This window comes from Actinophytocola algeriensis, from assembly GCF_014203735.1.
GTDB classification, from domain to species: Bacteria; Actinomycetota; Actinomycetes; order Mycobacteriales; family Pseudonocardiaceae; genus Actinophytocola; species Actinophytocola algeriensis.
The window spans coordinates 1-55,007 of sequence record NZ_JACHJQ010000007.1 but is presented as its reverse complement, the minus strand read 5'-3'; the positions used below and the strand labels follow the sequence as shown (position 1 = coordinate 55,007).

56 protein-coding genes and 2 pseudogenes are annotated in these 55,007 nt (G+C 70.6%); 23 read left to right on the top strand and 35 right to left on the bottom strand.

Annotation, left to right across the window (positions count from 1 at the left end; translation table 11 throughout):
* Window positions 1-321: 321 nt before the first annotated feature.
* Window positions 322-705 (bottom strand): hypothetical protein, encoded by a 384-nt coding sequence (locus FHR82_RS31465; RefSeq protein WP_184814231.1) that lies wholly within the window; start codon window positions 703-705, stop codon window positions 322-324.
* On the bottom strand, window positions 702-869 hold the full coding sequence (locus tag FHR82_RS31460) for a hypothetical protein (RefSeq protein ID WP_184814230.1): 168 nt from the start codon (window positions 867-869) through the stop codon (window positions 702-704). Before FHR82_RS31460 ends, FHR82_RS31465 begins: the two co-directional genes overlap by 4 nt.
* A 177-nt stretch (window positions 870-1,046) precedes the next feature.
* Between FHR82_RS31460 and FHR82_RS31455 the strand changes: the two genes are divergently transcribed.
* Window positions 1,047-1,304 carry a ribbon-helix-helix domain-containing protein gene (locus FHR82_RS31455; protein WP_184814229.1) on the top strand — a complete coding sequence of 86 codons (258 nt, stop codon included), beginning with the start codon at window positions 1,047-1,049 and terminating at the stop codon, window positions 1,302-1,304.
* A 7-nt stretch (window positions 1,305-1,311) separates the two neighbouring features.
* Here the strand turns inward: FHR82_RS31455 and FHR82_RS31450 are convergent, their stop codons facing one another.
* The 4 genes from FHR82_RS31450 to FHR82_RS31435 all read right to left on the bottom strand — a co-directional run bounded on the left by FHR82_RS31450 (window position 1,312) and on the right by FHR82_RS31435 (window position 5,681).
* Complete coding sequence (locus FHR82_RS31450; protein ID WP_184814228.1) at window positions 1,312-3,663, bottom strand: glycoside hydrolase family 65 protein; 2,352 nt, start codon at window positions 3,661-3,663, stop codon at window positions 1,312-1,314.
* Window positions 3,664-3,731: 68 nt separating this feature from the next.
* Window positions 3,732-4,451, bottom strand: a complete 720-nt coding sequence (locus FHR82_RS31445) for an HAD family hydrolase (RefSeq protein ID WP_184814227.1) — start codon at window positions 4,449-4,451, stop codon at window positions 3,732-3,734.
* 26 nt (window positions 4,452-4,477) lie between these two features.
* Window positions 4,478-4,924 (bottom strand): GNAT family N-acetyltransferase, encoded by a 447-nt coding sequence (locus tag FHR82_RS31440; RefSeq protein ID WP_184814226.1) that lies wholly within the window; start codon window positions 4,922-4,924, stop codon window positions 4,478-4,480.
* A gap of 28 nt (window positions 4,925-4,952) precedes the next feature.
* Entirely contained in the window at window positions 4,953-5,681 is a 729-nt protein-coding gene (locus FHR82_RS31435) for a PaaX family transcriptional regulator C-terminal domain-containing protein (RefSeq protein WP_225944119.1), read from the bottom strand.
* 25 nt (window positions 5,682-5,706) lie between these two features.
* Here FHR82_RS31435 and FHR82_RS31430 point away from each other — a divergent pair, with 25 nt between their 5' ends.
* The gene (locus FHR82_RS31430; RefSeq protein ID WP_184814225.1) at window positions 5,707-7,317 is read left to right on the top strand and encodes an acyl-CoA dehydrogenase family protein; all 1,611 of its coding nucleotides are present in this window, start codon (window positions 5,707-5,709) and stop codon (window positions 7,315-7,317) included.
* Between the two features lie 7 nt (window positions 7,318-7,324).
* Here FHR82_RS31430 and FHR82_RS31425 read toward each other — a convergent pair whose 3' ends face one another.
* Window positions 7,325-7,714: a VOC family protein gene (locus FHR82_RS31425; protein WP_184814224.1), complete on the bottom strand. Its 390-nt coding sequence runs from the start codon at window positions 7,712-7,714 to the stop codon at window positions 7,325-7,327.
* Window positions 7,715-7,735: 21 nt separating this feature from the next.
* Between FHR82_RS31425 and FHR82_RS31420 the strand changes: the two genes are divergently transcribed.
* Window positions 7,736-8,701: a zinc-binding alcohol dehydrogenase family protein gene (locus tag FHR82_RS31420; RefSeq protein WP_184814654.1), complete on the top strand. Its 966-nt coding sequence runs from the start codon at window positions 7,736-7,738 to the stop codon at window positions 8,699-8,701.
* Between the two features lie 102 nt (window positions 8,702-8,803).
* On the opposite strand, the gene FHR82_RS45325 is transcribed toward FHR82_RS31420, so the two are convergent.
* The gene (locus tag FHR82_RS45325) at window positions 8,804-9,007 is read right to left on the bottom strand and encodes a MerR family DNA-binding transcriptional regulator (protein WP_221464531.1); all 204 of its coding nucleotides are present in this window, start codon (window positions 9,005-9,007) and stop codon (window positions 8,804-8,806) included.
* Window positions 9,008-9,133: 126 nt separating this feature from the next.
* Between FHR82_RS45325 and FHR82_RS31410 the strand changes: the two genes are divergently transcribed.
* Window positions 9,134-10,513, top strand: coding sequence for a dihydrolipoyl dehydrogenase family protein (locus FHR82_RS31410; RefSeq protein WP_184814223.1), 1,380 nt, complete (start codon window positions 9,134-9,136; stop codon window positions 10,511-10,513).
* On the opposite strand, the gene FHR82_RS31405 is transcribed toward FHR82_RS31410, so the two are convergent.
* Window positions 10,510-11,082 (bottom strand): TetR/AcrR family transcriptional regulator, encoded by a 573-nt coding sequence (locus FHR82_RS31405; protein WP_184814222.1) that lies wholly within the window; start codon window positions 11,080-11,082, stop codon window positions 10,510-10,512. The genes FHR82_RS31410 and FHR82_RS31405 overlap by 4 nt on opposite strands.
* 74 nt (window positions 11,083-11,156) lie before the next feature.
* Between FHR82_RS31405 and FHR82_RS31400 the strand changes: the two genes are divergently transcribed.
* Window positions 11,157-12,887 carry an ABC transporter ATP-binding protein gene (locus FHR82_RS31400; protein ID WP_225944120.1) on the top strand — a complete coding sequence of 577 codons (1,731 nt, stop codon included), beginning with the start codon at window positions 11,157-11,159 and terminating at the stop codon, window positions 12,885-12,887.
* Here the strand turns inward: FHR82_RS31400 and FHR82_RS31395 are convergent.
* From FHR82_RS31395 to FHR82_RS31385, 3 genes are all read right to left on the bottom strand, one after another.
* Entirely contained in the window at window positions 12,862-13,935 is a 1,074-nt protein-coding gene (locus FHR82_RS31395; RefSeq protein WP_184814221.1) for a Gfo/Idh/MocA family protein, read from the bottom strand. The genes FHR82_RS31400 and FHR82_RS31395 overlap by 26 nt on opposite strands.
* The gene (locus tag FHR82_RS31390; protein WP_184814220.1) at window positions 13,920-14,561 is read right to left on the bottom strand and encodes a ThuA domain-containing protein; all 642 of its coding nucleotides are present in this window, start codon (window positions 14,559-14,561) and stop codon (window positions 13,920-13,922) included. The genes FHR82_RS31395 and FHR82_RS31390 overlap by 16 nt, the downstream gene beginning before the upstream one ends.
* A gap of 71 nt (window positions 14,562-14,632) precedes the next feature.
* Window positions 14,633-15,415, bottom strand: coding sequence for a metal-dependent hydrolase (locus tag FHR82_RS31385; RefSeq protein WP_184814652.1), 783 nt, complete (start codon window positions 15,413-15,415; stop codon window positions 14,633-14,635).
* Window positions 15,416-15,512: 97 nt separating this feature from the next.
* Between FHR82_RS31385 and FHR82_RS31380 the strand changes: the two genes are divergently transcribed.
* Window positions 15,513-16,748, top strand: a complete 1,236-nt coding sequence (locus tag FHR82_RS31380; protein ID WP_221464530.1) for a pyroglutamyl-peptidase I — start codon at window positions 15,513-15,515, stop codon at window positions 16,746-16,748.
* On the opposite strand, the gene FHR82_RS31375 is transcribed toward FHR82_RS31380, so the two are convergent.
* From FHR82_RS31375 to FHR82_RS31355, 5 genes are all read right to left on the bottom strand, one after another.
* A complete protein-coding gene (locus FHR82_RS31375) occupies window positions 16,737-17,252 on the bottom strand; it encodes a hypothetical protein (RefSeq protein WP_184814218.1) in 516 nt (171 codons plus the stop codon). The genes FHR82_RS31380 and FHR82_RS31375 overlap by 12 nt on opposite strands.
* Window positions 17,249-18,154 (bottom strand): LLM class F420-dependent oxidoreductase, encoded by a 906-nt coding sequence (locus tag FHR82_RS31370; protein WP_184814217.1) that lies wholly within the window; start codon window positions 18,152-18,154, stop codon window positions 17,249-17,251. Before FHR82_RS31370 ends, FHR82_RS31375 begins: the two co-directional genes overlap by 4 nt.
* A gap of 26 nt (window positions 18,155-18,180) precedes the next feature.
* Entirely contained in the window at window positions 18,181-18,441 is a 261-nt protein-coding gene (locus FHR82_RS31365; RefSeq protein ID WP_184814216.1) for a DUF3040 domain-containing protein, read from the bottom strand.
* A 159-nt stretch (window positions 18,442-18,600) separates the two neighbouring features.
* Entirely contained in the window at window positions 18,601-18,942 is a 342-nt protein-coding gene (locus FHR82_RS31360) for an STAS domain-containing protein (protein ID WP_184814215.1), read from the bottom strand.
* Between the two features lie 14 nt (window positions 18,943-18,956).
* Complete coding sequence (locus FHR82_RS31355; protein WP_184814214.1) at window positions 18,957-20,933, bottom strand: SpoIIE family protein phosphatase; 1,977 nt, start codon at window positions 20,931-20,933, stop codon at window positions 18,957-18,959.
* Between the two features lie 213 nt (window positions 20,934-21,146).
* Between FHR82_RS31355 and FHR82_RS31350 the strand changes: the two genes are divergently transcribed.
* From FHR82_RS31350 to FHR82_RS31335, 4 genes are read left to right on the top strand one after another with little or no spacing between them, the layout of a single operon-like run.
* Window positions 21,147-25,436: a HAMP domain-containing protein gene (locus FHR82_RS31350; protein ID WP_184814213.1), complete on the top strand. Its 4,290-nt coding sequence runs from the start codon at window positions 21,147-21,149 to the stop codon at window positions 25,434-25,436.
* A gap of 49 nt (window positions 25,437-25,485) precedes the next feature.
* Window positions 25,486-26,019, top strand: a complete 534-nt coding sequence (locus FHR82_RS31345; protein ID WP_184814212.1) for a response regulator — start codon at window positions 25,486-25,488, stop codon at window positions 26,017-26,019.
* A 54-nt stretch (window positions 26,020-26,073) separates the two neighbouring features.
* Window positions 26,074-26,523: a DUF1707 SHOCT-like domain-containing protein gene (locus FHR82_RS31340; RefSeq protein WP_184814211.1), complete on the top strand. Its 450-nt coding sequence runs from the start codon at window positions 26,074-26,076 to the stop codon at window positions 26,521-26,523.
* A 46-nt stretch (window positions 26,524-26,569) separates the two neighbouring features.
* Window positions 26,570-26,938, top strand: a complete 369-nt coding sequence (locus tag FHR82_RS31335) for an STAS domain-containing protein (protein ID WP_221464529.1) — start codon at window positions 26,570-26,572, stop codon at window positions 26,936-26,938.
* Here the strand turns inward: FHR82_RS31335 and FHR82_RS31330 are convergent.
* Entirely contained in the window at window positions 26,902-27,345 is a 444-nt protein-coding gene (locus FHR82_RS31330; protein ID WP_184814210.1) for an ATP-binding protein, read from the bottom strand. The genes FHR82_RS31335 and FHR82_RS31330 overlap by 37 nt on opposite strands.
* Window positions 27,346-27,395: 50 nt before the next feature.
* On the opposite strand from FHR82_RS31330, the gene FHR82_RS31325 reads away from it, so the two are divergent.
* Together FHR82_RS31325 and FHR82_RS31320 are read left to right on the top strand one after the other, a co-directional pair.
* A complete protein-coding gene (locus tag FHR82_RS31325) occupies window positions 27,396-28,049 on the top strand; it encodes an HAD family hydrolase (protein ID WP_184814209.1) in 654 nt (217 codons plus the stop codon).
* A gap of 131 nt (window positions 28,050-28,180) precedes the next feature.
* A complete protein-coding gene (locus tag FHR82_RS31320) occupies window positions 28,181-28,642 on the top strand; it encodes a DUF6194 family protein (protein ID WP_184814208.1) in 462 nt (153 codons plus the stop codon).
* On the opposite strand, the gene FHR82_RS31315 is transcribed toward FHR82_RS31320, so the two are convergent.
* The 10 genes from FHR82_RS31315 to FHR82_RS31270 all read right to left on the bottom strand — a co-directional run bounded on the left by FHR82_RS31315 (window position 28,643) and on the right by FHR82_RS31270 (window position 36,948).
* Window positions 28,643-29,239: a hypothetical protein gene (locus FHR82_RS31315; protein ID WP_184814207.1), complete on the bottom strand. Its 597-nt coding sequence runs from the start codon at window positions 29,237-29,239 to the stop codon at window positions 28,643-28,645.
* Complete coding sequence (locus FHR82_RS31310; RefSeq protein ID WP_184814206.1) at window positions 29,236-29,820, bottom strand: RNA polymerase sigma factor; 585 nt, start codon at window positions 29,818-29,820, stop codon at window positions 29,236-29,238. Before FHR82_RS31310 ends, FHR82_RS31315 begins: the two co-directional genes overlap by 4 nt.
* Before the next feature lie 50 nt (window positions 29,821-29,870).
* Window positions 29,871-30,845 carry a non-homologous end-joining DNA ligase gene (gene ligD, locus FHR82_RS31305; RefSeq protein ID WP_311771358.1) on the bottom strand — a complete coding sequence of 325 codons (975 nt, stop codon included), beginning with the start codon at window positions 30,843-30,845 and terminating at the stop codon, window positions 29,871-29,873.
* Between the two features lie 26 nt (window positions 30,846-30,871).
* A complete protein-coding gene (locus FHR82_RS31300; protein ID WP_184814205.1) occupies window positions 30,872-31,600 on the bottom strand; it encodes an endonuclease/exonuclease/phosphatase family protein in 729 nt (242 codons plus the stop codon).
* A 92-nt stretch (window positions 31,601-31,692) separates the two neighbouring features.
* On the bottom strand, window positions 31,693-32,922 hold the full coding sequence (locus tag FHR82_RS31295) for a quinone oxidoreductase family protein (protein ID WP_225944122.1): 1,230 nt from the start codon (window positions 32,920-32,922) through the stop codon (window positions 31,693-31,695).
* Window positions 32,919-33,281, bottom strand: coding sequence for a hypothetical protein (locus FHR82_RS31290; protein ID WP_184814204.1), 363 nt, complete (start codon window positions 33,279-33,281; stop codon window positions 32,919-32,921). Before FHR82_RS31290 ends, FHR82_RS31295 begins: the two co-directional genes overlap by 4 nt.
* The gene (locus FHR82_RS31285; protein WP_184814203.1) at window positions 33,278-34,141 is read right to left on the bottom strand and encodes a DODA-type extradiol aromatic ring-opening family dioxygenase; all 864 of its coding nucleotides are present in this window, start codon (window positions 34,139-34,141) and stop codon (window positions 33,278-33,280) included. Before FHR82_RS31285 ends, FHR82_RS31290 begins: the two co-directional genes overlap by 4 nt.
* Window positions 34,134-34,931, bottom strand: coding sequence for a citryl-CoA lyase (locus FHR82_RS31280; protein ID WP_184814202.1), 798 nt, complete (start codon window positions 34,929-34,931; stop codon window positions 34,134-34,136). Before FHR82_RS31280 ends, FHR82_RS31285 begins: the two co-directional genes overlap by 8 nt.
* Window positions 34,924-36,069: a CaiB/BaiF CoA transferase family protein gene (locus tag FHR82_RS31275; RefSeq protein WP_184814201.1), complete on the bottom strand. Its 1,146-nt coding sequence runs from the start codon at window positions 36,067-36,069 to the stop codon at window positions 34,924-34,926. Before FHR82_RS31275 ends, FHR82_RS31280 begins: the two co-directional genes overlap by 8 nt.
* A gap of 69 nt (window positions 36,070-36,138) precedes the next feature.
* Entirely contained in the window at window positions 36,139-36,948 is an 810-nt protein-coding gene (locus FHR82_RS31270) for an IclR family transcriptional regulator domain-containing protein (protein ID WP_184814200.1), read from the bottom strand.
* A gap of 105 nt (window positions 36,949-37,053) precedes the next feature.
* On the opposite strand from FHR82_RS31270, the gene FHR82_RS31265 reads away from it, so the two are divergent.
* Window positions 37,054-38,481 (top strand): amidohydrolase family protein, encoded by a 1,428-nt coding sequence (locus FHR82_RS31265; RefSeq protein ID WP_184814199.1) that lies wholly within the window; start codon window positions 37,054-37,056, stop codon window positions 38,479-38,481.
* 173 nt (window positions 38,482-38,654) lie between these two features.
* Here FHR82_RS31265 and FHR82_RS31260 read toward each other — a convergent pair whose 3' ends face one another.
* Window positions 38,655-39,572 (bottom strand): SDR family NAD(P)-dependent oxidoreductase, encoded by a 918-nt coding sequence (locus FHR82_RS31260; protein WP_311771357.1) that lies wholly within the window; start codon window positions 39,570-39,572, stop codon window positions 38,655-38,657.
* A 445-nt stretch (window positions 39,573-40,017) separates the two neighbouring features.
* Between FHR82_RS31260 and FHR82_RS31255 the strand changes: the two genes are divergently transcribed.
* From FHR82_RS31255 to FHR82_RS31240, 4 genes are all read left to right on the top strand, one after another.
* Window positions 40,018-41,625 (top strand): glycoside hydrolase family 6 protein, encoded by a 1,608-nt coding sequence (locus FHR82_RS31255; protein ID WP_311771356.1) that lies wholly within the window; start codon window positions 40,018-40,020, stop codon window positions 41,623-41,625.
* 86 nt (window positions 41,626-41,711) lie between these two features.
* A complete protein-coding gene (locus FHR82_RS31250; protein WP_184814196.1) occupies window positions 41,712-43,223 on the top strand; it encodes a cellulase family glycosylhydrolase in 1,512 nt (503 codons plus the stop codon).
* A 10-nt stretch (window positions 43,224-43,233) separates the two neighbouring features.
* Window positions 43,234-45,897, top strand: a complete 2,664-nt coding sequence (locus tag FHR82_RS31245) for a cellulose binding domain-containing protein (RefSeq protein ID WP_184814195.1) — start codon at window positions 43,234-43,236, stop codon at window positions 45,895-45,897.
* Between the two features lies 1 nt (window position 45,898).
* The gene (locus tag FHR82_RS31240) at window positions 45,899-47,551 is read left to right on the top strand and encodes an endo-1,4-beta-xylanase (protein WP_221464528.1); all 1,653 of its coding nucleotides are present in this window, start codon (window positions 45,899-45,901) and stop codon (window positions 47,549-47,551) included.
* Window positions 47,552-47,634: 83 nt separating this feature from the next.
* Here the strand turns inward: FHR82_RS31240 and FHR82_RS31235 are convergent, their stop codons facing one another.
* From FHR82_RS31235 to FHR82_RS31225, 3 genes are read right to left on the bottom strand one after another with little or no spacing between them, the layout of a single operon-like run.
* The gene (locus tag FHR82_RS31235) at window positions 47,635-48,213 is read right to left on the bottom strand and encodes a hypothetical protein (protein WP_184814194.1); all 579 of its coding nucleotides are present in this window, start codon (window positions 48,211-48,213) and stop codon (window positions 47,635-47,637) included.
* Window positions 48,210-49,418, bottom strand: coding sequence for an L-histidine N(alpha)-methyltransferase (locus FHR82_RS31230; RefSeq protein ID WP_184814193.1), 1,209 nt, complete (start codon window positions 49,416-49,418; stop codon window positions 48,210-48,212). The genes FHR82_RS31235 and FHR82_RS31230 overlap by 4 nt, the downstream gene beginning before the upstream one ends.
* Before the next feature lie 41 nt (window positions 49,419-49,459).
* Window positions 49,460-50,095, bottom strand: coding sequence for a class I SAM-dependent methyltransferase (locus FHR82_RS31225; protein ID WP_184814192.1), 636 nt, complete (start codon window positions 50,093-50,095; stop codon window positions 49,460-49,462).
* Window positions 50,096-50,165: 70 nt separating this feature from the next.
* Here FHR82_RS31225 and FHR82_RS31220 point away from each other — a divergent pair, with 70 nt between their 5' ends.
* From FHR82_RS31220 to FHR82_RS46645, 5 genes and pseudogenes are all read left to right on the top strand, one after another.
* On the top strand, window positions 50,166-51,083 hold the full coding sequence (locus FHR82_RS31220) for an AraC family transcriptional regulator (RefSeq protein WP_221464527.1): 918 nt from the start codon (window positions 50,166-50,168) through the stop codon (window positions 51,081-51,083).
* Window positions 51,084-51,154: 71 nt separating this feature from the next.
* Window positions 51,155-51,970, top strand: coding sequence for a metallophosphoesterase family protein (locus FHR82_RS31215; RefSeq protein WP_184814191.1), 816 nt, complete (start codon window positions 51,155-51,157; stop codon window positions 51,968-51,970).
* Between the two features lie 74 nt (window positions 51,971-52,044).
* Complete coding sequence (locus FHR82_RS31210; RefSeq protein WP_184814190.1) at window positions 52,045-52,524, top strand: hypothetical protein; 480 nt, start codon at window positions 52,045-52,047, stop codon at window positions 52,522-52,524.
* A pseudogene (locus FHR82_RS48080) lies at window positions 52,487-52,912 on the top strand (fibronectin type III domain-containing protein); the annotation flags it as partial. The gene FHR82_RS31210 and the pseudogene FHR82_RS48080, both read left to right, overlap by 38 nt.
* A 241-nt stretch (window positions 52,913-53,153) precedes the next feature.
* Window positions 53,154-53,351 (top strand): hypothetical protein, encoded by a 198-nt coding sequence (locus tag FHR82_RS46645; RefSeq protein ID WP_225945325.1) that lies wholly within the window; start codon window positions 53,154-53,156, stop codon window positions 53,349-53,351.
* Between the two features lie 152 nt (window positions 53,352-53,503).
* On the opposite strand, the gene FHR82_RS31200 is transcribed toward FHR82_RS46645, so the two are convergent.
* Together FHR82_RS31200 and FHR82_RS31195 are read right to left on the bottom strand one after the other, a co-directional pair.
* Window positions 53,504-53,713: a cold-shock protein gene (locus tag FHR82_RS31200; RefSeq protein WP_311771355.1), complete on the bottom strand. Its 210-nt coding sequence runs from the start codon at window positions 53,711-53,713 to the stop codon at window positions 53,504-53,506.
* Between the two features lie 39 nt (window positions 53,714-53,752).
* Window positions 53,753-53,953 (bottom strand): cold-shock protein, encoded by a 201-nt coding sequence (locus FHR82_RS31195; RefSeq protein ID WP_184814187.1) that lies wholly within the window; start codon window positions 53,951-53,953, stop codon window positions 53,753-53,755.
* Between the two features lie 532 nt (window positions 53,954-54,485).
* On the opposite strand from FHR82_RS31195, the gene FHR82_RS45320 reads away from it, so the two are divergent.
* Complete coding sequence (locus FHR82_RS45320) at window positions 54,486-54,701, top strand: RGCVC family protein (RefSeq protein WP_221464526.1); 216 nt, start codon at window positions 54,486-54,488, stop codon at window positions 54,699-54,701.
* Between the two features lie 93 nt (window positions 54,702-54,794).
* Here the strand turns inward: FHR82_RS45320 and FHR82_RS31190 are convergent.
* A pseudogene (locus tag FHR82_RS31190) lies at window positions 54,795-55,007 on the bottom strand (hypothetical protein); the annotation flags it as partial.

Here is a 55,007-nt window from a genome sequence, read left to right as displayed (position 1 = left end):
GGCATTCGGGTTAAGTGTATGTGCGTTGCGGGTGGGGATGCAACACGGGAACTACACGTAATCGACACTTACAGAGTGTTGTCATAGTGTCTCCGGAGGGTTACGCTCAAGGTGGGCCGGCTGTGCTGACCTGCATCGACGGCCCGCCGGGAGGCGCGAAGCACATGCCTGACACCAGCTCCGCCGCGTACCGACGGCACGCGGAGCGGCCCCCGTGGCGCGTGAGCGGCCTCGAACCCGTCGACGGCACGTGGTTCGAGACCGGTGACGAGCCGCCCGCCGACCAGCCCTTGATCCTCCTCGTCCCCGTGCGGCCCGGAGTCACTGATCCCGGTCGAACCGGTTCGGGTTGATGTTCGCGCCGGCGCCGAAGAAGGCGCCGACGATCGTGGCGGCCGCGCCGAGCAGGATGGGCAGCATCGTGCGGGCCAGCTCCGTGGCCAGTGACGGGGACAGCGCGCCGACCCACAATCCCACTATGAGCGTGAGGATCGTCAGCAGGATCAGTGCGCCGACGCCGATCAGCACCCACTTCTGCATGCGCAGGTAGTGGCGCCGCGCGGCCTTCCGCGCTTCCAGTTCCGCCTGGCGTTCGCGCAGTTCCAGTTCGCGGCCGCGGGCGATCAGCTCCCGGTTGCCCGGTGGTGAGCGGTCCACCCAGGTGCCGTCGTCGGTGATCTCGCCCGTGCGGTGCTTGCGGATCATGACAGGTCCGGCAGCGGGATCAACGCGATCAGTGGCTCGTCGGCCGGCGGCTCGCCACCTTCCTCGTACCACGTGACCGCCGCGCAGGTGTCGCCGTCGGCGACGTGGCCGGGTACCGGCTCGTCGTCGCGGGGCGTCCTGGCCGCGGGGCTCGTGTCCTGCATTACGCGGTTCCTTCGGTGGGGCCGGAGGCGTTCGCATTGCGAACATCGCTCTACAGAGCAGGGTAACTCCAGAATGCCACATAAACAACGGCTATTGTGTGCGTGGAACCTGTTGCTTCTGTGTATGGCGCGTGTCAAACTTGGCGAACCGGGGCCGACAGAGGAAGTGATGTGGTCATGCTGGGTAACCGCCCGGACGTCGAGGAAGCTCCCCACGGCCGCCTCACCACCGAGCCGAAGCGGATCAACGTGGCGATCTCACCGGAGATGGTCCGTGCGCTCGAGCACCTCATCGAGCGCGAGGGCGTGACCCTCACCGAAGCATTGCGCCGCCTGGTCGGCTACGGCGACTTCGTCTACCGCGCGGTACGCGAACGTGGCGAGCAGATCCTGCTGACCGGCCCCGAGGGAACGAGAGAAGTGGTGTTGCTCTAGGAGGGAACTAGAAGACCTTCGGTGTGCGCCGGTGTGGCGCACGCCCGCGAGGCTGGCTCGGCGCTTCACGTGCGGGGAGCGCCGGGATGGGCCGCCGCTCGACGGTACCGAGCACCAGTGGCACCCCCTCACCGTGGTGCCGGACCGTGAGCGACGGCCCTTCCAGCAGCGTGTACGACGCGCTGTCCTGGTCGATCTCCACCGCGAACCGGCTCTCCCGGTAGGTCAGCCGGAACGCCAGCCTGGTCAGCGCCTCCGGCAACCGCGGCGCGAACGCCAGCGACCGGTCGTGGTCGCGCATGCCGCCGAACCCGGCGACCGCGACCGTCCACGCGCCGGCGAGCGACGCGATGTGCAGACCGTTGCGCACGTTGGCGTGCAGGTCGTGCAGGTCGGTCAGCGCCGCCTCCGCGAAGTAGTCGTAGGCCAGTTCGAGGTACCCGACCTCGGCCGCCATCACCGCCTGCACGCACGCCGACAACGACGAGTCCCGCACGGTGATCGGCTCGTAGTAGTCGACGTTGCGGACCTTCTGCTCGGACGTGAAGTGGTCGCCACGCGAGTACATGGCCATCACGAGGTCCGCCTGCTTCACGACCTGCTTGCGGTACAGGTCGAAGTACGGGTAGTGCAGCAGTAGCGGGTAGTGCTCCTCCGGCGTGTTCGCGAAGTCCCACCGCGCGTGCTCGGTGAACCGCTCGGACTGCGGGTGCACGCCGAGCATCTCGTCGTACGGCACCACCATCTTGTCCGCGGCCTCCTGCCACGCGTGGACCTGTTCCGCGGTGACCCCGAGCCGTTCCGCGACCTCCGGCTGCCGTTCGCACACCGCGACGGCCTCACGCAGGTTTCGTTGCGCCATCAAGTTGGTGTACACGTTGTTGTCGACCACCGCGGAGTACTCGTCCGGTCCGGTGACACCGTCGATGCGGAACCCGCCGTGCACGTCGTGGTGCCCGATCGAGCACCACAGCCGCGCCGTCTCCACCAGGATCTCCGCGCCGTGGTCGCGTTCGAAGTCGGTGTCGTCGGTCGCGGCGAGGTAGCGGACGACCCCGTCGGCGACGTCGGCCGACACGTGGAACGCCGCGGTGCCCGCGGGCCAGTACGCCGAGCACTCCGCGCCGTTGATCGACCGCCACGGGAACGCGGCACCCTTCAGGCCGAGCGCGTCCGCGCGTTCGCGGGCCTTGTCGAGCGTCGAGTGGCGCCAGCGCAGCGCGTCGCGGGCGGCCTCCGGCACGGTGTAGGTGAGCACCGGCAGCACGAAGGTCTCGCTGTCCCAGAAGGAATGCCCGTCGTAGCCGGGACCGGTGAGCCCCTTGGCGGGGATCGCGCGCGACTCGCCGCGGGCACCCGCCTGCAGCACGTGGAACAGCGCGAACCGCACCGCCTGCTGCAGTTCCGCGTCGCCCTCGATCTCGACGTCCGCGGTGGCCCAGAAGTCGTCGAGGAACCTGCGCTGCTCGGCGAGCAGGCCCTTCCAGCCGGTCTGGAGCGCACCGGACAGCGCGGCGTCGACCTGTGCGCGCAGCGCGGGCGCGGACCGGCGCGCCGACCAGCCGTAGGCGACGTACTTCGTGACCCGCAGCCGCGAGTCCTTCGGCACGTCGACCGCGGCGGTGAGACGGGCGAGGTCGTCCTCGGCCTGGATCTCGCAGCGCAGGCCGTCGTCGGTGTCCAGCTCGTGGTCCATGGCGGCGGCCACGCGCAGCCCGGACTTGCGGGTCTGGTGCACGAGCACGGCGTGGTACTCCTCCGCGAACGCGTCCTCCGCGACGAGCGGCGCGTTGAGGGTCGCCGCCACGCGCGGGTCCCGCGACGCGGACTCGATCGGCTCGTTCGCCAGCAGGTCGGACTGGACGACGAGCTGCACGTCACCGTCGAGCGGCTCGACCTCGTAGTGGATCGCGGCGACCGCGCGCTGGGTGAACGACACCAGCCGCTCGGTGCGGACCCGGACCCGCCTGCCGGTCGGGGACTCCCACACGGTGTCGCGGCGCAGTGTGCCGGTCCGGAAGTCGAGGACCCGGTGGTGATCGAGCGCGCGGCCGTACCGCATGTCGAGCGGCTCGTCCTGCACCAGCAGCCGGATGATCTTCCCGTCGGTGACGTTGACGACGGTCTGGCCGTCCTCCGGGTAGCCGTAACCCGCTTCCGCGTAAGGGAGGGCGTGCTGTTCGTAGAAGCCGTTCAGATAGGTGCCCGCCAGCCCGGTCGGCTCACCCTCCTCGAGGGTGCCGCGCATCCCGATGTGTCCGTTGGACAACGCGAAGACCGATTCGGTGCGGTCGAGCGCGCTGAGGTCGAGCGTGTTCCACTGCAGCTGCCACGGATCGACCTGGAACCCGGATGTCATGGCGCTCCCTCGCAGGCTCCGGCTCGCCACTGTGTCCAATGGGTCGCTCCGCAAGCTCCGCTCACGAATCAATCCTCCAGCAGCTGATCGAGATCCGTGACGACGAGGTCCGCACCGTGCGCGCGGAGTTCGTCGGCCTGCCCGACCCGGTCGACACCGACGACGAACCCGAAGTGACCGGCCTTCCCCGCCTGCACACCGGACAGCGCGTCCTCGAAGACCGCCGCGTTGGCCGGTGCCGTGCCGAGCGCCTCCGCGCCCGCGAGGAAGGAGTCGGGCGCAGGTTTACCGTGCAGCTTCCGCTCGGTGATCACCACACCGTCGATGCGAGCCTCCACGTACTTCGTCAGCTCCGCGGCCTCCAGCACGGCCTGGCCGTTGGCGGAGGAGGTCACGACCCCGATCCGCAGCCCGGCCGCCTTCGCGGCGTCGAGGTAGCGCACCGAACCGGGGTAGGGGTTGACGCCCCGCTCGGCGATGATCTCCTGCACGCGCACGTTCTTGCGGTTGCCGACGCCCTGGACCGTGTCGTCCGACGGCTCCGCGTCCGGTGGCCCGTCGGGCAGCTCGATGCCGCGCGAGGTCAGGAACGCGCGCACCCCGTCGAAACGCGGCCGCCCGTCGACGTGGTTGTTGTAGTCGGCCTCGGTGAACTCCGGCAGCCCCCGCGCCGCCAGCAGCGGGTCGAAGGTCTCCTTCCACGCCGCGCGATGCAGCGCGGCGGTGCCGGTGAGGACCCCGTCGAGGTCGAACAGACATGCGGTGATGTGGTCTGGCAAGCCGATCACGATGTGCACGCTACCTGCCGCCGGGGTCACCCGCCGGACGTCGCGAAGGCGAGTCGCGGCAGTTCCCGTCCCGGGATCGACCCGGACGGCGTGCTCCCGACCCGCGTCGCCCCCATGGCCAGGTAGAACCCTTCGGCGAACGGGTCGGAGTCGATGGAGAGCGTGTCGATCCCCAGCTTCCGCGCCGCGTCGACGGCGTGGGTCCACAGCGCACGCCCGACCCCGCGCCCGATGTGCGCCGGGTCGACGAACAACTGCCCCAGCTCGGCGCCGTCGATCGTGTAGTGCCCGGCGACGGCACCGTCCACCTCGGCCACGGTCACGTGCCGGGACGCCATCTCACCGCGCCGGATGGTCAGCTCGTGCCTGCAGGCCGCGAGGAACGAGTCGTTGTAGCCCCAGTGTGCTTTGGACCGCAGGGCCAGGTTGCTGAGCAGCCGGGCTTCGTCGGGACGTGCGGGTCGCAGCTCCATGACGCCACAGTGCCATCAACCCATGCTGTCAATCCACGCCGATGTGTTTTCTCAGCGTCGCCACGAAGTGGGTGTCGAAGTCCTCGTAGCGGGTGCGCAGGCGGGTGCCGGGCCAGTCGGCGGGCAGCAGTTCGGGGGGCAGGAGCGGGTCGGCGAGGAAGTGGCGCAGTACCGCCGCCGCCAGGATGAACGCCGACGCGAGGTCGGTGGCCTCGTCGAGAGCAGTCTCCAGTTCACGCGCCCGGGCCGCCCATCCCGGCAGGTCCCACAGCGTGCCGGTCAGGTCGGATTCGGGGCGGCCGGTCAGGAACGTGCACTGCTCCACCACCGGCGCGGGCCGCTCCCGCACGAGGTTCGCGGGGCGCAGCCACGTGCCCTCGCGCAGCTCCGCCAGCCGCAGCCCGGTCATCGCGGCGCGGAAGGCCAGGCGTTCGGCGGCGGAGCGGCGGGCCGCGGTGACCACCGCGATCTCCCACTCGCCCGACCACGGGACCGTCGACGGCGAGCGGCTCTGGTCCTGCCGCGCCTGGCGCTCGCGCAGGCGGCGGGTCAGCTGGTAGTCGCCGCCCGTCTGGGTCAGGTCGCCCGCCGCGACCATCCGGGACAGCGCGACCCGGATGGTGCCCTCCGCGATGCCGAACAGCTCACCGACCCGCACGAGGCTGCGCGCGGGCAGGCGTGGGGGATGGGCGCCCAGCAGCGTGCTCAGCACCGCCGACCTGGCCGTCAGCGGGCGCATTACGCTCTGGTGTCGCATGTCGAAGAAATGTAACATCACTGCCATGCCGGCAACACATGTGGTCACGAACCAGGTCCCGCCGCTCGTCGGGCACGACGTCGCCGCCGACGCGGCGCTCATCGAGGGGCTGCACCGGCACGACGCCGGCTGGGCCGAGGACGGACTGCACGAGCTGGGCAGGCTCGCGGGCAGTGAACAGGCCCAGGAACAGGGGCGGCTCGCCAACGCCCACCCGCCGGTCCTGCACACGCACGACCGCTACGGCAACCGGATCGACGAGGTCGAGTACCACCCCGTCTACCACGACCTGATGACCGTCGCGGTCGAGCACGGCATGCACGCCGCGCCGTGGCGGGACGACCGGCCGGGCGCGCACACCGCCCGCGCGGCCCGCTTCTACACGTGGGCGCAGGTCGAGGCGGGGCACGGCTGCCCGATCTCCATGACCTACGCGGTGGTCCCCGCGCTGCGGCACAACCCGGACCTGGCCGCGCGCTTCGAGCCGCTGCTCGCCGCGACCACCTACGACCCCGGGCTGCGCGTGCCGGACACCAAGCGCGGCCTCACCGCGGGCATGTCGATGACCGAGAAGCAGGGCGGGTCGGACGTCCGCGCCAACACCACCCGCGCGGTGCCGCGGGCCGACGGCAGCTACCTGCTGACCGGCCACAAGTGGTTCACCTCCGCGCCCATGTGCGACCTGTTCCTCGTGCTCGCGCAGGCACCCGGCGGGCTGTCGTGCTTCCTGCTGCCGCGGGTCCTGCCCGACGGCACCCGCAACCGCATGCACCTGCAGCGCCTCAAGGACAAGCTGGGCAACAAGTCCAACGCGTCGTCGGAGGTGGAGTACGACGAGGCCGTCGCGTGGCTCGTCGGCGAGGAGGGTGGCGGCGTCCGCACGATCATCCAGATGGTCAACATGACCCGGCTCGACTGTGTCATCGGCGGTGCGGCAGGCATGCGGCTCGGCGTCGTGCAGGCGGTCCACCACGCCACGCACCGGCAGGCGTTCGGCGCCAACCTCGTCGACCAGCCGCTGATGGCGAACGTGCTGGCCGACCTCGCGGTCGAGTCCGAGGCCGCCACCACGCTCGCCATGCGGCTGGCCGGTGCGACCGACCGCGCGCTCGCCGGTGACGAGTCCGAGACCGCGTTCCGCAGGATCGGGCTCGCGGTCAGCAAGTACTGGGTGACCAAGCGGGCGTCCGCGCACGCGTCCGAGGCGCTGGAGTGCTTCGGTGGCAACGGTTACGTCGAGGAGTCGGGCATGCCGCGGCTCTACCGGGACGCGCCGCTGAACTCCATCTGGGAGGGCTCCGGCAACGTCGCGGCGCTGGACGTGTTGCGTGCCATGGGGAACGTGGAGGCGTTCCTCGCCGAGGTGGACACCGCGGCCGGTGCCGACGCGCGGCTGGACTCGGCGGTCGCCGACCTCCGCAAGCGGGTGGCCGCCGGTCCGGACCAGGTGACCGCGCGCAGGCTGGTGGAACGGATGGCGTTGACACTGCAGGGATCACTGCTCGTCCGGTATGGACACCCGGCGGTCGCGGACGCGTTCTGCGCGTCCCGTCTGGACGGTGACTGGGGCGTCGCGTTCGGCACGCTCCCGTCCGGTGTGGACACCAAGGCGATCATCGCCCGCGTGGGTGTGTGACCGGTCGCTACGCTTCCCTGAGTTCCAGCAGGTCCCACCGGTTGCCGTAGAGGTCGCGGAACACGGCGACCGTGCCGTAGACCTCGGTCCGGGGTTCCTCCTCGAACTCGACCCCGGCCGCGGTCATGGCGGCGTGCGCGGCGGAGAAGTCGTCGACGTTGAGGAAGAACCCGACCCGCCCGCCGTGCTGGTCACCGACCCTGGCCTCCTGCGCGGCGCCCACCGCGCGGGCCAGGAGGAGCCCGGTCTGCCCACCGGGCGGGTCAACGACCACCCAGCGCTTGCCGTCACCCTGCGGCAGGTCCTCGCGGAGCGTGAACCCGAGCGCGCCGGTGAAGAAGCCGATCGCCTCGTCGTAGTCGCGCACCAGCAGCGCGACGAGTCCCAGATGCGTCACGGGCCTAACGTAGGTCATGTGATGCGAGCGTGGCGGGCGACCGGGCGGCTGACCGTGCACGAGGTGCCGGTGCCGGCGCCCGCGCCGGGGGAGCTGCTGGTGCGGGTGCGGGCGTGTGGCGTGTGCAGGACGGACCTGCACGTCGTCGACGGCGACCTCCCCGTCCACCGGCCGGATGTCGTGCCAGGGCACGAGACGGTCGGCGAGGTGGTGGCGGCGGCGGCAGGCTTGTTCGCGGTGGGTGACCTCGTCGGCGTCCCGTGGCTGCGGCACACGTGTGGTTCGTGCCGGTTCTGTGTGCGGGACAAGGAGAACCTGTGCCCGTCGTCCCGCTACACGGGGTGGGATGACGATGGCGGGTACGCGGAGTACGCGGTCGTGCCCGCGGACTACGCACTGCGGCTGCCCTCGGGATACTCCGACAGCGAGCTGGCGCCGCTGCTGTGCGCGGGGATCATCGGGTACCACGCGCTGCTGCGGGCGGAGGTGCCGTCGGGCGGCCGGCTGGGGATCTACGGCTTTGGGGGAAGTGCGCACCTGGCGGCGCAGGTGGCCATCGCGCAAGGGGCGGTGGTGCACGTGGTGACCAGGAACCCGGCGGCGCAGGCGCTCGCGCTGTCGCTGGGTGCGGTGTCGGCGTCGGACGAGGCGCCGCCCGAGCCGCTGGACTCGGCGATCAGCTTCGCGCCCGCCGGGGAGCTGGTGCCCAGAGCGCTGGCGGCGCTGGACCGCGGCGGCACCCTCGCGATCGCGGGGATCCATCTGACGGACGTGCCGCCGCTGAACTACCAGGCGCACCTGTTCCAGGACCGCCGGCTGCGCAGCGTCACGTCGAACACGCGGGCACAGGCCAGGGAGTTCCTGGCGTTGGCCGCGGTACATCGCCTGCGAGTGTCCACAACGGACTCTCCGCTGGCCAGGGCGGACCGGGCGCTGCTCGACCTGGCGGAAGGCCGGGTCACCGGCGCGGCGGTCCTGGTGCCGTAGCCGGAAAACCGGGGCCCGAGGCCACCGGCGGGCGCCTCGCCGGTGGGGTCGTGAGTCAGCGGCAGCCCGCCGAGCAGCAGCCAGTGCCGCAGCATCCGTCGATCACCATGAGCTCACCTCCTCCCGGGGTGCGCACCAGTTGCCCGGCTCGGGATCGAGGCGCGGGCCGTCGGTCACCGAGTCGACCAGGTGGACCAGATCGGCGCGGAGGGCGGGAAGCGGTGCGGCCGGCAAACCGGTTCGCTCGTAGTACCGCACGGTGTCGGGAGCGACGCCCGCCGCCGCGGCCAGTTCTGCCACTCGCATGTGCCGACGGTAAACCTTGGACCGCACTCCTATGTCAAGTCGGGACCCGACTAGCCGCGCGACCCCAGGATGCGGCATCGTCAACGCCGCGCGAGGACCAAACCGACGTTGTGGGAGTGATGGTTCATGCCGGGTGCCGAGGTCGATGTGGTCGTGGTCGGGATGGGGCCCGGTGGAGAGGACGTCGGCGCGCGGCTCGCACGGGCCGGGCTCGACGTCGTTGGCGTCGACGGGCGGCTCGTCGGTGGTGAGTGCCCGTACTACGCGTGCATCCCCACCAAGATGATGATCCGGGCCACCGACGCGCTCGGTGAGGCGCGGCGCGTGCCGGTGCTGGCGGGCGCCGTGGACGTCACGCAGGACTGGGCACCCGTGGCGCGCCGGATCCGGGACGAGGCCACCGACAACTGGGACGACCGCGTCGCCGTCGAGCGGTTCGAGCACGCGGGCGGCACGTTCGTGCGTGGCTGGGGCCGGCTCACGGCACCCCGCGAGGTCACCGTCACCACTCCCGACGGGGCCGAGCGCGTGTTCACCGCCCGCCGCGGCGTCGTCCTCAACACCGGCACCGACCCGGCCGTGCCGCCGGTCGACGGGCTCGCCGAGACTCCCTATTGGACCAACCGCGACGCGGTCGCGGTCGAGGAGGTGCCCGGGTCGCTCGTGGTGCTCGGCGGCGGGCCCGTCGGGTGCGAGCTCGCGCAGGTGTTCTCCCGCTTCGGCGCCAAGGTCACGATCGTCCAGCACAGCGACCGGCTGGTCCCCGCCGACGAGCCGGAGGCGGGTGAGCTGCTCGCGACGGCCTTCGCCGACGAGGGCATCACCGTCCGCACGGGCCTGTCCGCCGCGCGGGTCAGCTTCGAGTCCGGCCAGTTCCAGGTGAAGCTCGACAACGGCGAGGTCGTCAACGCGGAGCGCATGCTCGTGGCCGCCGGCCGCAAGACCGACATGAAGGCGCTCGGCGTCGGCGCCGCCGGGCTCGACGACAGTGCACGTGGCGTCACGGTCGACGAGCGGATGCGCGTCGCCGACGGTCTCTGGGCGATCGGCGACATCACCGGCCACGGTGCGTTCACGCACATGTCCATGTACCAGGCCAGGATCGCGGCCGCGGACATCATCGGGGAGGACGACGCCGAGGTCGCCGACTACCGCGCCACCCCGCGCGTCACGTTCACCGACCCGGAGATCGGCTCGGTCGGCCTGAGCGAAGCCGTCGCCCGCGCCAAGGGCCTGAACGTCCGCGTCGGGCTCTCCGAGTTGCAGTACTCCTCGCGCGGGTTCGTCCACAAGGTCGGCAACCAGGGCTTCATCAAGGTCGTCGAGGACGCCGACCGCGGCGTGCTCGTCGGGGCGACGGCCGTGGGGCCCAACGGCGGCGAGGTCCTCGGCGCACTGGTCGTCGCCGTGCACGCCGAGGTGCCGGTGAAACTGCTGCGGCAGATGATCTACGCCTACCCGACGTTCCACCGCGCGATCGAGGACGCGATCGACAAGCTGGCCTAAACCGGCGCGATCGCCTTCGCCAGCGTGCGAAGGCACAGCGTCAGCGCGTCGTGCTTGGGCTTGTCCTGGCTGCGCACCATCTCCCACGCCGTGTACTGCAGGCTCCACAGCACCTGCTGGAACCACTCCGCGGGCAGTTCGGGGTCGATCGTGCCCTCGCGCTGTCCGCGTTCGATGACCCGCAGCAGCACGCGGTCGTCCTCGCTCTCCTCCTGCCACTCCGGCCGGAAGAACAGGTCGGACATGGTGAAGAGCAGGTTCATCACGTCGCCCAGTTCGAAGTACTCCTGGCACAGCCGGGCGAGCGCGCCGGGCGCTGGACCGTCGTCGAGGCGGGCGCGGGCCGTGGCCTGGCCGATCCGCTCCAGCGCGTCCGCGCTGATCGCGTCGATGAGGTCCGAGCGCTCCGGGAAGTAGCGGTGCACGGTGGTGCGGCCGACGTTCGCCGCCGTCGCGATGTCGCCCATCGACGCGTTCGGGGTCCTCGTGAGTGTCTCGATCGCGGCGTCGAGGATCGCGCGCCGGGTCCGCGCACGCACGCCCGTCTCGGCCATCACGCCCTCACTCATGGTCGGTAACCGTACTCGGTCGCCATTGTGGAACTCGCTTGACGATTTTGGAACATTGCTGTTCCATTGTGAGCATGAAGATTCCACATCTGCGGGTGTTGTGGTCGTTCGCGCGACCGCACAAGGGGGCGCTCGTGGTCGGCCTCGTGCTGGCCCTGCTCGGCTCCGCGGCCGGGCTCGCGACGCCGATGGTCACCAAGTGGGTGCTCGACTCGCTCGGCACGTCCGAGTCGCTGGCGGGTCCGGTGCTGACGCTGCTGGCGGTGTTCGTGGTCGGGGCCGCGATCTGGCTGACGCAGTGGATCCTGCTCGGCACGGTCGGCGAGCGAGTGGTGCTGCGGGCGCGGGAGACGATGGTGCGGCGGTTCTTCCGCGCCAAGGTGGCCGAGGTGGCGAAGCGGCCGTCGGGGGAGCTGGTCACCCGGGTCACCTCCGACACGGTGCTGCTGCGGGAGGCGGCGTCCTCCAGCGTGATCGGGCTGATCAACGGCGTGGTGCTGCTGATCGGCACGCTGGTGCTGATGAGCGTGCTCGACAGCGTGCTGCTGCTGACGACCGTCGCGGCGGTGGTCGTCGTGATCATCCTGTTCGCGGTGCTCATGCCGGGCATCGCGAAGGAACAGACGAAGGTGCAGGAGCGGGTCGGCGCGCTCGGCGGCGTGCTGGAGGGCGCGCTGCGCGCGATCCGCACGGTGAAGGCGAGCCGCGCGGAGGACCGGCAGTCCGCGCGGATCATGGTCGACGCGGAGGCGGCCGCGGAGCACGGCGTCCGCGCGGTCCGGCGGACGGCGGTCGCGTGGATGGTGTCGTGGTCGGGCATCCAGCTCGCGATCATCGTGATCCTCGGCGTCGGGGCGTGGCGGGTCGGGGAGGGCCTGCTCGAGGTGTCGAGCCTGATCGCGTTCCTGCTGTACGCGTTCCAGCTGATGGAGCCGATCATGGAGCTGAGCCAGAACATGACGGCACTGCAGTCGGGGATCGCCGCGGCGAAACGGATCCGCGAGGTGGACGCGATCGACGTGGAGACCGACGCACCCGGTGCCGGCGCGGGCACACCGGGCGGCGGCGGACCGGTGCTGGAACTGCGGGACGTGACCGCGGACTACGGCGGTGAGCCGGTGCTGCGGGACGTGTCACTGGTCGTGCCGCGGCGCGGGCACCTCGCGATCGTCGGGCCGTCGGGCGCGGGGAAGACGACGTTGTTCTCGCTGGTGATGCGGTTCCTGGAACCGGCGGGCGGCACGTTGCTGTTCGACGGGCGGCCGTACGGGGAGCAGACGTACGCGGCGGTCCGGTCGCGGCTCGCGTACGTGGAGCAGGAGACACCGATCGTGCCGGGGACGATCCGGGACAACCTGCTGTTCACGCACCCGGACGCCACCGAGGAGGAGCTGCGCAGGGCGCTCGACGAGGTCCGCCTGGCCGACAAGATCGACGCGCTGCCGGAGGGCATGGACACGTCGCTCACGTCGTCGTCGGTCTCGGGTGGTCAACGGCAGCGGATCGCACTGGCGCGGGCGATCCTGCGCACGCCGGAGGTGCTGCTCCTCGACGAGGCGACCGCGCAGGTCGACAGCCTCACCGAGGCCGCGATCCACGACTGCATCCGGCGCCGGGCAGCAGAAGGCGCGGTGGTGACCGTGGCGCACCGCCTGTCCACGGTCATCGATGCCGACACCATCGTGGTGATGGACGACGGCCGCGTCCACGCCCAGGGCACCCACGAGTCGCTGCTGGTGACGAGCCCGCTGTACCGGGACCTGGTGGAGGCCCTGCGGATCAGTACCGTGCCTGCTCCGCTGTGACCGCGGCCGGACGGGGGCAGGTGCTGGCGACGTCCCGTGCCTGCCCCAGTTCTGCCGCTGCCAGCAAGGACTCCATGACGTCCAGCACGTGGTAGGCCACGGCGCCGCTCGCGCGGTGCTCGGTGCCGGTCGCCAGGGCCGCCGCCAGGTCGGCCACCCCGGTGCCGCGGCCGGCGTCCCGGTAGCCCGCGCTCGCCGGGACCGGTTGCCACTCCTTGCCCGGCTCGTACCGGCGCACCTCGCCGTCGAAGCCGTTCGGGTCCGGGACCGACAGGGAACCGTCCGTGCCGTACACCTCGATGCGCGGCAGGTCCGCGGCCCACACGTCGAAGCTCATCATCAACGTCGTGATCGCGCCGTTCTCGTGTTCCAGCACGCCCGCCACGTGCGTGGCCACCTCGACCGGGAACTCCGTGCCCGCCCGAGGACCGCTCCCGATCACCCGGGACGCGCGCGGGGCCGACGCGAAACCCGTCACCCGCCGCACCGGGCCCAGCAGCGTCACCAGCGCGGTCAGGTAGTACGGCCCCATGTCGAGCAGCGGCCCGCCCCCCGGCCGGTAGTAGAACTCCGGGTCCGGGTGCCAGCGTTCGTGCCCCGGCGTCACCATGAACGCCGTCGCCGCCACCGGCGTGCCGATCGCGCCCTCGTCGAGGCACCGCCGCGCGGTCTGCGTGCCCGTGCCCAGCACGGTGTCCGGCGCGCACCCCACGCGCACCCCGGCCGCGGCCGCCGCCGACAGCACCTCCTGTCCCTCCGAAGTGGACAGTGCGAGCGGCTTCTCGCCGTACACGTGCTTCCCCGCGCCGATCGCCGACAGCGCGACCTCCGCGTGCGCCTGCGGGATCGTCAGGTTCAGCACCAGGTCCACGTCGTCGGCCGCGTACAGCTCCCGCGGCCGCAGCATCCGCACGTCCGGCACCACCCGCGCCGGGTCCAGGTCCGCGGCCGCCACGAGCGACACCCCGGGCAGCCGGGGGAGCGTCTCCAGGTACTGGCGGCTGATGTTGCCGATCCCGACGATCCCGACCCTCAGCGCGTCGCCCACAGCAGACCTCTCGTGATCGTCTCGTGCACGGCGGGCAGCTCAAGGTCGGCCATCCGGTGCCCGATCGTGGTCACGAACACCCGGCCCTCGCCGTGCTGCCGCACCCACGTGACCGGCATCGTCGGCGTGCCGATCTCCGGCCGGTCCGGGTCGGGCAGGAACTCGGTGGTCGCCAGGACCTCGTTGCCCGGGTCCGCGTGCACGTAGTACTGCTCGCTGTGCACCACGTACGGCGCCACGTCCGCCACGATCTCGTGCCCGCCGACCGGGTGCACCACGTACGACAGGAAGTCCTTGTGGTGGTGGATGAACTGGCCGCCGGTCAGCAGGTGGTAGCCGGGCTGGTCGCGGAACGCGTCCACGATCCCGCCGTGCCAGCCGGCGAACCCGGTGCCCGCGCGCACCGCGGTGAGCAGCCCGGACAGCTGGTCGCCGGTGATCGTGCCCATCGTCCAGTTCTGGACGATCAGGTCGACACCGGACAGATCGTCGAGGTATGAGTCCAAAGTGGACGACGTGGTCACCGCGTAGTCCTTTTCGGAAAGGAACTTCGCGTACCGGTCGGTCGTCGCGACCGGGTCGTGACCCTCCCAGCCGCCACGCACCACGAGCGCTCGCTTGCTCATCGTCACCGCCAGCCGTGTCGGGGCAGAAGTACTCCCACACTATCCGGCTGACGGCACCGCACAAGATCTTCTCACCGCGCGGCCTCCACGGGCGGGGTGAACATCCGCTCGATGAAGTCGGCGCCGAACTCCCACGCGCCCGGGATGAGCAGCAAGCCGAGGACCACGAACACCGGGAACACCACCATCCGCTCCACGCGCTTGCCCGTGCGCAGGCGCAACGCCTTCGGGGGCCGCAGCTCGTACCACGTCTCGCCCGCGATGGGGATCGGGAACAGGAACGGGCAGCCGGACTCGGTGATCGCGTCGCCGAGGCAGTGGGTGACGCAGCCGACCGCGACCGCGATGCCCATCAGGCCGGACAGCTCACCCAGATCGGCCAGCGGGTCGGGTCCCGCTGTGTTGAGCCACCACACGACCGCCGCCGCGGAGACGATGATCATCCAGTCGCCGAGGGCGTCCTGGGCCAGCAGCAACCCGAGCACCGCGACAGCCGCGACCGCGTACGGGCCACCCGCTTCCGTGCCCGCGCTGGCCGCGAGACCCAGCCCCACCGCGAACAGCACGGTGTGGGACAGGTGCCGGTGGGTGCCCTTCTTCCGTTCGTCGCGGGGGCCCTTGGTGACCGCGTACAGCCCCGCGGAGGCGTGGCGCAGCAACCACGACACCACGCGGGAGATCGGGCCGAGCAGCTTCGACGCGCGCGCGTGCGGGTGGTCGAGGTCCGGCAGCAACGCGAAACCCGAGGTGGTGACGGCGAACAACACCGCCTGCTCGATCGAGGTGGCGCCGACGAACTGCGCCACCCCGAGCCCCGCGCACCACCCGGTCAGCGCGTGCGTGCGGCCCATCATCGGCGGTGCCCCCCTCGGCTCGACAGTGAAGATCAATTATGCCGTGTGTTCGAAAACGAACCTTCACGGCATGCCGGAGTGCGCGAGGATGACCGGCATGAGAGTTCGCACCCTGCTTGCGGCCGCCTTCCTCGGGCTGGCCGGAACACTCGTCCCGACCGTCACCGCATCCGCCGCGCCGACCTGCGCGGATCCGGCCGCGCCGCTCACCGTCTCCGAGCAGCGCCTCGCACTGCCCGCGACCGGGGAGATCCTGCGGCGCAGCGGGTTCGACCGCTTCGGGCGCGTGTTCACACCGTCGTTGTGCCTGCTGCCGAACAACCGCGCCGCCACCGCGGCGATCGGTGTCCAGGGCCGCGCGCTGTGGGCCGCCGCGGTGGCGCGGGCACAGGGCAAGCTGCCGCCGGGCACGCTGCCGGTGACCGACGACCGCCCGCTGTACTGGGCACGGCTGCAGCTCACGAAGGCGTTGCGGCAGTGGACACCGTCGTTCGCGCTGTCGCCCGCCGACCGCACGGCGCTGATCGACGTGCTGGAGAAGACGTCCCGCGGCCAGGACACGATCTCCTACCCGCGTGCCGAGCTGAAGGTGCTGGTCACCGGCTTCGACCCGTTCCAGCTGGACCAGGACATCCGGCGCAGCAACCCGTCCGGCGTCAGCGCGCTCGCACTCGACGGCACCGTGATCGACACCGCGGCTGGCCCGGCACGCGTCGAGACCGCGATGTTCCCGGTGCTGTGGGACCCGTTCGCGGCCGGCGTGGTGGAGCGGACGATCCAGCCGTGGCTGCCCAAGGTCGACCTGTTCACCACGATCAGCCAGGGCCGCGTCGGCCGGTTCGACGTCGAGCGGTACAACGGCCGCTGGCGCGGCGGTTTCCCGGACAACGACAACCTGTCGCGCACCGAGGTGATCCCGATCCCGGCTGGTGTGCCGACCGTGCTCCCCGCACCGGAGTTCGTGCCGACGACCCTCCCGTACGCGGCGATCGTCGCGGCCCCGACCGGCCGTTTCCCCGTGCTGGACAACACGTCCGTGACCGAGATCCCGGCGGGCCAGACCACGCCGGTGGTGTCGCCGACCGGGCCCACGCCGGGCTCCGTGGCGCGCGCGGGCGGTGGCGGCGACTACCTGTCGAACGAGATCGCGTACCGGGCGACCCTGCTGCGGGACGCCCTGGGCCTGACCACACCCGGCGGGCACCTGCACACCCCGGTGCTGCAGTTCGGTCCCGGCAACACGACCGAGCTGACGGACCCGGTGTTCGAACAGAACCAGCGCGACATCGTCGACCAGATCCGCGCCGTGCTGAAGGTGGCACTAGAGGCGTGACCGCAGGTAGGGGATGAGGTAGCGCAGGGCCTGGGCGGCGTCGAGGGTGGCGCCGCGCACGACCGCCCAGGCCCGGGGCCGCCCCCGCGCGGTGTCCCCGGCTTCGAACGGCGGCGCGCCCGCACCGCCGCGCCTGACGTGGAACGACGGCGCGCCGCGGAACCCGGGCAGCGGCGCGGGTTCCCCGGCGGCGGCGAAGAACGCGCTCGCGGCGTCGCGCACCGGCCCGGCGGCCGCGTGCGTGACCACGACGTCCCCGCCGCCGCCGACGAGCACGACGACCGCGGGGTCGTACCGGTCCCGCAGCACCTCGAACGAAGCGGTGCCCGATGGCGCGACCACGAGATAGGTCACGCCGGCGGGCACCGCCATCCGTCCGGTGTGAAACCGCCGCCCCCTGGCGATCCCGAGCACGTCGAGCACCACCCCGGTCTCCCCGGCGACCGCCGCGATGACGCCGACGTGCCACCCGTCGCCGAGCGCGGCGGGTCCACGCCGGCTCATCCCAGCAGCGGGCGGACTTCGGACGCGATCAGGTCCAGGTGTTCCAGGTCGGTCATGTCGAGGAACTGCAGGTAGATCCGCGACGCGCCGGCCTCGGCGAACTCGCGGAGCCTGTTCGCCGCCTCCTCCGGGGTGCCCGCGACACTGTTGGCCCGCAGTTCCTCCGGGTCGCGGCCGATGGCGGCCGCGCGGCGGGTGAACTCGGCGTCGTTCTTGCCGACGCACGTGGTGACCGCGGCCGAGTAGACCAGTTCACGACCCGCGGCGGCCGCGCGGACGCGGCCGAACTGCTCCGCCGTCGCCGAGACCGACGCGAACGGGATGTTGAACTCGTGCGCGTACTTCGCGGCCAGGGCGGGGGTGCGGACGGGGCCGTGTCCGCCGACGATCACCGGGATCGGGGACTGGACGGGCTTCGGCAGCGCAGGGGAGTCCGTGAGCTGGTAGTACTTCCCGTCGAACGAGTACCGCTCACCGGACGGCGTGGCCCACAGGCCCGTCACGATCTCGAGCTGTTCCTCGAGCCGGGCGTGGCGGGCGGTGGGGAACGGGATGCCGTACGCGCTGTGCTCCGCCTCGAACCAGCCCGCGCCGAGGCCGACCTCGACGCGGCCGCCGGACATCTGGTCCACCTGTGCCACCTGGATCGCGAGCACGCCGGGCAGGCGGAACGTCCCCGCGGTGACCATGGTGCCCAGCCGGATCGTGGACGTCTCCCTGGCGAGCCCCGCGAGCGTCACCCACGCGTCGGTGGGGCCGGGGAGGCCGTCGCCGGACATCGCGAGGTAGTGGTCGGAGCGGAACCAGGCCGAGAAGCCGAGTTCCTCGCTCGCCTTCGCCATCGCGAGCTGGGTGTCGTAGGAGGCGCCCTGCTGCGGCTCGGTCATGATGCGGAGATCCATGACCGACATTCTGCGCCTCGGCGGCGTTACGCGTGCGCGGCCAGGTGCAGGCAGCCCGCGACGCCGAGCACGAGAATGGCGAACACCATGAGGACGGCACTCGCGGCGACGGCGCCGACGACGAACATCAGTACGCCGACGATGTCGACGGCGACCCGGCCCGCTGACTGCAGCCTGTCGTGCTGCGGCGGCCGGTGGTCACGCAACATCCTGGTGAACGCCGGATCGGACTCCTCGAACCAGCGTTCGATCTCCTGCAGATGCCGGTCTTCGTCGTGGCTGAGCATGGCGACTCCCACGCTTGGTGGCCAGGCCCCGCCCCGGCCCCGCTGTTCTGTTGCGGCCGGGGTAACCCGTTCTCCGCGTTTCAAACCCTTCGGCGTGGAACGCTTCCGTGTCCGGCCTTCGCGGCTCAATCCCTCAGCTCAATCCCTCAGCTCAAATCCTCAGTGGTACCGGCGTGCGTCGGCCACCGAGTCGTACACGGTGAACATGTCCTCGGTCCGTGTCAGCTCCATCGTCCTCTTCACGAGCGGTCCTGGCACCAGCGCGAGCCGGACGCCGCTCGTCTCGGCCAGGTTCGTCAGGCGGACCAGGGTCGCGAGACCGAGCGACCCGAAGAACGTCACGTCGGTCAGGTCGACCACGACGCAGGGGGTGCCGTCCAGGTAGTCCTCGAGCGCTGTCGCCAGTTCGGGAGCGCTGACCAGGTCGATCTCGCCGAGCACGGTCAGGACCACGCAGTCCGGCGCCGGTCTCGCGATACGCAACCGCACGTGCTCTGACACTGGGGTGTTCCTTTCTACGCCTGTGAGGGGACCTGCACGGCCACGATCGCGATGTCGTCGCGGTGCGGCTCGGGGGAGAAGTCGTCGACGGCCTGCCGCACCGCCGTGATGACGCCGTCCGCGGTGCGGGGCGAGGCACGGCGCAGTGCGTCGGCGAGCCGGTCCGGACCGAACAGGTCCACGCCGCGGCGGTGTTCGGTCACGCCGTCGGTGTAGAACACGAGCGTGTCGCCCGCCATCAGCACGTGCCGGGTCGGGTGTACCGCGAACCGGCGCACCAGCCCGACCGCGCTGCCGTGCGTGCCGAGGTAGCTGACCGTTCCGTCCCCGTGCACCAGCGCGGGCTGTTCGTGGCCTGCGAGCACCAGCTCCACGGCCAGCGACACCGGCGTGGTGTCCTGGCGGGTGATCAGCGCCAGCGCGACGGTCGCGAACTGGGACGGGTCGCCCGCCTCCAGCATCATCTCGTTGAGCAGCTCGAAGGTCCGGTCCAGCGGCTGGCCGTCGCGCAGCAGGACACGCAGCACGTCCCGGACCAGGCCGGTGCGGGCGGCGGCGCGCGGGCCCTTGCCGCACACGTCGCCCACGACCGTCAGCCAGCGGCCCGGGCTGAGCGCCAGCACGTCGTAGAAGTCGCCGCCCACGTCCGCACCCGCGCTCACCGGCAGGTACGCGGCCGCGAACCGCACGCCCTCCGCGGTCGGCAGCGCGCGGGGGAGCAGCGCCTGCTGCAGCGCCTGGGACGTCGCCGCGTGCGCGCTGTCGCGTTGCGCGTTGTCGAGCGACTGCGCGGCGCGGCGGGCGAGCTCGGTGAGGATCAGCAGTTCCTCGGGCCGGTGCACGCGGTCGACGGGCCTGCCGACGCTGACCGTGCCGATGGCGCGGCCACCGACCCGCAGCGGCACCGCGACCGCGTCGAGGGGTGAGCCGAGCCCGGCGGCCTGCGTGCGCTCGGCGAGCAGGGTGGTCAGCGCGCCGTCGGCCTCGGTGAGCGGCGCGAGCTCCAGCCGCAGCTCGTTCAGCTCGTCCTCGCGCACATGGGTGAGCGCCTCGAGCCGCAGCCTGCCCCGGTCGTCCAGCAGGTGCAGCGCACACCACCGGCCGAGCCGAGGAACCAGCACCTGCGGCACGATCGCCGCGGTCAGCCGCACGTCGAGGGAGTTGCCGAACATCTCGGTCGCCTCGGCCAGGTACGACATCCACAGCCACTGCTCGCGGTCCGCGCTGTGCTGTTTGTCCGCTTCGACGGCGAGCGTGACGCGCTGCGCGGTCAGGGCGGCCAGCTCTGCGGCGTCCGCGACGCCGGTGTACACGGCCAGGCGCCCGGACCTCGGTGGCTCGAGCGGCAGTGGCACGGTCACCACGTCGTCGCCCGCCTTCTCGCCGTAGGTGGCGAGAAGGTCCTCACCGGTGTCGTCCGCCAGCACCACCGCGCCGCCGGAGGCATCGAGCACGTCGCACAGGCGGCGGAGCAGCTCGGTGACCAGGACCGGCAGCGGCGACGGCGGTGCGGGCAGGTGCAACAGCCAGCGGGCGGTGTCCGGGTCGGGCCATACCCACTCCGGCGACGCGACGGGCGCGGGCGTCACAGGAGCCGGGGCGGTGGCCCGCAGCGTGAACCACACGTGGTGCCCGTCGCTGTCGTGCCTGCTGCCCCACGCGGCGGCGATCCCGTCGACCAGCACCAGCCCCCGGCCGTGGGAGGCGCGGCGGGTGCCGGGGGCCGGTGGCACGGACCTGCGCAGCTCCATCGGCGTCGAGCCCTGGTCGGTGACCGACAGGGTGAGTTCGACGCCGTCCGCGGCGACGTCGACCGCGAAGCCGGTGCCCGCGTGCAGCACCGCGTTCTCGCACAGCTCGCTGACGAGCAGCACCGCGTCGCCGGCCAGCTCGTCGAGCCCGGCCTCGGTCAGCGCGGCCCGGACGAACCGGCGCGCGGAACTGGGCGCACCGGCATCACCGGGGAACCTGGCACGTCGCTTGAACCGCACGGTCAGCAGTCTGCCGGTGGTGGGGACGGACGGTGGTGATGGGGTCGAACGGAGCTTGCGGAGTGAGCATCAGGTTCGACGGAGCTTGCGGAGTGAGCATCAGGTTCGACGGAGCTTGCGGAGTGAGCATCCGTTCTGCTCCCTGCTCGTTCCCGGTCCGAATCACCCACGTCCGTAGACTCCTGTGCAAGCGCGAACTACTGGAGGCGACTCATGGCCGCACCAGACGTCACGGCCCCCCAGCACGACCTCGACGGTCTGCTGGAGGAGCTCGTGGCGGCGACGACCGCCGTCCGCAAAGGTCAGTTCGACGTGCGCCTCGCACGTCGGACCGGCCTCGCGGGCCAGGTCGTGGACGGTTTCAACTCGGTGGTGGAGCTGCAGGAGCGCCGCAACCGCGACCTGTTGCGCATCAGCCGGGTCGTCGGCCGCGAGGGCCGGATGCTGGAGCGGATGGACTCCGACCAGCTCGACGGGGCGTGGGCGTCCGGTGCGGCGGCGGTGAACTCGCTGATCGACGACCTCGCCCGGCCGACCTCGGAGATCGCCCGCGTGATCGCGGCCGTCGCGGAGGGTGACCTTTCGCAGCACATGGCCCTGGAGATCGAGGGCAGGCCGCTGCGGGGCGAGTTCGACCGGATCGGGCGAACCGTGAACACGATGGTGGACCAGCTGTCGTCGTTCGCCGACGAGGTCACCAGGGTGGCGCGCGAGGTGGGCACCGAGGGGATTCTCGGTGGTCAGGCCGACGTGCACGGCGTGTCCGGCACCTGGCGGGCGCTCACCGACTCGGTGAACACGATGGCGTCCAACCTGACCAACCAGGTGCGGTCGATCTCGACGGCGGCGACGGCCATCGCCCGCGGCGACCTGTCCCGCAAGATCACCGTCAGCGCGCGCGGCGAGATCGCGGAGCTGGCCGAGACGATCAACTCGCTGACCGACACGCTGCGGGTGTTCGCGCACGAGGTCACCCGCGTCGCCCGCGAGGTGGGCACCGAGGGCCGTCTCGGCGGTCAGGCGACCGTGCCGAACGTGGCCGGGACGTGGAAGGACCTGACCGACGCGGTGAACCAGCTCGCCGCGAACCTCACCGACCAGGTCCGCAACATCGCCCAGGTCACGACGGCGGTGGCGAAGGGTGACCTGTCGCAGAAGATCACGGTCGACGCGCGCGGCGAGATGGTGGCGCTCAAGGACACCGTGAACACGATGGTGGACCAGCTGTCGTCGTTCGCCGACGAGGTCACCAGAGTGGCGCGCGAGGTGGGCACCGAGGGCCAGCTCGGCGGGCAGGCACAGGTCGAGGGCGTGTCCGGGACCTGGCGGAACCTGACCGAGAGCGTGAACCAGCTGGCGGGGAACCTGACCGACCAGGTCCGCAACATCGCGCAGGTGACGACGGCGGTGGCGAAGGGCGACCTGTCGCAGAAGATCACGGTGGAAGCGCAGGGCGAGATCCTGGCGCTGAAGTCGACGGTGAACACGATGGTGGACCAGCTGTCGTCGTTCGCCGACGAGGTAACGCGCGTGGCGCGTGAGGTGGGCACGCAGGGCAAGCTGGGTGGTCAGGCGCAGGTGAAGGGCGTCGCGGGTACGTGGCGCGACCTCACCGACAACGTGAACAACATGGCGTCGAACCTGACCGGCCAGGTGCGGAACATCGCCCAGGTCGCGACCGCGGTGGCCGAGGGTGACCTGTCGCAGAAGATCACGGTGGACGCGCAGGGCGAGATCCTGGCGCTGAAGTCGACGGTGAACATCATGGTGGACCAGCTGTCGTCGTTCGCGGACGAGGTAACGCGGGTGGCGCGTGAGGTGGGCACGGAAGGCAAGCTGGGTGGTCAGGCGCAGGTCAAGGGCGTCGCGGGTACGTGGCGCGACCTCACCGACACGGTGAACTACATGGCGTCGAACCTGACCGGCCAGGTGCGGAACATCGCGCAGGTGACGACGGCGGTGGCGAGGGGTGACCTGTCGCAGAAGATCACCGTGGACGCGCAGGGCGAGATCCTCGAGCTGAAGTCGACCGTCAACACGATGGTGGACCAGCTGTCGTCGTTCGCGGACGAGGTGACCCGTGTGGCCCGTGAGGTGGGCACGGAAGGCAAGCTGGGTGGTCAGGCGCAGGTCAAGGGCGTCGCGGGCACGTGGCGCGACCTCACCGACAACGTCAACTACATGGCGTCCAACCTGACCAGCCAGGTCCGCAACATCGCCCAGGTCGCGACCGCGGTGGCGCAGGGTGACCTGAAGCAGAAGATCACCGTCGACGCGCAGGGGGAGATCCTGGCGCTGAAGTCGACGGTGAACATCATGGTGGACCAGCTGTCGTCGTTCGCGGACGAGGTCACCCGCGTGGCGCGTGAGGTGGGCACGGAAGGCAAGCTGGGTGGTCAGGCGCAGGTGAAGGGGGTCGCGGGCACCTGGCGCGACCTGACCGAGAACGTGAACCAGCTCGCGACCACGCTCACCATCCAGCTCCGCGCGATCGCGGGCGTGTCGACGGCCGTGACCCGCGGCGACCTGACCCAGCAGATCGGCGTGCAGGCCAGCGGCGAGGTCGCCGAGCTGAAGGACAACATCAACCAGATGATCGTGACGCTCCGCGAGACCACGGCGGAGAACGCGAACCAGAACTGGCTCGACTCCAACCTCGCCCGCATCGGCGGTCTGCTGCAGGGCCAGCGCGACCTCACCGCCGTCTGCCAGATGATCATGAACGAGGTCGTGCCGCTGGTGAACGGCCAGGCCGGCGCGTTCTTCCTGGGTGCCGACGGCGGCGTCCCGGAGTGGCGGCTCGCCGCGTCCTACGGTCTCGGCACCGACGACGTCCAGGTCAGCTTCGGCCACGGCGAGGGCCTCGTCGGGCAGGCCGGGGTGACCAAGCAGCCGATCGTCGTGCGCGACTCGCGGGCCGGTTTCACCCCGATCCGGTCCGGCATGGGCACGTTCACGCCGTCCGCGCTGGCCGAGGTGCCGGTGCTGGTCGAGGGCGAACCGGTCGGCGTGCTGGAGATCGCGTCCGTCGGCGACTACTCCGAGCTGCACCTGGCGTTCCTGGAACGGCTCGTGCAGACCGTCGGCGTCGCGATCAACACGATCCGCGCGAACCTGCGCACCGAGGAGCTGCTCGGCCAGTCGCAGCGGCTCGCGGCGGAGCTGCAGAACCAGTCGGCGGAGCTCCAGCGCACCAACGCGGAGCTGGAGGACAAGGCTGCGCTGCTGGGGGAGCAGAACCGCAACATCGAGATCAAGAACCTGGAGATCGAGGCGGCGCGGCGGCGCGTGGAGGAGAACGCGCAGCAGCTCGCGCTCGCGAGCCAGTACAAGTCCGAGTTCTTCGCGAACATGAGCCACGAGCTGCGCACGCCGCTGAACTCGTTGCTGCTGCTGGCCCGCCTGCTCGCGGACAACCCGGACGAGAACCTGTCGCCGAAGCAGATCGAGTTCGCCACGACGATCCACAACGCGGGCACCGACCTGCTCGCGTTGATCGACGACATCCTCGACCTGTCGAAGATCGAGGCGGGCCGGGTGACGATCGAACCCGGCACCGTGGACCTCGCGGAGGTGGTGGCCGACGCGCGGCGGGCGTTCGGCGCGCAGGCCGAGGAGAAGGGCCTGGCGTTCGAGGTGCTGGTCGAGGACGGGACACCGGCGTCGGTGGTCACCGACGCGCAGCGGCTCGGGCAGATCCTGCGCAACCTGCTGTCGAATGCGGTGAAGTTCACCGAGCGCGGCACGGTCAGGCTCACCGTCTCGCCGAAGGGCGCCGACGCGGTCGAGTTCTCCGTGCGGGACACGGGGATCGGCATCTCCGACGAGAAGTTCGAGATGATCTTCGAGGCGTTCCAGCAGGCCGACGGCACCACCAGCAGGCGCTACGGCGGCACCGGGCTCGGCCTGTCGATCTCCAAGGAGCTGGCCAGGCTGCTCGGCGGCTCGATCTCCGTGGAGTCCACACTGGGCGCCGGCTCGACGTTCGCGTTGTTCGTGCCGGTGATGCTGCCCGGCGTCGCGCCGAAACGGCTCACCCCGCTCGCCACCACCGAGGAGGGGCTGCCCTCGATCGGCACCCCGATCCTGCGACCCGCCGTCGGGGTGCCCGCGGTCGCCCGCGAGCTGACCGGGGTGACCGTCCTGCTCGTCGACGACGACGTGCGGAACGCGTTCGCGCTGACCAGTGCGCTGGAACTGCACGGGATGTCCGTGCTGTACGCGGACAACGGCGCCGACGGGGTGCGGCTGCTCGGCGAGCACCCGGAGGTCGACATCGTCCTGATGGACGCGATGATGCCGAACATGGACGGGAACGAGACCACGCGGCGCATCCGGCAGCTGCCCGCCGGCGCGCAGACCCCGGTGGTGTTCCTGACCGCCAAGGCGATGCCGGAGGACCGGGAGGCGAGCCTCGCGGCGGGTGCGGACGACTACGTCACCAAACCGGTCGACCTGGACCAGCTGCTCGACGTGGTGTCGTCGTGGGCGGTGGCGGGGTGAGCGGAGCTTGCGGAGCGTTCCCGTGCCGCGAAGCGGGCGAGGTGACGACGTGACGGTTTCCGCGAAGGCCTTGCTGGTCGACGACCGGCGGGAGAACCTGGTCGCGCTGGAGGCCATCCTGCAGGGTCTCGCCGTGGAGACGGTCGCGGTGACCAGCGGCGAGGAAGCGCTGAAACGCTTGCTGACCGACGACTTCGCCGTCATCCTCCTCGACGCGTCGATGCCCGGCATGGACGGGTTCGAGACCGCGACGCACATCAAGCAGCGCGAGCGGACCCGGCACATCCCGATCATCTTCCTGACCGCGCTCAACTACGACGCCCGCCTGGCGTTCCGCGGCTACCAGATCGGCGCGGTCGACTTCATCACCAAGCCGTTCGACCCGTGGGTGCTGCGGTCCAAGGTGGCCGTGTTCATCGAGCTGTGGCTCAAGAGCGCGGAGCTGACCGCACAGGCGGTGGAGCGGATGGCGTTGCACGAGGCGCTGTCGAAGGCGCTGTCACTGCTGGGCGGCGGCGACAGCGAGGGCGCGGCGATCGCGTTGCGGGAGGCGCAGGCCCGGTACTCCCGGGTTCGGTCGTAAGCCGCCGGGCGGTTGGTAGTACGCCAGAACCCGTGCGCGCCATACAATCCCGGCATGGGACAGGCCGACATCCGCACGAGCGACACCGAGCGCGACGAGGCCGTCACCGCACTGGGTGTGCACATGGCCACCGGACGGCTCGACCTCGGCGAGTACGAGGAGCGCTGCGGCCGCGCCGCCGTCGCGCGCACCCGGGGTGACCTGGAGGCGTTGTTCACCGACCTGCCAGCGCCGCACCCGGACCTCAGCTCGGCCACGCCCGTGCAGCTCGTGCAGCGGACCGGCCAGCTCGTCGGCCCGCCGCGCAGGCGTGGCAAGGACCTCGTGGAGACCCCCGCCAGCAGGGCATTCGAGGTCGTCGCGGGAATGGCGTTCATCGTCGGCATCCCGGCCGCGATCCTGCTGACGATCTTCCTCGGGCAGTGGTGGGTGTTCATCCCCGTCGGCGTGGTCCTGATGGTCGCCGGCGGCGTGTCGGAAGCGGCCAAGAAGCCGGCGCGGTAGCGGCCCACCACTGTCGCCGTTCCCGCCGCGCGGGCAAGATGTGTGCATGACCAACGCTCCGATGCCTCCGGGCGACCCCTTCGGTGTCACCGTCGACATCGAACAGCGCGGCAGCGCCGTGGTGTTGCACGTCGCGGGCGAGCTCGACCTGGTCACGACGCCGGTCCTGGCCGAGGCGTGCACGACGGCGTTGCGGTCCAGGCCGCCGGTGCTGGTGATCGACCTGACCGACGTGACCTTCCTCGCCTCGGTCGGGATGTCGGCGATCGTCGCCGCGCACGAGGCGAGCGGGGACCACACTAAGCTACGGGTCGTCGGCGGTGGCCGCGACACCCTCCGGCCGATCCACGTGACAGGTCTGGACAACCTGCTGGCGGTCTACTCCGACCTGTCCTCCGCGCTCGAGGGGTCCTGACCGTCCTGCAGCGGCCTGCCGCGCAGCACCACCGTGGTGCCTTCGTCGGTGGCGTCGATCGTCACCTGGTCCACGCACGCGCGCATGAGGCGGAGGCCCTGGCCCCGCGTGCTCTTCGGGTCGTCGACGGGCGGGCGCCACACGCCCTTGTCGCGCACGGTGAACGTGACGTGGTGGTCGGCGATCTCACCGCGCAGCTCGACCGTGCCGGCCCCCGCGGGGTCCTCGGCACCGATGCCGTAGCCGTGCTCGATGCTGTTGCTCACCGCCTCGTTGATGGCCAGCACGATGTCGTCCATCTGCGGGGGAGTCCAGCCGTTGGCTCTCAGCCACCTGCGCACCTTGTCCCGTGCGATGGACGGGGAAACCCAGTCGGCGGCGAGAACCAGGTCCAGGGGCGGTGGCACGGACGCCATTCTCCCAGTTTCCGGCCGTCGTGCCCGGCATACTGCCGAACATGGGGACCGACGCGCTCGTGTTCGACTTCGACGGCCTGCTCATGGATACCGAGACGGCGTCGTTGCGGGTGTGGCAGTACCTGTGGCGCGAGTACGGGCTGGAGCTGGACGTGTCGACGTTCTTCGCGCAGCACGGCGGGAACGTGATCGCCGAGCGGTACGCGAAGCTCGCCGCCGCCGTCGGTCCCGCGTTCGACCAGGACGAGGCCCACGACACCCGCCTCACGTACCGCAGGGAGGTGCACGCCACCCTGGAGCTGGCGGCCGGCATCGCCCGCTGGCTCGACGAGGCCCGTGAGCTGGGCATCCGGCTGGCGGTGGCGAGCAGTTCGCCCCGCGACTGGGTGGTCGACCACCTCACCCGCGTCGGCTACCTGGACCGCTTCGAGCTGCTGGCCTGCGGCGACGAGGCCGGCACCCACAAGCCGGACCCGGGTGTGTACCTGCTGGCACTGGAGCGGCTGGGGGTTCCCGCCGAGCGCGCGCTGGCGTTCGAGGACACCGTCCACGGGGTCGCCGCCGCGAAGGCCGCGGGGCTGCGGTGCGTCGCGATCCCGCACCCGAACGCCGACCCGGCCGCCTTCACCGCCGCGGAACGCGTCCTGACCAGTGCGGCGGACGTCCCGCTCCGCGTGCTGATCGGACCGGAGTAGCGGGTCTCGGCCACGGGTCTGGTCGCCCGTGTCCGGCAGGCGTTCCACTCCGATTTGAGGGTTTTCCCGGCCTCTCCAGCGCACGAGCGTGGAAAAGTCCACCAAAGGAGTTCAATGAGACGCTTGAAGGTATGAACGCCGAAGAGATGACGCGGTACCTCAGCGAGACCTTCACCGGAATCCAGCTGCAGGAGGCGAACGGCGACACGTTCGTCACCTACGACCCGGACGGCGACCTCCCGGCCGACCGCTGGCTCCCGTTCGCGACGATCGTGACGGGGGACGACTACGACTCGGTCTCGGACCTGAGCCGCCCGGGTGCCTACCGCCTGAACATCGGCCTGACGAAAGCGACCTACACCGCACACCTGGGCACCGCGCCGACCGAACGCGATGCCCAGGGTGTCCTGCTCTGCGACGCCGACTACACGGCCCGGGACACGCTGATGCCCCACCCGTTCTACGGCAACCAGCACTGGGTCTCGGTGATCAACCCCGACACGACGCTGGCGACCACGAAGGACCTACTGGCCGACGCCTACGACTTCGCGGTCCGCAAGCACACCAACCACCGCGCCCGCGTTCAGCCGTAGTCACTCGAATATGTCGACCAGCACGCAGGGGGCCACCGGGCCGCTCACGGCGTACTGGACGAACAGGAACTGCTTGCGCGGGTCGTTGTCCCACGGGGTGAGCCTGCCTTCCAGGATCAGCGTCTTGCCCTCGAGATCGTCCGGTAGCACCGTCAGCGGGTCGTCGCCGCGGCGGTCCAACCCGACGAAGACCTCGTGCGGCTGGTCGGCCAGCCGCGGGAAACGCTCCGGGAAGGGCTGGCACATCTTGCCGGGCGGCGCGAAGGAGACGTCGGCCGTGATGCCGTGCGCCGCCAGCTCGCGTTCCAGCCCGTCCGGGTCCTCGAGGCGGTTGACGGTGATCGTGACCGTGCCGTCGTCGTTGCCCGTGACCGCGTGGGCGGCGGGTGTGTGCTCGCCGGTCACGGCCGGGATGCCGACCACGAGACCGGCCGCGACCAGCCCGGCCCCGGCGGCGGCGAGCACGAGCCGCCTGCGTGGCCGGCTCGGCCGCGGTGCTACCGCTCGTTCCGCTACCGCCTGTTCCGCTACTGCTTGTTCCGCCACGATCTCCCGCAGCTCGGCCAGCAGGTTCTCCTCGAAGTGCCCCAGTTTCATGGCATGACCTCCGGTGCGATGGTGAGTTCGGTGACGGCGGGTGGTACGAGGTGGTCGCGCAGCGCGCGTGTGGCCCGGTGCAGGCGCACCCGCGCGGTGACCGGCTTGATGTGGAGCGCGTGCGCGGCGTCCGTGACGGTCAGGCCGTCCAGCGCGACCAGCTCGAGGACCGCGCGTTCACCCCTGCCGAGCTGGTCCATGGCGGCGCCGAGCTGCCGGGCCCGCGCCTCGGCGTCGACCCGGTCCTCGATGCGGGCCACGTCCTCGCCGGTCAGCTCGCGCCGCCCGGCGACCCGCTCGTGCGCCCGGTGTTCCCGCGCCCGGCGCCGCCGCTCGGCGGACACCACGTTGTGGGCGACCCCGTACAGCCAGCCGACGACGCTGCCGCGGTCCGCCCGGTACGTGTGCGCCGACCTGACCACCGCGAGGAACACCTCCGCGGTCAGGTCCGCGACGAGGTGCGGGTCCGCGACCCGGCGGGCCACGAACCGTTGCACCGCCTCGATGTGCTGCCGGTAGAACGCCTCGAACAGGTCCGGATCCCGTCCGATCCCGGACAGATCCCGTGTTTCCTCGGCCACCCGTGCCTCCGTTCCCCTTTGCCTGTACTTGGGCGCGGCGGCCGGTCGCGTTACCGGGGCGTGGTGACCTGGTCGGGGAGGACGTCGTGGCGCAGGCCGCGCCACGCGGTGTGGCGCAGCCGCCCGTCGGAGGTGAACTGGCGGTACACGACCTGCCCGACGAGCGTCGGCGTCACCCAGCGGGCGCCGCGGCGGCGGTCGGGCGGGACCTCGTTGTGGAACGGGCTGTCCGCCCGGGTAAGCGGGATCAGCAGGTTCAGCATCTCGTCCAGCGCCCGTTCGGTGAACCCGGTCCCCACGTCACCGATGTACATCAGGTGCCCGTCCTGGTCGTGCCCGCCGAGCAGCAGCGCACCGACCCGGTTGTCCCGGTTGCCCTTGCCCGGCCGCCACCCGCCGACCACCACCTCCTGCGTCTTGATCAGCGGCCGCTTGAGCCAGTCGCGGCTGCGCTGCCCCGGGTGGTACCGCGACTCGAGCCGTTTCGCGACCAGGCCCTCGAGGCCCTGCTCCTCGACGATCGACAGCAGCTCGTTGGGGTCGATGTCGTCGGCGGTGAAGTGGCGGGGGACCGCGACGTGGCTGTTCGACACGGGCAGGTCGGCGAGCAGGTCGCGCCTGCGCGTGTACGGCGCGGTCAGCAGCACCTCGGCGCCCAGCCGCAGCAGGTCGAACACGATGTACGTGACCGGTGCCGTGCGCAGCAGTTCCGCGGTGGGGCCGCGCTGGTGGCGGGACTGCATGAGCTGGAAGTCGGGTCTGCCGTTCGGTGCGAGCACCACCAGTTCACCGTCGAACACCGCGGGCAGGCCCCCGGTCGCGTCGGCGAGCACCCCGTGCAGGTCGGGGTAGACGCCGGTGATCTCGTTGCCGAGCCTGCTCGTCAGCTTCGTCCTGCCGTCCGGGCCGACGCGCATGCAGCAGCGGAACCCGTCCCACTTGGTCTCGTACGCCCACCCGCTGCCGACCGGCAGCGGTCCCTCGACCGCCAGCATGGGCGGCACCGGCGCGGGCACACCATCCACAGTGGACTCCTTCCCCGCACGCGAGCCTAACCGGTCGCGGTCAGGTCGGCGACCACACCGGCGTGGTCGGAGAGCCACACCCCGTCGACGGCGTGCTCGCCGGTCAGGCGCGCCGAGCGCACCCGGAAGCCGGGCCCGGCGAACACGTAGTCGATCCGGCCGGGCGTGCCGTCGAGCCGTGCGATCTCCTCCGCCGCCAGCGGGTTGTCGGCCGACCAGGTGATGCCGCCGCCGGTGCCCGCGACCGCCCACGCGTCCTGGAGGTGCGCGCTCAGGTGCCGCACCCCCGCCTCGTCCGGCGGCGCGTTGAGGTCCCCGGCCACGATCAGCGGCAGCAGCCCGCCGTACCGGAGCGTGACCTCCTGCGCCTGCAGGTGGCGCACGTTCGCCGCTTCGGGCTGCCACGGTGTGGTGAGGGTGACGAACAGGAGGTCGTCGACCCGGACGGCGAGGGTCCAGTAGTGGAACCCGTCGATCCGCCGCTCGACGACGTCGACCACGCGGTGCGGCCGCCTGGTGGCGATCGCGGTGCCGCCGAACCGGGCTGCCTCTGGCGGCTGGTCACGCAGCACGTCGGCCTGGTGTGTCACATGGCGCAACCGGGTGCGCGCGAGCAGCCGATTCAGCTGCTCCGGGTGGCGGACCTCCTGCAGCGCCAGCAGGTCCGGCCTGAGCGCGCGCAGTTCGTGGTTGAGCAGGTCAGTACGCCGCGGATCACCCGCGTCGTGCCGCACGTTTCGCGTAACCACCCGCATCGGGGGCCTCCCCGCGTCGTTTGTGCGACAGTGGAACCGGGTACTGCTTTGGTGGCGGCCGACGTGCGCGCCATGCTGACGAACACCGGAGGTTAGACATGATCGGCTTCATCGTCGCCGGCCTCATCATCGGCGCGCTCGCGCGCCTGATCAAGCCCGGCAAGCAGAACCTCGGCATCATCGCCACGCTGCTGCTGGGACTGGTCGGCTCGATCATCGGCGGCTCGATCGCGGCATTGTTGGGCACTGGCGACATCTGGGAGCTGAACGTCCTCGGCTTCGTCCTGGCCGTGATCGCCGCGGTGCTGCTGATCGGTGCCGCGGAGGCCATCACGGGCTCGCGGCGCAAGGCAGTGCGCTGACCCTACGGCACCACCACTGTTCTGAGATCGGCGTCGCCCGCGGACGCACCGGGCCCACGCGCCCGGCGCGTCCGCGGGCGGCACCGTGTCATGGCCGACGCGGAGCGTGCCGTCCGCCACGCGCGCCGCGACCATGGTGATCGCCGCCGCGCGCTGCGCACGGGTCAGCTCGTTGTTCGTGTAACCGAGCAGCCGCAACGACTTGCCGCGCAGCAGCGAGGACGTGATCGGGCTCGTCTCACCAGCCATGGCACCCAGGTTGACCAGCCGGCCACCGGCCCGCAGCACCCGCGCCGCCGCGGCGGCGGGGACCCCGAACACCGGGTCCAGCACCAGGTCGGCAGGCCCGTCGACGGCGGCGGTGAACCGGGTCGCCAGTTCATCCACATCGGACGTGTCGAGCGCGACCACCGCGTCCGCACCGGCCGCCACGGCTCGTGCCCGGCCCGCCGCCGATCGCGCCGCCGCCACGACCCGCCGCGCACCGGCGGCCTTCGCGAGCCGGACCGCGGCCTGACCGACCACCCCGCCCGCGCCGAGCACGATCACCTGCTCGCCATGGGCCAGCTCACCGCGCCACGTCAGCGCCATGTGCGCGGCCACCGCCGACAGCCCGAGCGCCGCCACGAGCACGGGGTCGGCGTCATCCGGCAGCGGCACCAGTTCGGCCTCGGGCACCGCGACCACCGACGCCATCGACCCGTCGCCGGGCCGCATGCCCGCACTGGTGGGGAACCACACCGGGCGCCCGCCGACCGTGCCGACACCCTGGACGCCGGGTACGTACGGCGTCGCGGGCACCCCGAAGTACGACGTGCCCGACGCGCACAACAGGTCGAGCGGGGTGATCGGCGCGGCCGTCACCTCGACCAGCACCTCGTCCGGGCCCGACGCGGGCGGGGCCCACTCGACGAGCGCGGGCGGTTCGCCGGGGGAGTGCAGCGAGAGCGCCCAGCTCATGTCGCGATGTCCGGGTAGGGGAGCGACATGTGGGCCAGCTTGCGCGCGTACTCCTTCTGGAACTCGAGCGGTTCGCTGTTGTCGCGTTCGAACATCGCGATGAACAGCGTGAGCGTGAGGAACGGGTGCGCGCCGAGTGCGAACAGCGCCGGGTAGTCGTGCCCGGCCAGCGCGGCGCGCTCGTCGTCGGCGAACGCGAGCCACGTCGAGGACTCGCCGATGTGGCAGGCGAGGATCCGGTTGGCCTCGTTGGCCTCCCACCACGCGACGGTCCCCTGCGGATCGTCGCGGTACCGCTCGACCAGGTCCGGGTCGCGGTCCACGGTGAACAGGAACTTGTTCAGCAGGTACCTGCTCATGCGGGCGCTCCCTTCGGGTACCAGGTGAAGTACGCCTCCATCGTGTGGAAGAGGTCGTAGGTGTCGACGTAGTCCGCCTTCTGGCCCTCGCCGGCGACACCCATCATCAGCATGAAGTCCATGAACCCGTGCGTGGCGTTGCCCGGCAGGTGCAGCGAGTCGAGCGTCACGTTCCCGCAGCAGCCCTCGATGTCGCCGGTGGAGATCCACTCGACGGCCTTGCGGTCGAACTCCGGGTCCGGTCCGTGTGGCCCGAACTGCCGCGGCCCGCCCAGCTCCAGCGACAGGTGCCCGGTGCCGATCACCGCGACCCGCTGGTCCGACGGCCACGACTCGACCAGCTGCCGGATCGTCTGTCCCAGTTGGACGAACCGTTTCGGCCGCGGCAGCGGGGGCGCGAAGATGTTGGTGTAGATGGGCACGATCGGCAGGTCGTTCTGCGGCCGCAGCGTGATGATCGGGCACGTGATCGAGTGGTCGATCCGCAGCTCGTTGGAGAACGCGAGGTCGAAGCCCGCGTCGAGCCCTTCGCGCAGCACGTAGTCGGAGAGGTCCTCCTGGCCCTTCATCACCATGCGCGGCAGGCCGAACTCGCGTTCCTCGTTGTACCAGTTGGCGTCGTAGAAGGGCGCCTTGCCGACGAGGAACTGCGGCATGTTGTCCAGCCACAGCTGGTGGAAGTGGTCCGAGCCGACCATCACCAGCACGTCCGGCCGCGCCTTGGTCAGCGTCTCCCGGAACGCCTCGACCTTGCGCACCCACTCGTCCGCGAACGGCGGCCGGTCCTCTCCGGTGGCGGTGCTGGCGCGGTGGTAGAACGGGTGGTGGGTGGACGCGATCACCGCGACCAGCTCAGCCATCGTGACCTCCGTAAGGCGACGGTGGAACGGAGACGTTGTTGAAGTCGACGGACAGGAAGATGTCGTTGGCGACCGGGTCGCGCAGCTCCTCGGCGAGCTGACCGATCAGCCCGGCGGTCCGCGCCAGCAACGCGAAGCCGCGCAGCAGTTCCATGGGCAGCCCGAGGTCGGCGAGCGCGGCCCCGCACACCCCGGCCCCGTTGAGCGGCAACGTCTTCCCGAGGACCTGGGGGTGCACCCGCCCGATCGCGGCGAACAGCCTCAGGTGCGGGCCCTCGAGGCCTTCCTCGCGGGCGATCTCGAACAGCCGGGGCGTGCGCGGGTCGCCGTCCTTGTGCACGTGGTGCCCGAGCCCGGGCACGAACCGCTTCGCTTCCCGTTGCGCGGCAACGACTTCCAGCGCGATCGCGTCCCAGCCGCCGTCGTCGGCCGGAAGCTGCCGCCCGGCGAGTTGCTCGTGCAGGAACCGGCCGCAGTCCTCCGTGACGCCCAGGAACCGCGAGCCGCCGCCCAGCAGCCCGGCCGCGAGCGCGCCCTGCACGGACTCCGGCGCGGACAGGTACGTCAGTCGCGCGGTGATGGCCGTCGGCGTGAAACCGTGGTCCGCGAGTGCCGCCAGCACGGCCTCGAACACCCGGGTCTCGCCCGTCGACGGCCGCCGCTGGGTGGCGAGCCAGAACGCCAGCTCGCCGAAGCCGACCTGCCCCATCACGTCCCGGGCGAGGTCGTGCCCCAGCAGGGTGATGGTGTCGCGGGTGGATGCGCCGAGTGCGGTCGGGTACTCAGGCATCCTTGTCCCCCAGCCACTTCCGGATCTCGGCGCCGTGCTCGTCCAGCTCGGGCGGCGGCAGCGCGTACCCGACCGGTGTGGCGGAGAACCGGATCGGGTGCCGGGTGGTGGGCACCGCCCGGTCGCCTTCGCCGACCGTCACGACCGGGTCCAGCTCGAACCGCTCGGCCATCGCGAACCCGCCGTCGATCGTGTTGATCGGCCCACACGGCACGCCCGCCGCGACGAGCAGGTCGAACCACTCGACCGCGCCCTTCGTGGCGAGCCGCTCGACCAGCACGGGCCGCAGCTCCTCCCGGTTGGCGGTGCGGTCGGCGTTGCGCGCGAACCGCGGGTCGTCGGCGACCCCCGGGATGCCCAGCACCTCGCAGAGCTTCCGGAACTGCCCGTCGTTGGCGGCGGACACGATCAGGTCGTTGTCCGCGGTGGGCAGCGGTTCATAGGGGAAGACACTCGGGTGCGCGTTGCCCATCCGGTACGGCACGACATCGCCCGCGGCGTAGGCCGAGCTGTGGTTGACGAGGCCGGTGAGCGCCGAGGACAGGAGGTTCACCTCGACCTTCTGGCCCTCACCGGTGGCTTCGCGGTGCCGCAGCGCGGCGAGGATCCCGATGACGGCGTGGTTGCCGGCCATGACGTCGAACACGGAGATCCCGGCCCGGTAGGGCGGCCCGTCGGGCTCGCCGGTGAGGCTCATGAGGCCCGAGATCGCCTGGACCATGAGGTCGTATCCCGGTACGTGCGCGCCGGCCCCGGAGCCGAACCCGGTGATCGACGCGTAGACGATGCCGGGATTGGCGGCGCGAACGTCGTCGTAGCCGAGCCCGAACCGCTCCATGCCACCGGGCTTGAAGTTCTCGATGAGCACGTCGGCACGCCGCGCGAGCTCCCGCGCGGCCCCGGCGTCCCCGTCATCCCGGAGATCGAGCGCGATCGACCGCTTCCCCCGGTTGATGCCGAGGTAGTAGGTCGACACACCGTCCCGCACCGGCGGCATCCAGGTACGGGTGTCGTCGCCCTTCGGCCCCTCGACCTTGATCACCTCCGCGCCCATGTCCGCCAGCAGCATCGTGGCGTAGGGCCCGGCGAGAATCCGGGAGAAGTCGGCTACCAGTACACCGTCGAGCGGCCCGTCCATAAGCCTCCGTCCGTATCGCGGACATCTGTCCGCAGTCTTGGCCGGCCGGTCCGCACTGTCAAGTCCCGGTCACGAGGCTGCCGTGCGAGTCACGTGCGGAACGGTCGCCAGTCGTGCGAAGTCCGCGCTGATGTCACTCGCCGCCGTCAGCAACAACGGCAGGTGATGCCCGAGCAGCTCGTCCACGGTCGTCTCCGCCGCATGCGTGTTCACGTTCAACGCGCCGACCACCCGCCCGTGACCATCCCGCAGCGGCGCCGCCACCGACCGGATGCCCAGCGCGAGCTGCTGATCCGTCAGCGCCCACCCCCGCGCCCGCACCTCCCGCAGCGCCGCGTCCCGCTCCGCGCGCGAAGGCTGCCACCTCGGCGTCAGCCCCGACCGCGTCGGCTCGGCCAGCACCGCGTCGGCCTCGGTGGGGTCCAGCGCGGCCAGCAGCACCTTGCCCAGTGACGTCTGCAGCGCCGGGAACCGCGTCCCGACCTGCACCGCGAGCGCCACGATCTTCGGTACCGCCACCCGCGCCACGTACACGATGTCCGACCCGTCGAGCTGCGCCACCGAACACGACTCGCCCGTCGCCGCGGACAGCGCCTCCATGTGCGGCCGCGCGATGTCCCACAGCCCCTGCGACCGCACGTACGCCACGCCCAGGTCGAGCACCCTCGGCGTCAGCGTGAACCCGGGCCCCTCGGCGCGCACGTACCCCAGCTCACCGAGCGTGAGCAGGATCCGCCGCGCGGTCGGCCGCGCCAGGCCCGTCGCCGCGGCCACCTCGGCCAGCGTCATCGCGGGCCTGCCCGGCTCGAACGCGGTGATGACCTCGAGCCCGCGCGCGAGCGCCTCGATGAAGTCCGGTCCGGTGCCTTCGCGCGGCATGGCGGCTCCTCACGGTGACGGGCATTGACTTCGCTGCGGTGCGGGATCAGAGTAACCCCCAGAATCGGCCGCCATACGGACAAGTGTCCGACAAGGAGTTCACCGATGAACGAGTACAGCGCCGTGCTCCTGCGCGGCGGCACCGTCCTGCCGATGGACGAGACCCGCTCGGTGCTGGCGAACACGGACGTACTGGTGGTCGACGACCGCGTGGCGGCGCTCGGCAAGGACCTGGTCGCCCCGGAGGGCGCACTCGAGATCGACGCGACCGACGGCATCGTGATGCCCGGCATGATCGACACCCACCGGCACATGTGGCAGACCGCCATGCGCGGGTACGGCGCCGACTGGACGCTGACCCAGTACTTCGTCTGGTACTACCTCGACCACGGCAGGCTCTTCCGCCCGGAGGACATCCACGCGGGCAACACCCTCGCGGCGATCGAGGCAATCGACGCCGGGGTGACGACGGTCGTCGACTGGTCGCACGGCCTGCAGACCACCGACCACGCCGACGCCGCGGCGGACGCACTCGAGGCGATCCCCGGCAGGCACATCCTGGCGTACGGCAACATCCAGCAGCCCCCGGCGCAGTGGTCGGGCGCACCGGAGTTCCGCGACTTCGTGAACCGCCGCATCACCGGCGACGACCTCCTGGGCTTCCAGATGGCCTTCGACGTGACCGGCGACCCGGCCTTCCCGGAGAAACCGGCCTTCGAGGTCGCACGGGACCTCGGCGTCGCGGTGACCACGCACGCCGGCGTCTGGGGCGCGACGAGCGACGACGGCATCCGCCTGATGCACGACCACGGCTTCATGACCGACCAGACCATCTACGTGCACGCGGCGTCCCTGTCCGCGGACTCGTACCACCGCATCGCGGCGACCGGCGGCTCGATCTCCGTGTCGACGGAAAGCGAGCAGAGCGCGGGCCAGGGCTACCCACCCACGTGGGCGATCCGCGCGCACGACATCCCGGTCTCCCTGTCCATGGACACGAGCGTGTGGTGGAGCGGTGACCTGTTCTCGGCCATGCGCACCACCCTCGGCGCCGACCGCTCCCGCGAACACCTGGCGGCCCACGCCCAGAACGAGACGGTCACCCACTGCGCGCTCCGCGCCGACCAGGTGGTCGAGTGGGCGACCCGAGGCGGTGCCCGCACGCTGGGCAGGACCGACCTGGGCAGCCTGGCGGCAGGCCAGAAGGCGGACGTGGTCCTGATCAAGAACGACGACTCCCCGGTGTCCTTCCCGCTGCTGAACCCGTACGGCCACGTGGCATTCCAGTCCCAGCGCGGCGACGTGCACACGGTGCTGGTGAACGGCCGGGTGGTGAAGCAGAACCACAAACTGGTCGACATCGACCTGCGCGCGGCCCGCCGGTCGGTCGAGTCCACAGTGGACCACCTACGCACCACGATGGGCGAGGAGGCGTGGGTCAAGGGCATGAACCCGGACGTCCCGGAAACCAAGGTGCTGGACAACCCGTACACGTACACGGACTACCGCAGCACGGCAACGCACAGCAGCTAGCGACACTCCCACGACGAGAAGGCGGGCGCAAGCCCAGACAGACCACTGAAAAGAGTCCCTGCCGAGCCAACCCCGTTGCCAACCCGAGGCCATCCCGGAGACCTGCCCCTCCGGCGAGGAGGCCCGTCCGGCGAGGACAACACCCGCCGAGGACAACCCGCCGAGCAGAGCGGCTAGAGCCCGACCGCCGCAACGCACCAGTCGAGCATCGCCCGGCTGTCGGCGTCACTGTGCCGCGTCCACGGTACGAGATGCGGACTCCGCGCCCGGCGATCGTGCCAGAACAGTCCGGAAGCGGGCGCGGGCCGCACCGCCCCGAGCCACACGGTCGTGTCGGCCCCTTGACGGGCATCCCGCAGGAATGGCTTGGTCAGCCGGTGAAACCCGGGCAACGACCCGGCAATCCCGGGCGTGTCGGCCCACCCGGGATGCATACCGGCGACGGTCGTGCCGGGCCACCGCTCGGCGAGATGTGGAACGAGCGCGACCTGGATCCGTTTGGTACGGGCGTAGGCAGCGGCTCCGCGATACTCGCCGCGGGTGTACTCGGGGTCGTCGAGGGGTAGCTTCTTGGCGTACATCCCCCCGGACGACACGAAGATCACGCGCTCGAGGGGCTGGAGCAGCTCGGTCATGAGCAGTGGTCCGAGCACGTGGGTGGCGAGCGCGACCTCGTGCCCCTGCGGCGTGGTGCTCCGTGCGGCGGGCAGCGCGCCCGCGTTGTGCACCAGCACATCCACCGCCCCGATGGACTCGGCGAATCTCCGCACGTCGTCCACATCGGACACATCGCACCGGGCGACGCGCACGTCCCCGCCGATTCGTGCGGCAACCCGCTCGCCCTTGGCGACGTCCCGCACGACGAGCCGCACAACGGCCCCGAGGTCCGCGAACGCGGCGGCGGTGGCGACACCGAGCCCGGAACTGGCACCGGTCACGACCACGGTCCGCCCGGCAAGGGCCCCGGGCTCCGGATCCGCGGGCCAGCCGGGCAACCGCCGCCGCACCGCGAGCCCGAACCGCGGGTAACCCCCGACCACGGAGCGGTCAAGCCCGGTGTCGAGCCAACGTCCGAGTACCTCCCGAGTCACTGCCACAACGGTAGTTCGGCGCCACCCCGGCCGCGGCTTGGTGGCATCACCCGCCGTCCCGCGACGGGCCTGCTCGCACACCAGCGGCCACAACGATCTTGGGAGCGCTCCCAGTCGAAAGTTGCGTCTGCGTCACCCCCAAGAACCTCGTCTGGTCCCTGGGTGCCCCCTTCATGCCTGGAAAACAGCCCCATCACTGAACATCCAACTGAACAGTTCATCAAGAGTGAGCCTCTGTACACGTCCTGTTAACACAGCTAGACTCCGAAAAACTGGGAGCGCTCCCAGAAATGCGCTCGGCGTTGAGCGGAGGATCCGGATGACATTGAGACCCAACACCGGGACGCGGAGGCGTGCGGCCGCCTACTTGGCGGTCGTGTCGGCCCTACTCACGTCCCTCATAACACTGAGTGCCCAGCCCGCAGGGGCGGCAGTGGGCTGTCGCGTGGACTACACCGTGAACGACTGGGGCGGGGGCTTCACCGCGACAGTCCGGATCAACAACCTCGGCGACCCGGTCAACGGGTGGTCGCTGCGGTTCGCCTACGCGGGGAACCAGAAGGTCACCACGCCTGGCTGGAGTGCCAACTGGTCGCAGTCCGGCCAGCAGGTCACCGCGACCAACCTCGGCTGGAACGGCTCCCTGGCCACTGGCGGCACGACCGAGATCGGGTTCAACGGCACCTACTCGGGCACCAACACCGCCCCGACCACGTTCTCGCTGAACGGCACCACCTGCACCGGCACCACGGACCCCGACCCGGACCCGGACCCCGATCCCGACCCGGACCCGGGTGACCGCGTCGACAACCCGTACGTCGGCGCCAAGGTCTACGTGAACCCGGACTGGTCCGCACGGGCCGCCGCCGAGTCCGGTGGCAGCCGCATCGCGAACCAGCCGACCGGCGTCTGGATGGACCGCATCGCGGCCATCAACGGCACGACCGGCGCGCGTGGACTTGCCGCACACCTCGACGAGGCCGTGCGCCAGGCCGCGGGACAACCGCTGGTGTTCCAGGTCGTCATCTACAACCTGCCCGGTCGCGACTGCGCGGCGCTGGCCTCCAACGGTGAGCTGGGACCGACCGAGCTCAACCGGTACAAGACCGAGTACATCGACCCGATCGCGGCGATCCTCGGCCGGTCGGCGTACGCGAACCTGCGGATCGTCACGGTCATCGAGATCGACTCGCTGCCCAACCTCGTCACCAACGTGTCGCCTCGACCGACGGCGACCCCGCAGTGCGACACGATGAAGGCGAACGGCAACTACGTCAACGGCGTCGGCTACGCGCTGGCCAAGCTCGGCGCGGTGCCCAACGTCTACAACTACATCGACGCGGGCCACCACGGCTGGATCGGGTGGGACGACAACTTCAACGCCTCGGTGCAGCTGATGTGCCAGGCGGCGAGTGCGTCCGGCGCGAGCCCGGGCAACGTGCAGGGCTTCATCGCCAACACCGCCAACTACAGCGCGCTCAAGGAGACGTTCTTCACCGCGAACACGGTGGTGGGCGGCAGACCGTTGCGCGAGGTGGCAGGCGGCTGGGTCGACTGGAACCGGTATGTCGACGAACTGGGCTTCGCGCAGGCGTTCCGCCAGCAGGCCGACTCCCAGTGCTTCGACTCGAACATCGGCATGCTGATCGACACCTCGCGCAACGGGTGGGGCGGCTCCGCGCGGCCCACGCAGGCGAGCACGTCGACCGATCCGATCACCTTCATGAACGAGTCGCGCATCGACCGCCGCATCCACCTCGGCAACTGGTGCAACCAGTCCGGTGCCGGGCTGGGCGAGCGGCCGAAGGCGGCGCCCGAGCCGGGCATCGACGCCTACGTATGGATCAAGCCGCCGGGTGAGTCCGACGGTTCCAGCACGGCGATCGACAACGACGAGGGCAAGGGCTTCGACCGGATGTGCGACCCGACGTACACCGGCAACCCGCGCAACAACAACAACATGTCCGGTGCGCTCGGCAACGCGCCGCTGTCCGGGCACTGGTTCTCCTCGCAGTTCCAGGAACTGATGCGGAACGCCTACCCGCCGCTGTGACGGGCTGATCCCGACCCCGGGTGCCGCCTCCGCGTCCACTCCCGCGGAGGCGGCACCCGGACCCTGCGCACCACGAGGACACCCCGATGAGACGACGCAACGTCGCGTTATCCCTGATTCCCGCGCTGTTACTGGCTTTGCTCGTGCCGTTCGTCCACACGGCGCCCGCCGCGGCGGCGGGTGCCGGCTACTGGCACACCAACGGCAGGCAGCTGCTCGACGCGAACAACCAGCCCGTGCGGATGACCGGGATCAACTGGTTCGGCCTGGAGACGGCGAACTACGCGCCGCACGGCCTGTGGTCCCGCGGCTACAAGGACATGCTCGACCAGATGAAGAGCCTGAAGTACAACACGCTCCGGCTCCCGTTCTCCAGCCAGCTCTTCGACTCCGGCAGCGCCCCGAACAGCATCCGCTACGACCTCAACCCCGACCTGCAGGGCCTGAACGGCGTCCAGATCATGGACAAGATCATCGCCTACGCCGGGCAGATCGGCATGAAGGTGCTGCTGGACCGGCACCGGCCGGACTCCGGTGCGCAGTCCGCGCTCTGGTACACGAGCGCCTACCCGGAGAGCCGCTGGATCAGCGACTGGCGCATGCTCGCGCAGCGCTACCTCGGCAACACCACGGTGATCGGCGCCGACCTGCACAACGAACCGCACGGCATCCAGGGCGGTGGCGGCGCGAACTGGGGGAGTGGCGACACCGCCACCGACTGGCGGCTGGCGGCAGAACGCGCGGGCAACGCGATCCTCGCGGTGAACCCGAACTGGCTGATCGTCGTCGAGGGCGTCAGCGAGTACCAGGGCGACGGCTACTGGTGGGGCGGCAACCTGCAGGGCGCCGCGACCGCACCCGTCCGCCTGAACGTGGCGAACCGGCTCGTCTACTCGGCACACGACTACGCGACCTCGGTGTTCCCGCAGGACTGGTTCTCCGACCCCAGCTTCCCCAACAACATGGCGGCGATCTGGGACAAGAACTGGGGCTACCTGTTCAAGAACAACGTGGCCCCGGTGCTGCTCGGTGAGTTCGGCACCACCCTCGCAGACTCGCGTGACCAGACGTGGCTGCGGACGCTGATGGCCTACCTCGGCACCGGCACCGACGCGATCAGCTTCACCTTCTGGTCGTGGAACCCGAACTCCGGCGACACCGGCGGGATCCTCCACGACGACTGGACCACGGTCAACACCACCAAACAGGCCTACCTGAACCCGTACCTCATCGCACCGGACGGCGGCACCGGACCGGACCCGGACCCCGAACCCGGTGCGTCCTGCCGGGTCACCTACGGCGTCAACGACTGGGGTACCGGCTTCACCGCGTCGGTGTCGATCGCGAACACCAGCACCTCCGCGATCAGCGGCTGGTCCCTCTCGTTCACGTTCGCGGGCAACCAGCGCATCACCAACGGCTGGACCGCCAACTGGACACAGAGCGGCGCGACGGTCACGGCGGCGAACGCGGACCACAACCGTGTCATCGCGGCCGGGCAGTCGGCCACCGGGATCGGGTTCAACGCGAGCTACAGCGGCAGCAACGCGCGGCCGTCGGCCTTCACGGTCAACGGACAGGCCTGCACAATCGCATAAGGACGGAATCATGCGGGTGAAACTCGTCCACTTCCTGACCGGAGCGCTGGTGGCCGCCTCCCTGGCGGTCACCGGTGGCGCCGCGTCCCCCACCACCGCTTCGGCCGCTCCGGCCGAGGCCTACAACTGGCGCAACGTGGAGATCGCGGGCGGCGGCTTCGTGCCCTCGATCGTCTTCAACCAGACCGAACGCAACCTGATCTACGCGCGCACCGACATCGGTGGCGCGTACCGGTGGAACCAGTCCACGGGCCGGTGGGTCCCGCTGCTGGACTGGGTCGGCTGGGACCGCTGGGGCTGGAACGGCGTGCACAGCATCGCCACCGACCCCGTCCAGACCAACCGCGTGTACGCGGCGGTCGGCATGTACACCAACAGCTGGGATCCCAACAACGGCGCCATCCTGCGATCCACCGACAAGGGCGCCACCTGGCAGGCCACGGCCCTGCCGTTCAAGCTCGGCGGCAACATGCCGGGCCGCGGCATGGGGGAGCGGCTCGCCGTCGACCCGAACCGCGACAGCGTCGTCTACTTCGGCGCGCCGGACGGCAACGGGCTGTGGCGCAGCACGGACTACGGCGTCACGTGGGCGAAGGTCGCGAACTTCCCGAACGTCGGCAACTACGCGCAGGACCCCGGTGACCCCAACGGTTACCTGTCCCACCGGCCGGGTGTCGTGTGGGTGACGTTCGACAAGTCGACGGGCACGGCGGGCAGCGCCACGCAGGGCATCTACGTCGGTGTCGCGGACAAGGAGAACACCGTCTACCGGTCGGTGAACGGCGGCACCAGCTGGGAGCGGGTCGCTGGCCAGCCGACGGGATACCTGGCGCACAAGGGCGTGCTCGACCCGGTCAACCACGTGCTGTACATCGCGACGAGCGACACCGGCGGCCCGTACGACGGCGCCAAGGGCGACGTGTGGAAGTACAGCACCACGACCGGCGCGTGGACGCAGATCAGCCCGGTCCCGTCGAGCAGCGGCGACGACTACTTCGGCTACTCGGGTCTCACGATCGACCGGCAGAACCCGGGCACGATCATGGTGGCCACGCAGATCTCCTGGTGGCCGGACGTCATCTTCTTCCGCAGCACCGACGGTGGCGCGACGTGGACCCGAGTCTGGGACTGGACGTCGTACCCGAACCGCAGCTTCCGGTACACGATGGACATCTCGTCGTCGCCGTGGCTGGACTTCGGCACCAACCCGCAACCACCCGAGGTGACACCGAAACTCGGCTGGATGACCGAGTCGCTGGAGATCGACCCGTTCGACTCCAACCGGATGATGTACGGCACCGGGGCGACGATCTACGGCACCACCGACCTGACCAACTGGGACAACGGCACGCAGTTCACGATCCGGCCGATGGCGGCGGGCCTCGAGGAGACCGCGGTACTCGACCTGATCAGCCCGCCGACCGGGGCGCCGCTGGTGTCCGGGCTCGGTGACATCGGCGGCTTCCGGCACAACAGCCTCACCACGGTGCCGTCGCGGATGTTCACCCAACCGGTGTTCACGTCGACCACCAGCCTCGACTACGCGGAGAACAACCCGGCCGTGATGGTGCGCGCTGGCAACTTCACCGACGCGGACCGCCCGAACGACAGCCATGTCGCGTTCTCCACCGACGGTGGCGCGAACTGGTTCCAGGGCACCGAACCCGGCGGCGTCAACGAGGGCGGCACGGTCGCGGCCGCCGCCGACGGCAGCCGGTTCGTGTGGGCGCCGAAGGGCCAGCCGGTGCACTACTCGGTCGGTTTCGGCAACTCGTGGACGCAGGCACAGGGCCTGCCGGCGGAGGTGGTCGTGGAGTCCGACCGGGTGAACGCGAGCAAGTTCTACGGGTTCTCGGGCGGCCGGTTCTACGTGAGCACCAACGGCGGCGCCACGTTCACGCAGACCGCGGCGACCGGCCTGCCGGCCACGGCGAAGTTCAAGGCGCTGACCGGCAAGGAGGGCGACATCTGGCTCGCCGGGGAGACCGGCCTGTTCCACTCGACCGACTCGGGCGCGTCGTTCACCAAACTGTCCACTGTGTCCAAGGCGGTCAGCGTCGGCTTCGGCAAGGCGGCCCCGGGCCGGACGAACCCGGCCCTGTACGCGATGGCCACGATCGACGGCGTCACCGGCGTGCACCGGTCCAACGACAACGGTGTCACGTGGGTGCGCATCAACGACGACCAGCACCAGTACGGCAACGCGGGCGACGCGATCACGGGCGATCCCCGGATCTACGGCCGCGTCTACCTCGGCACGAACGGCCGCGGCATCCTGTACGCCGACCCCGTGGGCTCGACGGAACCCGACCCCGACCCGGATCCCGATCCTGATCCCGATCCCGATCCGGTGGGCACGTGCGAGGTCACGTACGGCGTCAGCCAGTGGCCGGGTGGCTTCACCGGAACGGTGACGGTCGCCAACACGAGCACCGCGCCGCTGAGCTCGTGGCGGCTGGCGTTCGCGTTCCCGGCGGGCCAGCGCGTGACCAGCGGGTGGGGCGCGACCTGGGCCCAGGACGGCGCGAACGTCACCGCGGCCAACCTCGACTACAACGCCTCGATCGCACCGGGCGGGTCGGTGCGCATCGGGTTCAACGGCTCGTGGAGCGGGTCCAACCCGTCCCCGGCCGGGTTCACCGTCAACGACAACCCCTGCACGACCAGGAGCTGACGTGAGGAAGGCACTCGCGGCCGTGACCAGCCTGCTCGCCGCCGCGGCGGGCACGCTGGTCGCGGTCACCCCCGCACAGGCGTCCGGCTCGCTGGCCGAACACGCCGCCGCGCACGGCAAGTACTTCGGCGACGCCGTCGACAACAACGAGATCACCGACACGGCCTACCGCCCGCACATCGCCGCCGAGTTCAGCCAGCTGACCCCCGGCAACGCGATGAAGTGGGACTCGACCGAGCCGAACCCGGGCCAGTTCACCTACTCGCGCGGCGACGAGATCGTGGCCCTGGCACAGCAGAACGGCCAGACCGTCCGCGGCCACACCCTGGTGTGGCACAACCAGACCCCGGGCTGGGTGCAGAACCTGGACGCGACGGCCCTGCGCGCCGCGCTGCAGAACCACATCCAGAACGTGGTGACCCACTACCGCGGCGACCTGTACGCGTGGGACGTCGTGAACGAGCCGCTGAACGAGGACGGCACGTTCCGCAACTCCTTCTGGTACCAGAAACTGGGTCCGAGCTACATCGCGGACGCGTTCCGGGCGGCCCGCGCGGCCGACCCGGACGTGAAGCTGTACATCAACGACTACAACACCGACGGCCTTGGCGCGAAGAGCGACGGCATGTACCGCCTCGTGCAGGATCTCCTGACCCAGGGCGTCCCGATCGACGGCGTGGGCTTCCAGGCACACCTGGCCATCCAGTACGGCTTCCCGAACCAGATGCGGCAGAACCTGCAACGGTTCGCGGCGCTGGGCCTGGACGTGGCGGTCACGGAGCTGGACGTCCGCATGCAACTGCCCGCGGACAGCACGAAGCTGGCCACGCAGGCCACGTACTACCGGAACGTGACGAACGCGTGCCTCGCGGTGGCCCGGTGCGTCGGCATCACGACGTGGGGCTACACCGACAAGTACTCGTGGGTCCCGAGCACGTTCCCCGGCGAAGGTGCCGCGTTGCTGGTGGACGAGAACTTCCAGCGCAAACCCGCGTACACCGCGGTGCACGACGCGCTGGCGGGTGGCGCCACCCCGGACACGACGCCGCCGACGACCCCGGGAACCCCGGGCACCTCGGGGATCACGGCGACGGGCGCGGCCCTGTCGTGGACAGCGTCGACGGACACCGGCGGCAGCGGCCTCGCGGGCTACACCGTGTACCGCGCGGACGGCTCGGTACTGGCGCAGCCGGCCACGAACGCGGCGGCGCTGACGGGCCTGACCCCGAGCACGCGGTACGAGGTGTACGTGCGGGCGAGGGACGGCGCGGGCAACCTGTCCGCCCCGTCCGCCTCGGTCACGTTCACCACGACGGAAGGCCAGGCAGGCACGTGCGTGGTGGGCTACAACGCGACGAACTGGGGCGGAGGCGGCGGCTTCACCGCCACGGTGACGATCTCGAACACCGGCACGACGACGGTCGACGGGTGGACGCTGGCGTTCACGTTCCCGTCGGGCCAGCGCATCACCCCACCGGGCTGGAGCGCGACGTGGTCACAGGACGGCACCACGGTGACGGCGGCGAACCTGTCGTGGAACCGGACAATCGCCGCGCACGGCTCGACAGGCATCGGCTTCAACGGCACCTACAGCGGCACCAACACACCCCCGACAGCGTTCACGCTGAACGGCACCCAGTGCGCGGTGGCGTGACCCGCTGACGCCTGCCCCGGTCACCGCACGGGGCAGGATTCGGTGCGGCGCCCAGGGCCATGGGCGCCGCACCGAGAACGCCGTCAGTGCGCCTTCCACTTCGTGTCCAAATAGGACTGCAGCTCGACCAGCAGTGCGCGCACCCCGATCAGGTACCCGTCGGACCGGTGCAGAGCCCGGTTGAACGCCTCGACCTCATCCCCGGACGAGGTGGCGAACGTCAACGACTCGGTGAGGTCGAGCCGCCGGTTCAGGGTGTTCACCACGTCCCGCCACGCGTGCAGCTTGGCGATCAACTCCCCGTCCCGGCGCCGGGACAACGCACCGGAGGCGAACGCGGAGTCCACAGCGGACACCACCAGCCGCGGATAGACGCGCCGCCGCCGGAAAGCGTCCGGGTCCTGGCTGAACGCGTCGTCCGACAGCACGACGACGTCGTGCGACAGCTCGGCCCGGATCGACTCCACCGCCTGCAACCGCCGCTCCCGGTCGGCGGCCCACCGCTCGGCGAAGATCCCGGTGATACCCGCGAGCAGCGCGAGGGTGTTGACCGCGGGCTCCCACCGCTGATCCCCTGGCGACACCACGAGCCACGCGATGCCCAGCCCCAGCGCGACGGTCAGCGCGCCGAAGGTCAGTGCCGTGATGACGAGCCGGGTCATCGATTGAAGCTCGACCAGATCTCGTCGGCGCGGGTGGACCGCTGCGCAGGCACGGACCGTTCCCGCCCGGCGGAGAGCAACAGCAGGTCGATCCCGAAGCCGCCGGGGGAGCGGTGGGAGGCGAATCCGGAATGCGTGCTGAGCAACTTCGTCATGCCGACCGTCTGGAGCATGTCGTCGACGGCCGTGTTCGCGTACTTCCTGGTGAGGTACAGCCGGATCGTGTCACCGTCGTCGAAGCGGACGATGTTGCGGTCCGGCAGCATGATCCGCTGTACCGCACCGGTGGAGTTCTGGTAGATCACCTTCACCTGCAGCGCGCGTTCGTCCTCGACGGAACCGCGGAAGTGAACGCTGTCCATGTCGATCGTCACGTCGGTGTAGTGCTGCAGCGCGCTGGTCACGAACTCCTTGTACGCGCGGCTGCTGCGGTACTCCTCGGCGGCGTGGTCGGCGAGGCTCTCCTCGAGCGAGGAGGTCGTCGCCACCTCCAGCAGGAACCGGTCCTGCGGCCGCAGCAGCCAGGTCAGCTTGCCGAGCAGGTCGATGTCCTCGTCGAAGTTGGCCATCGTGTTGCCGAGCAACGAGTACAGGATCGGCTCGTCGCCGACCATCTTGTGCAGCAGCCGCCGGTACTCGACGAGGTTCGCGTCGACGGCGAAGTCCAGCTGCACCGGCACGACCTGGCGGCGTGCGACGTCGATCCCCTTCAACGACTCGCGCATGCCGAAGCGGAGCATCTCGGCGGACAGGTCCACCGGGGAGTACAGCAGGTCCGGGTTGGCGCCGAGCAGGTCCTGCAGGATCGACCGGTCCTTGTGGCCGGTGCCGACGCCGAGGCTCACGTAGTGGAACGGCGTGTCGGCGAGCTGCGCCCGCACGTGCGCCCACCGCAGCGCGAACGACTCGAGGCTCTGCTGCATGACCGGGTAGAACGGGTCGGTGCAGGCGTGCGCCCACGCGATGGTCGGCGCGATCCCCCAGTAGGCGAAACCCGACGTGATCTGCTTGCCCTCACCGGTGCTCGACTTGCGGCGGCCGAGGTCACCGGCGAGCACGGCCAGCTTGTGCGACTGGTCCTCGCCGATCAGGCACAGCGTCCACGCGAAGTCCGACTCGTCGATCGCGTCGTGCAGCCTCCCCAGATGATCACCGGTCGGCACGGTACGGCTACCCCCAAGCAACGTCAGGACGGTTCTCGTCACCCTACCGCCACCGTGCCGGACGATCGGGTGAACAGCACCGGCTACTCCGGTCGGGCCACCTCGATGCCGACCCGCCCGCCGATCCGCAGTGCCATCGTGCGGGGCGGGTCGACGGTGAAGCCTGCCGCGGCGATCCGCTTCGGCACGGCGTCGCGCACGTTGTCGCGCAGGTGCTCCCGCATGCCGTGTCCGTGGCCGTGCTCGTCGACCACCACGTCCGCGAGGACCAGCACCCCGCCGGGCCGCAGCACCCGGCGCACCTCGGCGAGCAGCGCGTCCTTCGACGTGGTGTCCAGGTGGTGGAGCATCAGGCTGGAGAAGACGCGGTCGAACGAGCCGTCGGGGTAGGGCATCTCCTGGGCGAACCCGCGGTCCAGTCGCACGTCGAGCCCCGCGCGCCGGGTCTTGCGCCGGGCACGTGCCAGCGCCTTCGGGTCCGGGTCCATGCCGGACAGCTCGACCCTCGGCCACTGCTTGCCGGTCGAGCGGAGCAGGTTCCCGGTGCCGCAGCCGACGTCGAGGACCCGCAGCCCGTCCCGCAGCCGCGCCAGCGCGACCATCTCCTGGTGGATGGGCCGCAGCCCGAAGACGTGGTGCACCACGTCGTAGAGGGGGAGCAGCCAGTGCTTGCCCATGCCGGGGATGTAGTCCCGGGAATGGGATGTTCTTTCGGTCATGCTGTCATTCTGACGGTGATCTGACCTGCGGGGCTGTGCTGATCCGTGGCATCAGTGGGACGATTCGACGGTGCGGACCGTGCGAACGGCGCCGGGCCCGGACCGGCCGGCGACCTACTCGATGTCACAGGCGCCCGGCGACCTGCCCGTCACGACGTGGCGGCTGGACCACGACTGGCACTCCCGGGACACCTTCGAGGAACACGCCCACGACTTCCCCGGCCTGGCGTACTTCCCGAGCGCGGGCGGCCGGCTGCGCACCGGCAGGCGGGTGTGGCCGATCGAGGCGGGCGACCTGTTCGTGATCGCGCCCGGCGACGTCATGGGGCACATCCACGTCGCCGACCTGGCGGACACCGAAGGGTGGGGCGTCTTCTTCACCGCCGACGCCCTCGGCCAGGACGTCCCCGGTGCGCACCTGGCCTGGCGCACCCACCCGCTGCTGTTCCCGTTCGTGCGCGGCGGTGCGCTCGGTGCGCTGCGGCTGCGGGTACCCGAACGGGCACGACCCGAATGGACGACCCGCTTCGAGGCACTGGACGACGAACTCGCGCGACGCCACGACGGGTACCGGGAGGCCGCGCTGGCCCACCTGGTGTTGTTGCTGGTCGGGGTGTCACGGCTGGCCGCCGACGTGGTGGGTGACCTGCGGGAGAACCGGGAACCACTGCTCGCGGAGGTCTTCGAGGTCATCGAACGGCGGTACCCGGAGCCGCTGTCACTGCGGGACGTGGCGGCCGCCGTGAACATCTCGGCCGGCCACCTGACCTCCACGGTCCGCAGGCGCACCGGCCGCACGGTGCAGGAGTGGATCACCGAGCGCCGCATGGTGCAGGCCAGGCGCCTGCTCACCGGAACCGAACTGCCGGTCGGCGAGGTGGGCAGGCGGGTGGGTTTCCCGGACCCCGGTTACTTCGCCCGCACTTTCGGCAAGGTGCACGGCATCAGTCCGGCCCGGTGGCGGAAGGGGCTCGGCAAGGTCGTGTAGTCCGCTTCCAGAACCCGACCTCGGGCGGCAACTCCGTACAGTCGGAGAGGTAGACCTATCCGGGGAGAGCCATGGGCGGACTGGCTGTGATCGGCGACGTCGGCGGGCACCCGGACCAGCTCCGCTGGGCGCTGGACTGGCTGGGGGCCGAGGACGGACTGCTCCCACCGGACCTGGTGGTCGTGCAGGTCGGTGACCTCGTCGACCGCGGGCCCGGCAGTTCCGGGGTGCTCGACGAGGTCGCGCGGATGCTGGCCGAGCAGCCACTGCAGTGGATCCAGCTCGTCGGCAACCACGAGGCGCAGTACCTGCCCGGCGGCACGTTGTTCTGGCCGGACCCGCTCGCGGCCCGCGACGTGGACCGGCTGCGGGCGTGGTGGGCGAACGGGAGCCTGCGGGTGGCCGCGGCGGTGCGCACGGCCGACGGTGACGAACTGCTGCTGACGCACGCCGGGCTTACCCTCGCCTGCTGGCAGCAGTTGGGGGAGCCCACGCAGGCGGCCGTCGCCGCGGAACTGCTCAACGACCGCCCGGACCTGATCTGGCAGGCAGGCGACCACGGCCGCGACGGCCGGGCCGGGCCGCTGTGGGCGGAGTCGGGGGCCGCACTGCACGAACCGTGGATGGCGCACCCCGGCATCGTGCCGTTCGGCCAGGTCCACGGACACTCGACGATCGTGCACTTCGGCGACCGGCGTTGGCGCTGCACGGGCCGGGTCCGCCAGCGTGCCACCGTCGACTGGGACGCCCGCCAGGTGCGGGTGCGGATCGGGGCGCGCCCGTTCATCGGCGTCGATCCCGGACACGGCAGGCTGGGTGCGGCGGGCTGGCGACCACTGGTGCTCCCCGGCGCGACGCTGTGCGACGCGATGCCCAGCCCGTCGTAGCACGGCGTGAGACCGACACAGCGGAGCAGGCGCGGACGACTGTCAGGGTGGACGCGCCGGCGAAGCGAGGACTCATGGCTGTGTGGGTGGACCAGTTGCTGGACGCACCAGGACGGCCGGCTTCGGTGACGTGGGCCGCGGTCCTGGGCGCGGTGGCCGGTGGCGTGGTGCTTCCCGGCACCGCGATCGTCGGCATCGGGGTGTTCACCGCCGCCGGGGCGACCTGGTTCGCCGTCACCGTCGCTGTACTGGCCGTCGTCCAGGTGACCGCGGTGGTGCTGCTGTTCGTCGGCAGCGCACGACTGGCGATGGGCGTGGGCAGAGGATTGCTGCTCGGTGGTCTCGCGCTGACGTTCCTGGCGTGCGCCGCCCACGGGCTGGACGCCGTGACCCTCGTGGCGGGCGACCCCGACGAGTCACCCACGGTCGTCGCCATCTTCCTCACCATCGCGGTGGGCATTGCCGCGCTGTCGGCGTGCAGCCTGTTCTTCGCACTGCGTGCGGCGACCTCGGCGTATGTGTCGTGTGCCCCGCAACACGCCGGCCATCGGTAATTTTCGGCCGTCGTGGCGACATGTCGATTGCGAGCTTTGTCGTGCCGCCACACCTCCGGGGGACCAGCGTGAGACGCATCGCCGTTGCCGTGATCATGGCCGTGCTCGGCGCGGTCCTCGTCGCTTCCTGCTGTACGACGGCGAACCGGAGGTGCCGTCGCCACCCGCGATCACCGGTGTCGTGCCCACTGATCTGGGGATCGTGTACTCCACGGTCTCGTGGCTCCCGCCGCCTGCCCCCGACCTGCCGATCACCGGCTACACGGTCACCATGCAGCCGGGCAACCAGACGATCAGCGTCGGTGCCGCCACCCCGCGCGCCTCGTTCAGCGGACTGGACAGGCACACCCGCTACACGTACGCGGTCACGGCGACCAACCTGGCAGGTGGCTCCGCACCGGCCCGCTTCGGCCCGGACCTGCCCGTCCGGCCGTCCAGAGTGGACGTGAATGCGGCAGGCGCCGGACAGGACACGTACAAGTTCCTGGCCGCCACCAGCGAGGACGGCCGCTACGCGGCGATGTCGGTGAAGACGAACTCCGTCCTGGTCCCGGCAGAACACCGCACCACCGCCGACGAGGGCTATTTCCACCGACGACGGCTGGCCGGGAAACGAATCCACCCGAGGCATGGTCTACGACGACCAGACCGGAGAGACAACCCCACTCCCGTTCCCGGAAGAAGAACGTGTCCTGTCCTGGCTAGAACTGAGCGGCGACGGCCTGGTGGCGACAACCTGGCAGATCTGCCGATCAACGACCTTCTGCGACGAGTTCCGCATCTACGCGGTGAACCTCCCAGAACGAACGGGCCGTCCAACCAACTGACCGACCGCGGCGGCAGTACTCCTCCGGAGAGGGGCCGCACCTTGTCCGTCGGACAGGCCAGTGCCCCCCAACCGGGACACGGTTGAGGGGCACAGGTTTCCTGGTGTCTCCGCCAGCTCTTGTCTGCTGGTAGGAGCACGGTCTGGGTGGACTCAGCCGACGGGATGGACGTCCGCGGCGCGCAGTCCCCGCTCGTGCGGTTGGAGGGTGAAACTCACCCGGTCGCCTTTGCCGAGCGGACGAAGGCTGTCGCCACTGATCTGTGAGTGGTGCACGAAGACCTCGGTGCCACCGTCGTCACGGGAGACGAAGCCCGCGCGTGAGATGAAGCCGAAGCCTCGTCCGGTGTCGAACCAGGTCACTGTTCCGTACGCCATGGGGTTCTCAGCTGCCGTCAGCGCTCAGACGGCGTGGACGCCGGTGGCCTGCGGGCCCTTGGGGCCCTGGTTGACGGCGAACTCGACGCGCTGGTTGTCCTCCAGGCTGCGGTAGCCGTAGCCGTCGATCTCCGAATAGTGCACGAAGACGTCCGGCCCGCCCTCCTGGGCGATGAAGCCGAAGCCCTTCTCCGAGTTGAACCACTTCACGGTTCCCTGTGTCATGTCTGTTTCCTTACATGGGCTGGATATGAGTGCCGCACTGTGCGATACCCAGGTCGGGTTCTGACACGGCGACTTCTCCAGCTTGTCCTGCAAGGTAAAGAAAGATGCGCCCGCAACAGCGTTTCTGCGAGCGTGGTGACACGAACACAAAACTCTACGACCACTCCGTACAACCCAGTCGGCGCCCGGTTCGTTCCCCAGGGCGCCCAATGGTGTCCCGCGTCACCCGTTCGCCACCCGTCGGCGCGGGATGAACCGGCTTCGCCAACGGCCAAGGAACGGCATCGTGGTACCGTAAAAGGTACGTCGATGGCAATCCGTGCGCTGGCGTTCGAGCCAGCATGGTCGTCGGCCACCCGGTCTGTTCCGGTGGCTTGGGCGTGTGCCGAGACTTCGCACATCTGACGATCCGCTTCTGCCGTGCGCCCAACATCCCGGCCCCGTTACTTGTCTCAGTCAGATTCTGCGTGCGGGCGCGGTGTTCCGGTGCGGGACTGATTGCCAACGAATACACAGGACAAATAGGAGCGACATGGTAGTGAACGACACGTACCCGACCACCGAATCACCGCCCGACGGTCGACCGGCCGTCGCCTGCCCGGCATGCGGCCATCCGTCGGCCGAGCACGATCGGATCTCGGCCCGCTACTGCGCCGCCACCACCGTGGGACACCACGACCGGGGCTGCGTCTGCACGGTACGGACCACTGTCGGGACCGACGACCAGACCGCCCCGAAAGCCAACTGAAGAACTCTGAGGGCGTTGCCAAGTGCGGCCGCGTCCTCAGGGGCGGTCACCCTTGTCGGCCGTGCTCGTAACGGGAGACGAAAGTCGTGCCGGTCATGTGGTTCTCCGCTGGGGTCGGTCGTGGGCGTTGGGTGGGTAGTGCCCTTCGGTGGCCGCATGGTCGAGGTCGGCCATGCGGAGCCGGAAGACTTGCAGGTCGGTGGCGAAGTACTTGGTGGTTTCGCCGACCCAGTGCATGCCGTTTTTTCTGACCGTGGCCGCGGCGCGGGTGTTGCCGGGCCGGACGACGGCGAAGATCTCGTCGAT

What these genes read in the sequence shown, in the direction of transcription:
- FHR82_RS31265 (WP_184814199.1), top strand. Translation starts at nt 37,054, where the DNA reads ATGAACGAGTACAGCGCCGTGCTCCTGCGCGGCGGCACCGTCCTGCCG.
- FHR82_RS31320 (WP_184814208.1), top strand. Translation starts at nt 28,181, where the DNA reads ATGAACGCCGAAGAGATGACGCGGTACCTCAGCGAGACCTTCACCGGA.
- FHR82_RS31365 (WP_184814216.1), bottom strand. Translation starts at nt 18,441, where the DNA reads ATGCTCAGCCACGACGAAGACCGGCATCTGCAGGAGATCGAACGCTGG.
- FHR82_RS31270 (WP_184814200.1), bottom strand. Translation starts at nt 36,948, where the DNA reads ATGCCGCGCGAAGGCACCGGACCGGACTTCATCGAGGCGCTCGCGCGC.
- FHR82_RS31245 (WP_184814195.1), top strand. Translation starts at nt 43,234, where the DNA reads ATGCGGGTGAAACTCGTCCACTTCCTGACCGGAGCGCTGGTGGCCGCC.
- FHR82_RS31195 (WP_184814187.1), bottom strand. Translation starts at nt 53,953, where the DNA reads ATGACACAGGGAACCGTGAAGTGGTTCAACTCGGAGAAGGGCTTCGGC.
- FHR82_RS31440 (WP_184814226.1), bottom strand. Translation starts at nt 4,924, where the DNA reads ATGGAGCTGCGACCCGCACGTCCCGACGAAGCCCGGCTGCTCAGCAAC.
- FHR82_RS31390 (WP_184814220.1), bottom strand. Translation starts at nt 14,561, where the DNA reads ATGAGCAAGCGAGCGCTCGTGGTGCGTGGCGGCTGGGAGGGTCACGAC.
- FHR82_RS31295 (WP_225944122.1), bottom strand. Translation starts at nt 32,922, where the DNA reads ATGAGCTGGGCGCTCTCGCTGCACTCCCCCGGCGAACCGCCCGCGCTC.
- FHR82_RS31210 (WP_184814190.1), top strand. Translation starts at nt 52,045, where the DNA reads ATGGCTGTGTGGGTGGACCAGTTGCTGGACGCACCAGGACGGCCGGCT.
- FHR82_RS31460 (WP_184814230.1), bottom strand. Translation starts at nt 869, where the DNA reads ATGCAGGACACGAGCCCCGCGGCCAGGACGCCCCGCGACGACGAGCCG.
- FHR82_RS31405 (WP_184814222.1), bottom strand. Translation starts at nt 11,082, where the DNA reads ATGAGTGAGGGCGTGATGGCCGAGACGGGCGTGCGTGCGCGGACCCGG.
- FHR82_RS31450 (WP_184814228.1), bottom strand. Translation starts at nt 3,663, where the DNA reads ATGACATCCGGGTTCCAGGTCGATCCGTGGCAGCTGCAGTGGAACACG.
- FHR82_RS31300 (WP_184814205.1), bottom strand. Translation starts at nt 31,600, where the DNA reads ATGCGGGTGGTTACGCGAAACGTGCGGCACGACGCGGGTGATCCGCGG.
- FHR82_RS31420 (WP_184814654.1), top strand. Translation starts at nt 7,736, where the DNA reads ATGCGAGCGTGGCGGGCGACCGGGCGGCTGACCGTGCACGAGGTGCCG.
- FHR82_RS31370 (WP_184814217.1), bottom strand. Translation starts at nt 18,154, where the DNA reads ATGGATCTCCGCATCATGACCGAGCCGCAGCAGGGCGCCTCCTACGAC.
- FHR82_RS31350 (WP_184814213.1), top strand. Translation starts at nt 21,147, where the DNA reads ATGGCCGCACCAGACGTCACGGCCCCCCAGCACGACCTCGACGGTCTG.
- FHR82_RS45325 (WP_221464531.1), bottom strand. Translation starts at nt 9,007, where the DNA reads ATGCGAGTGGCAGAACTGGCCGCGGCGGCGGGCGTCGCTCCCGACACC.
- FHR82_RS31250 (WP_184814196.1), top strand. Translation starts at nt 41,712, where the DNA reads ATGAGACGACGCAACGTCGCGTTATCCCTGATTCCCGCGCTGTTACTG.
- FHR82_RS31280 (WP_184814202.1), bottom strand. Translation starts at nt 34,931, where the DNA reads ATGCCTGAGTACCCGACCGCACTCGGCGCATCCACCCGCGACACCATC.
- FHR82_RS31325 (WP_184814209.1), top strand. Translation starts at nt 27,396, where the DNA reads ATGGGGACCGACGCGCTCGTGTTCGACTTCGACGGCCTGCTCATGGAT.
- FHR82_RS46645 (WP_225945325.1), top strand. Translation starts at nt 53,154, where the DNA reads ATGGTCTACGACGACCAGACCGGAGAGACAACCCCACTCCCGTTCCCG.
- FHR82_RS45320 (WP_221464526.1), top strand. Translation starts at nt 54,486, where the DNA reads ATGGTAGTGAACGACACGTACCCGACCACCGAATCACCGCCCGACGGT.
- FHR82_RS31435 (WP_225944119.1), bottom strand. Translation starts at nt 5,681, where the DNA reads ATGCGACACCAGAGCGTAATGCGCCCGCTGACGGCCAGGTCGGCGGTG.
- FHR82_RS31410 (WP_184814223.1), top strand. Translation starts at nt 9,134, where the DNA reads ATGCCGGGTGCCGAGGTCGATGTGGTCGTGGTCGGGATGGGGCCCGGT.
- FHR82_RS31430 (WP_184814225.1), top strand. Translation starts at nt 5,707, where the DNA reads ATGCCGGCAACACATGTGGTCACGAACCAGGTCCCGCCGCTCGTCGGG.
- FHR82_RS31375 (WP_184814218.1), bottom strand. Translation starts at nt 17,252, where the DNA reads ATGAGCCGGCGTGGACCCGCCGCGCTCGGCGACGGGTGGCACGTCGGC.
- FHR82_RS31455 (WP_184814229.1), top strand. Translation starts at nt 1,047, where the DNA reads ATGCTGGGTAACCGCCCGGACGTCGAGGAAGCTCCCCACGGCCGCCTC.
- FHR82_RS31465 (WP_184814231.1), bottom strand. Translation starts at nt 705, where the DNA reads ATGATCCGCAAGCACCGCACGGGCGAGATCACCGACGACGGCACCTGG.
- FHR82_RS31340 (WP_184814211.1), top strand. Translation starts at nt 26,074, where the DNA reads ATGGGACAGGCCGACATCCGCACGAGCGACACCGAGCGCGACGAGGCC.
- FHR82_RS31215 (WP_184814191.1), top strand. Translation starts at nt 51,155, where the DNA reads ATGGGCGGACTGGCTGTGATCGGCGACGTCGGCGGGCACCCGGACCAG.
- FHR82_RS31315 (WP_184814207.1), bottom strand. Translation starts at nt 29,239, where the DNA reads ATGAAACTGGGGCACTTCGAGGAGAACCTGCTGGCCGAGCTGCGGGAG.
- FHR82_RS31385 (WP_184814652.1), bottom strand. Translation starts at nt 15,415, where the DNA reads ATGATGGGCCGCACGCACGCGCTGACCGGGTGGTGCGCGGGGCTCGGG.
- FHR82_RS31400 (WP_225944120.1), top strand. Translation starts at nt 11,157, where the DNA reads ATGAAGATTCCACATCTGCGGGTGTTGTGGTCGTTCGCGCGACCGCAC.
- FHR82_RS31285 (WP_184814203.1), bottom strand. Translation starts at nt 34,141, where the DNA reads ATGGCTGAGCTGGTCGCGGTGATCGCGTCCACCCACCACCCGTTCTAC.
- FHR82_RS31290 (WP_184814204.1), bottom strand. Translation starts at nt 33,281, where the DNA reads ATGAGCAGGTACCTGCTGAACAAGTTCCTGTTCACCGTGGACCGCGAC.
- FHR82_RS31335 (WP_221464529.1), top strand. Translation starts at nt 26,570, where the DNA reads ATGACCAACGCTCCGATGCCTCCGGGCGACCCCTTCGGTGTCACCGTC.
- FHR82_RS31225 (WP_184814192.1), bottom strand. Translation starts at nt 50,095, where the DNA reads ATGACCGAAAGAACATCCCATTCCCGGGACTACATCCCCGGCATGGGC.
- FHR82_RS31275 (WP_184814201.1), bottom strand. Translation starts at nt 36,069, where the DNA reads ATGGACGGGCCGCTCGACGGTGTACTGGTAGCCGACTTCTCCCGGATT.
- FHR82_RS31380 (WP_221464530.1), top strand. Translation starts at nt 15,513, where the DNA reads ATGAGAGTTCGCACCCTGCTTGCGGCCGCCTTCCTCGGGCTGGCCGGA.
- FHR82_RS31235 (WP_184814194.1), bottom strand. Translation starts at nt 48,213, where the DNA reads ATGACCCGGCTCGTCATCACGGCACTGACCTTCGGCGCGCTGACCGTC.